This window comes from Chrysiogenes arsenatis DSM 11915 (genome assembly GCF_000469585.1).
GTDB lineage: Bacteria > Chrysiogenota > Chrysiogenetes > Chrysiogenales > Chrysiogenaceae > Chrysiogenes > Chrysiogenes arsenatis.
On record NZ_AWNK01000004.1, the window covers coordinates 115,344 to 157,496 of the forward strand.

A 42,153-nucleotide genomic window follows, 5' to 3' on the forward strand; every position below is an offset into this window, starting at 1 on the left:
GCTGAAGTTTTGGATCCCATCGCCAATGCGAGTTCAGGAAGCTCTCCCTGATAGTCTGTGCCGTCAAAATGGAGCTCAAGATATTGTTCAGAAGAAACGCCAGGCACTGCCGCCTTAATAAGTGAAGCAGTCGTGGCTTCTTTTGCTGGAGCATCGGGAGTTGTTTTTCCTGGCGCACGTTCCAGTGGTAATTCGAAGCCCACGGCATCCAGTGCAACTATTGCCATGTTAAAATATTCTTGATATTGCTTGAAATCTTCCGGCGTCAGATCACCCAAGTTGATGTCGGGCAACTGAACCTTGCTGGTCATGCTCGTATCAACAAAGGAAAACAGAAAATCTGGCAATATCGCTTCATATATTTCCAGTAGGTCAATATGAATAAAGCTCCCTTTTTCGTTTTCCCCTTCTGACATCCAAGGGATACTATCTAACACCGCACTCAGGGGAAGTTGCCAATCACTGGTGAAACCGAGGAGTTCAAAATTTACATTGGGGTCTGACAATTCGAGGTAGCGCGGCATAAATTTCAGTGATTCTTTTAAGCCATTGGCGATCTCTTCCAGAGTGCCATCGAGATCGATTTTCACCATCTCCTGATTCCAATAATTTGGATCGCGATCTGCCAGAATTTCACTCGCTAAGCCCGGCTTCAGCTTATTCAGTAAGTACGTGTCAAGATCCACTTTAGGCATGGTTACGCTGATAGGCGCAAGGCTGCGATTAACAAATTTGGAGACGTCATCGTCGCCCTCTAAATCAAGGGTGCGCAGTGTAAAGAGATTGCTTGCGGGTGGATTACCATCGGCATCGCGCTCGCCACCGAACATGAACTGGAGCGGTTTCCCCAGGAAGGTCATATTGAGTGTCGGTTGTTTGATAATAAATTCGCGAGGCAAGAACTTCTGCGGTGCTAGGTCGTCAATATCCTCTATGTCTACATAAACCTTGTAGTCGATGCGCGGCATGAAGGCTTGATTGTCACCTTCAACAATAGCCTTGATAAAATCGGTCAATACTAAGTTTTCCCAACCAAAATCAAGTTGTATTCCCCAGTCGACCTGTTCGCCATTGTGTTTAATAGTTCCTAGCCGGTGCTGATATTCAATTGACAGTAAGTCTGGGGTCGGCATGACCAGTTCGAGCATCAATGAGGGCAGTGCGAAGCCAGCGATATCACCGAGATTAAGCTGAATGCCATTGTCAGTCAGTTCAACTCCAGCTTCCTGAATGCCTTCGCCGTTCAGGAAGTCGATGACATCGAGTTCTTTCCAACCCATACCAACCTTAAAGCCAAGTGGATGATTCTTATCAAAGATATTGAGAGTGTGGAGGATAATTTCCTTTTCCTCCATCGGCATTTCGCCATAGAGAAAAGCAAGAATATCGCCTACAAAACCCTCTGGAGGGGGAATTTCCATCCAGTAACGATTGTCATTAAAATCGGTCGCAGAGAGGTTTATTTTGGTGAGAATCTCTTCGTCATCGCCACTCTCATTGATGGCAGTTCCATTGTACCCCATGTAGCGATAGATATGGCCGAGCTCGCCTCCACTTTTATGGTCTTTGGTGACATAGACGTGATTACCAAAGCCAATCTCCACATTCCCTTGATTACTGGTGAAATCGACGCGGATATATTCATCTTTCAGCTTTGGTGCCGTGGCAGCCGCCATAACGGTGCCATCGGCAAGGATAGAAGGCGAATCGGTAGCTTCAACCCAAATGCCTCCAGCGACGAGCGCTTGGCCAATGGGGCTGAGTAAGCGGGCGTCGGCATCACTGCTGACGAAGTTCGTGGCGAGCACAACGCTGGCGGCAGCCCCTGCCGATTTTGACTGTGCTTCGCTGTACACGGTGGCACTAATCGAGGCCGTAACATCAGCCGTCAAGTTTAGATTTCGACCAATATCCAGCGCCGTATTTTCGATGCGCGCCACAACGGCGATCGGATCGACGGTACCAATATCGGTACCGATCAAAGCGTCAATTGTGCGGGTAAAGATATCCTGGGTTTCATAGCCGAGCGTGTTGAATGCGAGCATAACGCCAACCGCCGTGTCCTGAGAGGTAACCACCGCCTTGTTATTCGCAATGATGGCGGAATTATTGATGGCACGCACATTCAAATCGCCTCTTGCGCTGATGTTACTGTCGAGCACGAGAGCACGGCTGTTGCCTAAAATCAGGTTGGTGGCAATGGTACCGCTGGCGGCCAACCCCGATCCTGAGCTTTTTTGGGAGACCATGACCCCAGAGAGCACTGAGGAGAGGCTGGTTTGTTCTTCGGCTAAAACAGATACGCTCCCGGCGGCAACCACGTGGACGTTGTTCAGCTGCGAGAGCACCTCGTCTTGAATGTCGTTCAGCGCAACAACCACTCCAACGGCAGTACCGCCTTTGCTGGAGACAGAAAGAATAACGTTTGACTTGATATCAGCACTGCTGGCGGCACGCAGAAGGAGGTCGCCACCTACTTGAATCTGCTGTTGAGTGGTTGTGGATACGATTTCGGCAACCGCAGAACTGTTGATTTTATTGCTTGATAGGATAAGCCCAACGGCAGTTCCATTGCCAGCGGCTGAACTGCTATTGATGCTGGCTTCGATACGGGCACCTTTTTTTTCTAAGGGGTCATCTCCGAGTCCTCCTGCCTTCACAATGAGGTTACCCCCAGCCATGAGTCGCGAATTGGTGACTCTTGCCACGACGTCAGCCGGACTCGCATCACCTATATTTGTGCCGAGTATGGTGTCAATGGTATTAAAAAGTAAGTTTTGCGCTTGATAGCCAATCGTATTGAAAGCAAGCATCACTCCAATAGCTGTGCCACCGGATGTCATGCTCGCCGAGTTCATGGCGGAGATGGTAGAGGTATTGTCAGCAAGCACTGAAATGTTACCACCAGCGATAACGACAGAATCACTGATGGTTGCGGCAGAATTACTGAGCACAAGATTAGTGGCTATCAGACCATTAACCGTTAAGCCACCCTTCGTACTGTCGGCGGCTTGAGTGAATTTTTCTTCGCTACTCTCAACACTGCCGCTGAGTTTAGCGCTGATGCTAGCGGCTTCTAATGCCTGCAAGTTAAAGTCCGCTTCGGCGCGTACGTTGGCGGCGGTAATACTGGCTTGGACATCACTGCGCAGATCGTTGCGCGCGACAAGCCCACCTACAGCCGTGCCACCACCACTACTACTGGTTTTCATGCTGATCGTCGCATTTAAAGAGGCATTATCTTTCGCGGAGATTGAAAGGTTGCCCCCGGCCTGAATGCGCATTTGACGTTCTTGACCGGTGGTTTTTTCGATTACAATACGCGCTATCGAATTGACCATATTACTGGCGAGGACCAGTCCAGCAGAGAAGCCTGAACCTTCAGTAGCTGCAAGGTTACTAATCGTGGAAAGTAGGCTCTGGCGTGCCGTAGCGGCAATGCGAATGTCGCCTTCGGCCTCTAGCTCGCTGTTGCGAAGTGTGACTACCACCTGCACCGGATCAGCATTGCCAATACTGGTTCCAAGGAGGGTATCAAGCGCATTGAAGAGTACATTCTGCGCTTCCCAGCCCATGGTGTTAAAAGCAAGTGTCGCTCCAATGGAATTTCCTGAAGCGCGTGCTTCGGCGACGTTTTCCGCTAACAGGGTAGATGCATTGCGCGCATCTATATCCATGTTGCCTCTGGCGGTGAAATTGCTGTCGTTGACGACTATTTGCGTATCAGAGAGTACGAGGTTAGTCGCAATAATTCCCGTAAACGCAAATGAAGGAGATTCGGTTGGATCATCGTCCTCCTCTTCCATTTCGTAAGAGTCGGGTTGTTTTCCATCAAGTATGGCCTGTATCACCGTGACACTGCGCGCTAAAATACTGAGATTCCCCCCAACGGTGGCGTTGGCATTTTGAATATCAACCATTACATCGGAGCGGACGTCATTGCGCGCAATGATACCGCCACCGGAAGCACCACCAGAACTCGCTGATCCCATGCGGGTTACAGCAAATATTAAAGCATTATCTAACGCTAAAAGGGTTAAATCACCGGTGGTGCGTTGAGTGGTTGCACTATTGGGATTAAAAATAATCTCACTGCGCGATGCCACCATATTGCTGGTCATCACGAATCCAACGGCAAGGTTATCGCCTTCGGTAATAGTTTCGCTACTGACAAAAGCATCAAGGGTGGGAGTTGATAAAGCGTACAGCTCCATATCGCCAGCAATATTAAAATCGCTCTCTTCAAATTTTATGCTGGTAAGTAGCGGTTGCGCGGTACCAAGTGCGGTAGTGCCAAGGAGCGCATCAAGCCCTTGGCTAAAGATATTTTGGGCTCCCCAACCGATGGTGTTAAAGGCGAGCATAACGCCAACCGATGTACCGCGAGCATCAACGCCTCCTTCAAGGCGTGCATTGATGGTAGATGTATTTTCAGCTCGGATATATAAATCACCACCATTATTGGTAGTGAGATTCGAGTTAACAACGGTTACGCTCACTTCGCCAAGCACACGGTTGGAGGCTACAAAGCCATTCAGAGCAAAAGTTGGTACTTTGTCGGACTGTATCTCTTCGGAACCGATGCTGGTGGCAATGCCAATAAGGCGTGCATCAAGCTGGGCTTGACTTTCGGCCTCAATGCGGATTCCAGCCGCCCCTGCATGTAATGTGCTATCGGCAATACTTATGATGCTCGTATTGTCGACACTATTAAAGGCAAAGGCCATGCTGTAAAGGGTGAATTCGCCTACTTCACCATCTTCTGATTCCGCTACAGGGCCGATGGCTTCTGCATGCGTGGCATCAACAGCTAAAATACGCAATCCATTGTCGCCAGCAGTTGCCGTTGTCCCTTGCAAAGAGACTTCGGAGCGCACTTGGATGGTATTCCACGTAATCATCCCCGTGGCAGAATAGTGACTGGCAGTAGTAGTTTTCAGGTAAATGGCATCGGCATTTAAATTTGCGGCACCAATAGTGATAAGTGCGTCTTCTTTAACGGTTATCCCAGAAAGGCTACCAAGCAAAGAACTGGCTAATGACGTGTCGATCACTACCATGCTATCAGTATGAGCCAGCAAACGGAGAGTTTGACCTGTAAGTGAAACATCATCAGCAATGGTGATGGTAGCACTCGATTCGCTATTAAATACATCGCCTGGCGTCCATATGGAACTTTCATAATTCCATTGGGTTGCCGCAGTAAGAGCCAAGTGGCCACCGGAACTTATATTGCCATTGATCGCAAGAGCGGCGTTGAGACCTTGATCATCATCGCTAAAGTCCTGCGCCAATAAGATAATATCGCCAGTTGAAGTAAGGCTGGCCTGAGCGTTTACACTGATTTGTTCTGACTTTACCAATAGATGGGTGGAGCCTAGATCGATAGTTCCAAGAAAATTTATCGAGTCCCAACCATCGCCAGTGTCAAATATCAGGGCGTTCGCAAGAGTAAGATCGATTAAGTGTGAATGAGAACCGTACGCGACAGAAAGTTTATTGCTTTCATGTTGGGAAACATTGATCGTATCGTTTAGGTTGGTAAATGTAATGGTTTGCGCGCTGAGAGCCTGTAATTGAAGCGTATTCCCCTGCTCATCAATACGGAGAAATATATTATTGAGATCGTGGTCATATAACCCAGTAATAGTTGTAAAATTCCCTTGACGTTCACCATAGGTGAGAAAATCAAACGTTTGTCCTGCGGTAGGGGTAAAACTATCAATAAGCTCTATTTGCAGTGTTCCACTTAGCTCCGCCATGTTGGTGACGTTGAGCTGGTCAAACTGCGTTCCTGCTACCATGCCACCAATTTCAATATGCAGCAGTGCATTTTCATCCTGGAAATAACTGCTTACTGTTTGCTCGCCAGGGGAATAGCCAGGAGCTAAAATCCCTTGGTTATGCAGGTGAATTTCAAAGTCGCCACTCCCACCTACCGTTGTGCCGGTTTCAATGGTAAGGATTTCGTTCCCCACAGAGGTACCAAAAATATCATTAATGTCGCGCACCAGTGCCGACATATCGAACTCGCTATCGGCCGGAGTATCGCGGTCGTAATGCGAGATAAAGAGCGATTCTTCCTGTTGATGCGATAGGTTTTTAGCGACTTGATTATCGTACGGAATAGTAATTTCGTTATCATGAGGCATCAGTATTTGAGCTGGAGCAAATACTGGATCTGCCGAAAGCAGGATACGCGGCTCTAGATTTTCTACTCGGAAAGAGTTCTCAATTTGTTTTTTTACAAAATTTGATCGAGTTATCATAATATAGTCCTCACCTAAGAACAGAATTACCGAGCAGAATCAATGAGGCTTGTATCCATGATTTACATTAGAAAATGTACTAACATTTCTCTACGAGGAAGTGTAGGGAAAACGGATTCGAAAATACGATTTCATCTATATATAAAGCACCTAGGAATCCGCCACAGTGAGTTAATTGCATAAGAAATCAGCTAGTCACAAACCATAATAGGAATTCCTTAAAACGATAATTTTACAAGGATGATTCACCACGCTAACTTTCCGTCTGTGACACCATCACATAAACACACCTGTCCAAATCCGGACAATATGTATCCAGTAATGAGCTAGCGAGCATAGTAGGAGCGAAATCTATGCCAAATATGCAACGAATGTAATTTTAACAAGTTAATAGGATACGATAAGCTAGAGTTGCCCCACGAGGGACAGATTGTCCACACTGGGACAACTTAAAAGATCGAAGAGAAAGTAAAATCAGTAAAACAGCTTGCGGGATGCTTTTAGTAGGCGGGCGGCAGAGGATTTATTGTTGTTACACTGAGCGAGCGCCCAGCTCAAGACTTGTCGATTCACGGCAGCGAGGGAAAACTCTTCCGGGGAAAAGTTGAAACCGAAGGAGATACGCCCATCACCCAGCTCTCCATGGCAGGATTCATCTGACGGTTGCAGACGTAGGTGCTTTGGTTGAATCAGGTCGCCATTAGAAGTAATAGCGGCATACTCAAGCAGGTTGCGTAGCTCACGAATATTGCCGGGCCAGTCGTAGGCAAGTAGTTTGTCAAGTGCCGCCTGTGAAAGGCCGAGCTGCGGTTTACCCTGATGCTGTCTAAAAATTTCCAGAAAACAATCAGTCAGATGCGGGATGTCTTCGCGCCGTTCACGCAAGGGAGGAATGGTGATGGGAAAAACGTTTAAGCGATGGTAGAGGTCACTGCGGAAACTCCCCTGTTTGCAGCATTGTTCGAGACTGCGGTGCGTAGCGACAATAACTCGGAAGTTGGCGGATAGGAGCTGATCCGAGCCGACTTTTTCATAGACGCGCTCTTCCAGCAGACGCAGTAACTTTGGTTGCAACGACAGCGGCATATCGCCGATCTCATCGAGAAACAGGGTGCCACCGTGAGCCCGACCACACTTTCCCTCGCGCTCACGGTCGGCGCCAGTAAAAGCCCCTTTCACATGGCCGAACAATTCGCTTTCGAGCAAGGTTTCTGGAATAGCAGCACAGTTTACAGCAACAAAATTGGTCAAATTCTGTCCGGAAGTAACATGAATGGCGCGCGCCAGCACCTCTTTACCCACTCCACTTTCGCCATAGATGGCAATAGTAGTGCGAGGGGACGCCGCTACCTGCCGAGCAGCAGCAAGGACTTCCCCCATGACCGACGAAACGGAGTTAATAGTGTGAAAGCTGTATTGCTCGCGTTCAGAATTGACCATCCGGTCGTAGTTAGCCCGCATCTTGGCATTGGTCAATAAGCGCTTTATCACAATCAGCAGCTCTTCCCAGTTTAGCGGTTTCAGCAGATAATCATCGGCTCCGTCTTTCATGGCGGCCACGGCATTATCAACGCTGCCGTGAGCGGTAATCAGCACAAAGGGGAGCAGGGGATAACGGCGGCGTATCTGATGCAGTAAATCAAGTCCATCCATCTCAGGCATGACCATATCAGACAACACGAGGTCAAATGAGGTCTGCTCCAAGGCCGCCAACGCTTCAGCCCCCCCAGCGGCACAGGTAGCCTGATAACCGGCATCATCCAAAAACGCTTTCACTATGAAACGGAAGCTTTGCGTGTCATCGACCACCAGTATGCGTGAGGCAAGGTTCATTCGGTATACTCCTGAAGTCGCTGAGGACATTCTGCCTCAATAGCTGAAAGCTGCTCTACTATCTGCCACAACTCTCCAGTTGAGGCAACGGAGGCATGATGCACCAGCCAGCTCGCTAATTCCACCGGCTGCCGTTTGGTCATATATCCATACAGCCCTTTTAAGGTATGAGCCGCCCGGCGAAATTCATTCCGGTCACCCTGCGCAAGTGAATTCCGCAAGCACTGGAGTTCGTTGGCAATATCCGTCACTAATATCTGTTGAAAATTATCAATACGCTTAGGGTTGTTGCTCAGGCCAACAAGGGTTTGCTGCGTTAGCTGCGGGATATTTTTTTGGGAGATGCTCTTTGTTCCTTCAAGCTGTGTCGCAATGACTCGTGCCAGCTGGTCTGGGATCAATGGCTTTTGTAACACCGCGTTGATACCGCCCATATGACAGGCTTCGCGGGTTGCAATATCGGTATCGGCGGTAATAGCGATTATCGGCACCGCTGTTTGCGAACGCTCCTGCTCTCGCTGCCGGATCCTGCGAGCAACCTCAATGCCATCGATGCCTGGCATACGGATATCCAGCAAGACCAAATCGAAAGGCTGTTGCTCTGCCAGTACCAGAGCCTGATGACCATTTTCCGTCAGCGTCACCAAGTGTCCCCATGAGGTGAGAATGTCACCCAGCAGCTGCCGGTTAAAACGGTTATCCTCGACGACCAGAATCTCAGATGGCTCAAGCATTACCGGCACAGCAAAAAGCTTTTCGGATAGTGGCTCCGTTTCCTGCAGTGGCAGATCGACGATAAAGCAACTGCCGACCCCTTCGGTACTCTTTACCGCTATTGTTCCTTTCATCAATTTCACCAAACTGTGGACAATTGCCAAACCAAGACCGGAGCCGCCAAACTTACGCGAGATGGTTGGGTCGAGCTGGCGAAAAGGGCTAAAGATATCCGTTAGAAAGGAAGCGGGTATGCCGATGCCGCTATCTCGCACTTCAAAACGAATAAGTTGATCGGTGCCGTTTTCGTGGCGACTAATGGTGCAGGATATTTCTCCGTTTTCGGTAAATTTCACCGCATTGGCAAGCAGATTGGTCAGGATCTGGCGCAGACGGATCGGATCGCCCAAAACCCAGCTTGGAATTCTGTCGTCTACCGTCACTCGAAAAGTCAACATTTTCTGAGCGGCCAGATGATGGTACTGTTCTTCGAGGCTGGCGAGAAATTGACGAAGATGAATAGACATCGCCTCAAGCTCCAGCCGCCCCGCATCAATCTTGCTGACGTCCAAGATATCATTCACGAGATCCATCAACGAACGGGATGAGTGCTCTAAGATTGACAAGTACTGATTGATTTTCGCGGGATCCGTCGCTTTGCGCGCCAGGGTGCTGAATCCCACGAGGGCATTCAGCGGTGTGCGTATCTCATGGCTCATGGTGGCCAAGAATTGGCTCTTAGCTTTACTGGCCTCTTCGGCCACGGCCTTGGCTCGGCGGGTCTCATCCTCTGCGAGTTTGCGCTCGGTGATTTCCCGCGTAATGCCATGGAATCCAGTCACTTTCCCATCTACGTCACGCTCTGCCGAGTAGCGAATTTCTGCCCACAGCCAGCTCCCATCCTTACAGCGATGCTCCGCCTCAAAAGTGATAACATCGGTATAGATCCCGCGCCGTTCTGCCTCAAGCCGCTGTTGCGCCATTTTCTTGATGGCCGCGATACCGTCTTCGTTAAACATCTCAAACACATGGCGGCCTAGCACTTCGTCTGCCTTGTAACCACGCAGCCGCTCATCCGCCGGGCTGACATAGGTAAAGCGGTACTCGCTGTCAAGCCGCCAAACCACATCGGATGCGTTTTCGGTTAACAGGCGATATTTGCTCTCGCTCTCCCGCAGTGCTTCTTCAGTTTGCTGCTGTTCAGCAATGGTTCTTTCCAATTCGTCATAGGTGTGTTTCAGTTTGTTCTCAACTTCGAGTAGTTGAGCCGTTTTTTCTGCAAGCTGTGCTTGTAGTTGCTTGATGATCTGCTGGTCGTTGTGTTCCATAGTAGGGTGCCTATTGTTAGATCTCTGGGAGTGTTGTCGTTCAGGTTCCTAGATCCACCTGAATTCTAAATTCATGTAGAAAAGCGACTCCCGCGTTTAATAACGGGTTGTGCCCTTATGATACAAATTCACCTATATGGGAATAAAATTAACCGCCCTGCGGGCAGAGCCGGAGGACGGTTTCATAACAAAATGTGGGAAAAATATGGAAAACAAGAAAAACTTAAAATGCAAAGCATTTATTTACAAAGGGTTTAGTGGTGGGCGATACTGGGATTGAACCCGCCTGTTAGTGTTTTTTGACTGGAATTGAACACGTCTGTGGTGGTTTGGCGTTCAAAATCATTCAAAGCGCATTGCAAATTATGGGAAGAATATGGGAAAATTACTCCCACCACGCACTCAACTCCCCCGCATTCACACGGTCAATAATCCCCTGTTGCTGTCCGAGAATATGACCCACAGCCGCACGATAAAGTTGATTATTCTCCAACACTTTTTCAATCATCAATTCCAGCGATACCCCTCGCGCCTGTGCCATGCTTTCCAGCATCGCACCTCCTCCACTTTTCGCCTCTTCCAATTGCACAAACCAACTTTCACGCTCCCCTTGTTCGTAAGGCTGCGCGATAGCCGCAAGACGGCGCTCACCCTCTTCTCTGATTCGTGAAATTATTTCAGGGTTATGTGCGAGCAGCAGCGAGATATCAGCCTGTGTATCCGCTTGAAATTCAATTTCTGGTAGTTGTTCCGGTATATCTGAAATAGAATCGGGAATATACACGTAATGACGTCCGTCTATTTCCCTTAACAGTTTAACCCCTTCAATGTCATGCGAACGAAAATCATAAACTGTGCCGCTGTGTCCGGGTGTGATTGTTTTCTTGTAGCTGTAAATCATGCGGATAACTCCTTGTAGTTTGGTATTTTTGAAATAAGCTCTGGGCGCATTGCCTTGATCCTCATGCAAAACCATTTGAATGAAGATGTTTTATGAGCGTTACCAAGTATGCTGATAATGCTTTCAATTTTTCCGCGCTTGATCGCTTTCGTCATACTCTTCATGCTATGTTTTCGCACGAAACGCATATTGCGCCATGTTCTGAATCCAACAAAATTCACCCCGCGAGATACCTTTGCAATACCCCACTTAGAAAGCGTGAGCTGCAATTGCAGCAATAGAAATTCTTGTATTTTTTTGAGATACATTTTTGCTTGATCGCTACTAAGCCCGAACAAAATAAAATCATCAACATAGCGCACATACTTGCTGACTTTAAGCTCACGCTGGATAAAATGGTCGAGCTTATTTAGGTATATCAGCGCCAGCAGTTGCGATAATAAATTTCCAATTGGTACTCCAGTTTTGCCCTCTCCGTTGGCGAATAACATAATCAGGTCAATCAATCGCTTATCTTTGATTTTCTTTTCTAAAAGATTGCGTAAGGTTTCGCGGTTGATGCTGTAATAGTATTTGCGAATATCAAGCTGAAGCGTGTAGCTGTCGGGCGGCGATTCCCGCAAGTATTGCTGTGCGCGGTCGCTGGCCTTGTGAGTTCCTTTGTTTCTGCGGCAACCGTAGCTATTGTGAATGAATGTTTTGTCGAATATCGGCAAAATCACTTTATAAATAGCATGTTGCACAACAACATCCCTAAAGTCCGGTGCCGATATTTCACGCGGCTTCGGTTCGCGCACAGTGAATTTCTTGTACGGTCGTGGTGTGTAGTTCCCACTATGCAATTCTTCATGTAGTCGCATGATGTTACCGCCAAGGTCGCACTCAAAAAGATGTACGTTCAATTTCTTGCGCTTGTTCTTTCTTGCTGTCCGGTACGCTTCGAACAGGTTGTCAACCGTAAAAATCTTGTCATATAAATTACCGAAACGTTTAGGCATTTGGATTTTCCCTTTCAGTACTAAAACGTTTGCCTTTGCAGATTTCGCCAAAAATGGCGGGATGGATCGCTCCCTATGTTTCCAGTTTTTCCAGAGAATTTCAGGATAGAATCATAGTCCGAAGCCCGAAAGCCAATATTGTTGTTCGTGTTAGATCGGTTGTTATTCCAATTACGCGCAAACACTCCAGCAATGGAACCATTATTCCAATTGCCGCCACAAAGCCTATTGATCGACCACCCCAAGGTTAATTTCACTTTTCAGGTTTCTTATCCAGCCACCAATCATCGCGCCAAGCTCATTGATGTAAACACAAATAGCAGAGTACCTTCTATTTGCTTCGCTCTCGCTTCGCGTTGACGCGCTATTGTGAAACTCATAGTAACCCAACTCATAGGCAAGATTAACTAGCATCCTTAACTGTTCATGCCTTACATCTAGCTTGGTAAGGCTTGTCTTGTTGTGGTACCGTTTCTTGCACTCAACCAAAAGAGAGTAAACGTCGTAAGCCGCATTCCGAATTTCGTTGCACAAAGCATATTTTTCGTGCTTTGGGAAATGGTTCAAGTGGATATTTAATAACTTTATCATTTCCCTACACTTATGGAATATCGTTGCTTGTGGGTTTTCGTTTTTTGGAATGTGGCGCGACATATATTTACCCCTGCTACTTTACAATGGGGCGCTTCCGCACCCCTAACACTTTACAGTACATAGGCCGAAGCCCGAAAGCCAATATTGTGGCTCGCGTTAGAGCGGTGGCCACTCCAAGAACGCGCAAACACCCCAGCAAGGGAACCATCAGACCAAGCGCCGCCACAAAGCGGAAAAAGATTGTGACGATTGTGTCTGTAGCACCCATCACCTCCGAACAAATTCGTACCTGTTGCGCTCGTTGCATCATTGTTTTGCTGCACTCCTGCTGCTGTACGCAGATATCCAGCCCCCGATGCAGCAGGATCAAACACACGATTCGTACCGTTGCCGAAATAGACATAACTCCCCTGCGTCGCGCCGAATGGTAAATAATCCTCTACGAGATCATACAGCCCTAAAATATGCGCTTCATTACCCCACGCATCCGTTCCAGTGTTCCAGCCGCCCGTCAACGAACTCACTGAAATACTTGGTTTCAGCACGTATGAGTTGCCATTCAGTATTTGCGTCGCACTCGTCGCAGATGACCCCCAAAATGTAACGCCCAACGCAACTTCCCACATGGTGCCATTCAAGTCGGCAATTCCGCAATTCTGACCGTTGTGTGTGGTTTTTGCGAATTGATTTGCAGAACCAGCGAGCGGCTTGGCCGAAGCTCCCGCATCACCAGCAGTGACGAACAATATGCTTGTGTCGTTCACGTCGCGTAGTGCGCCGTTATTACATCCTTTGGGAAAATTAGTCGTTCCTGCCGCATCATACCAAGCGCAATGCGTCGTACTCGTACTATACTGCGCTTGTGCTAGTGCTACCTTTGCCAGCCATGATTCTTGAAAAATCGTTTTTGCGTTAAATCCTGCACCACGAGCGCGTGATAACACTACTGCGTCAGCGAGAATACCAGTACAACCAGTCATGCCTTGTGAGCGTGTGTATGTAGTTGTGGTTGTCAAACTTATTGGTACGCCGTTTTTAACAGACCTACCGTGCGTGAGTCCGTCTGTCGATTTTGAGTTGACGTACTTGTCGTACCAGAATCCCGGACGTATCTGGCCACCATCAATGAATGCGCGGTCTAACACATATCCATCAGCATTGGCGGTAGCTTCGTCTGGGAAATCGTATCTAATATCCATCGCATTATTGCCATAGACAGCATAGCGAGGGCTGTCAGCGTGACCGATACGGTAATAGCCCTTCGGGTTCCATGTGATAATTGAACCATCGCTGTAGATATAGTTTCCAAAATTATCGCTATTGGGATCGGTAGTACCGAACAATAGAGAAATATTAGCCGGTAGCGCCAGTGGATACACCCCCATCCCAGCACCAGCAGTTCCCATATCACGCCATAGATGAGTGGGGGACGGCCACGACTCGCCATTCCACAGCGGCAAGCCGTTTGACTCGGTGATTTTCTGAAGGGCGGTTGGTATGTTTGGATTATGCGCAATATTGCCAGTTGTATCTGTGAGGTATAGATCGAATCCGGCACCAACGCGAACAAAATACATTGTGTTTGGCGTCAGTGTTCCGGGTAGTGTTCCAATCACTTTTTCAAAGCGGACTATCTCGTTCACTTACCACCCCACGCTGTTCCATCCAGTAACAGGGAGTTTTCCTCCATACGTCATATGTCCTCCGGACTCGCCTATCTTGTTCAGCTCAGTGGCATTCGTATGGGCGTGTCGCTTAGAGACCGCATCATCAATGTCAGTCACAGATGATGACGGCTTACCTGTGATATTTGCCCACGATAGCGCAACATCCATAGATTCAGATTCGCTAATTTTCGTAAGCGAAGTATTACTATGGCGATAAGCATACGTTGCCGAACCGCTCGTAACCGTGGCGTCAGCGCTGGCATCGAGCACAAGAATCAGCGCATTTGCTTCCAGCGTAGCCACCAGTGCGTCGCGCTCGGTAATATCAGCGACCATCTCAATGCTATTCGCACCACCGCTAACCATAGACGCATCAATCATGCTTTGAACATCATCCGCATTGATTGCGCGCTTAACGATAGAACCACTTGAACCCGTGACATACATTTCAACAAAATCAGGCCGTGCCGCTGGAGCAATTAAATAGATTGAATATGCCTCAAGTGTTCCCGGCAAAACCGTCTCTCTAAAAATATTAAATGGCTGTGACATAAAAATATCCTCCTAATGTATCAATTATCGATTTACTGAAATTACCAACTGGTAGATTGCCAAACCGTCGGTGGTATCTCTCGCCACTCTCCGTCAACTCTTGCATGCAGCTTTCCGTCATGCGGAGCATCACGGATACTTCCCGCACCAACGCCAAATACCGCAACAATAATGCGTTCGCTTCGGTATTCGATGACCGTATTATACGATTGTGGTGTGGCTGTAGTTCCGCTCATCGCGTCACATCCCGCATGACATCAACATAGAATGTTTGTGAACTGAACCTCACACCATCAGGATTGGTATATTCAACATCGCATTCTAACTTTTCTGCTGGCCATGATTCTGGCTGCTGTGCCGTCATCGTGTATGATAAATGGTCTGCAGCGATTTCTACCAGTAACGTATCAACCAATTTCCCGCTCTTTGTCCTCAACTGTGAGCGGATAACATAGTCAGTTAAATCAATAGGATTCTGATTATCATCCAGTAGTTGACAGCTCGACAAAATGAACGTATCCCCTCGCTTATGTCTGATCGGTTCCATAACGCCTCCTATTTCTTGTACCCCACGTTCATAATGAACCTCCTGAAATAGATTTTCGACAATCTCAGTATAGGGTTAACTCATGTTATTGTTGAGCTTGAAACATTGATTCGTTGCAGAAAATCCGGCAAAAGCGGCAGAAGTGGGAAAGGTGCCAGAAGTGTAGTGATACATTGGTCGAGCCTACGCCAAGTATCGCTTGATTCTCATGCTATTCACCACTATATTGCGCCAAGTCGTTACGGAAATCGTCTTAGCGTTCACGAATGAAACAACGATTTTAACAGTTGAAGGGGGGTAGGTATGAAGATTTTGGCCACATGCTTCCTAGTATTTATTGGACTATCCATATTTGCAGTTGCTGGAAACTACGAAGTTACAATCACCCGTAACGACCAAGACCGTTACGAGGTTATTGGGAAGGATATTTTTATTCACACACAAAACTGTTACGAATATGAGTATTATTCCGGCGCTATCCTTAAAATGGCAGGCTACCGCGGCAAGATCATTTTTCCCAATTCAAAAAAACAGTGCGACGTGATAGGTGTTTACGGTTTAAGTAATCAAAATGCAGGAAACTACCAAGTAAGCGTAAGTAGAGAAAGTAGCAATTTATACAAGATAGTTGGTAACGATATGTATATTAAGACAGCAGCATGCGTCAGACCTGGCATGATGATAGAAGCAATCCTATCAATCAATGCTGGAGGACGTGGCACTCTCTATATGGATGGTAACGAGTGTATGGTAATAGGGATATATTCGATGCTTGCACTTTAACGCCTACTGCGCATTTTAATGGCTAATTAAGTCCAAACGCAATTCCACCGTTGGAGTGGAGAATGGGGAAGCGTGAACGCTAAAATAATCATCACAGGATTGCTTTTCATTGGTGCAGCACTGATTGTGGATGCGGTTTTCTGGTCTACCCCGAAAATCAATTCCTACGAAGACTGCATACTTGAATCCATGAGAGGCGTATCGAGCAATACCGCGGCTTATGCAATCAGGAGTGCATGCCGCAGTAAGTTTCCTGAACAGCCGAAAGTTGACTGGAGACAGTTTCAAGACCAACAATAATAATTGACAGGCACCTGTATTAACAGCAACCATTACCAAGAATTCTGCATGTTTCTATAAAATTCGTGTGCAGTACTGAGTAGTTCGATTTCCGCAGGGTGATCGTCTATGCCTAAATACGTCTCTGATAATATAATGCCGAGAGCTTCGCAAGCGACTCGCTTTTGCCTGTATGTGAGTTGAGTAAAGGTTTCGCCAGAGGTGGAATCAAGTGCATTCACAAAAATGCTAATAGCCAATATGTTTGGTTTAATTTTAATATGTTTTGGGGAAAACAAAGCAGGAAACCTTCTAATTGCGGGGACGGTTATCTGTATTGCTAAGTCATCACTGGAAAAATTTTTATCGTTGCCGACATGAACTTTATGCGATAACGCAAGGTATGTGGAAACGATAGCAGTAACCTTTGCTTGCAAATTAACTGCGCGAAAATTGTCAAAAAACCCCATTGACACCCTCCTAATGACTTTATCCTCATTCTGTACTTGCGGAATATAACCTGTAATCTAAGATTAAAAATAAATTTGACAACCCCCGCGCTTGCTGCTAGTGTCCGCCGCAATAGGTGCTAGTAACACCCAACACAAGGCGGATCATCACGCCCCGTAAGCGCGGTATTTTTATGCCCGAAAATCATTTATAATGGTGGCATTCCTTTACCTTGTTGCCTATGGCGGCGGGAGTACGACGAAATAAGGCGCTTGCGCACGAATAAGTCTGCTGTCCTTGTGCAGTTACTAGCTCCCGCCTTTAGTAAGGGCGCAGAACACAAGGGAGGTGTCGCCATGACACACACAGTTAATTCCACCACGTCTCACGTTGTTCCCGTTTCTTTTCACGGCCACGAATTACTCACCACCGAAAAAGACGGCAAGGTCTACGTTGCCATGAAACCCATCGTCGAAGCGATTGGGTTAGATTGGACGGCGCAATTCAGAAGAATCCAACGACAGCCTGTGTTATCTCAAGGTATTGCCATCATGGCAACACCCTCCGCAGGTGGCGAACAGGAAACAACTTTTCTCCCCCTCGACCTACTCAATGGCTGGCTCTTCGGTGTTGACGTCAACCGCGTTAAGCCCGAACTCAAAGAACGCCTACTCCAATATCAAAAAGAATGTTACCACGCCCTTGCCGACTACTGGGGCAAAGGGGTAGCCGTGAACACCCGCGTGACCATCACCCCTGAACAGAAATCCGAACTCCAGCAGTACGTCAAACAGATCGGCGCGGCCAAGAAGTGCTACGGTGCCATCTGGGGGCGGTTCAATAACCACTTTAAACTCGGCAGCTACACCGAACTGCCGTCAGCGAAGTTTGACGAAGCCATGACCTACCTTGACCGCCTCGCGCAAGAACACGGCCTTGGCGAATACAAAGACCGCCTTGATAAATTGCGCGACACACCGGGCGCGATGCTCGATGCCGCGCTTGATGAGTTTGCCAACCTTGGTGACATGAGCGAGCACGGCGTTTCCGGAATGGATGCCTTCCGCTACGACAGACAGCCAAGTAAGCTGTTTGCCTTCTTCTCCCACATCATGCAGGGAATGCCGCTGGCCGCCCAAGCGCTGCAAGAGTACAAGGCAATGAAAGCCAAGCAGGTTAAGGATGCTAAAACAATCGATATGATCAGCACGACGATTGAGGAGCGGAAGAAGGATACCATGCCGCAACCGACGACAGCATAAACGAACAAAGCCCCCTCCAATTGCGAAGGGGGCTTTTTTTATTCTCCCCCCTACAACCCAACCGCCCTGACGTTCCGCAGATATTCACGGTTATAGTCGTACACCAGCTTATATTTCGACTCCGGCAGATTCAACTTTGCCCACCGCAGGAACTTCATTCGCTCCTGATTGCTCGGTGCTCCGGCAATGAGTATCGGCTGACGCACCCGAAGCGATGCCTGTAATGACGTATGAATACTCTGGCGTTCCTTGAAGCTCCCAGCATTGCGCTTCGCCTCACGAATCAACTGCCGTGCCGTCTCCCTATCACCAAGCAAGACAGCCTCGTATACCGCTTGATTCAACGGGCTACGCTCGGTTTTTCCGAACCGGCCTGAAGAAGTCCGCTTCGACTCAATCCCCATGTGTGACGCATACCGCCGCGTTACTTGGCGAATATCGTTAATATCGCGCCGTACTTTCTCAAGGCGAACCTCGTTCAAATCAATATCGGAATAAATCCCCGCAGTCATACCAGCACGCTTGTAGCTGCGATAGAACGCAAATGCCTTTTGTCCGATCTGGTCAATGTCGCGTCCGGTCAATGTACCTTGCTCAATATAACGCATCAGCAGTTCTGTCACCGCGCTAATCGTTGCAAGCCCCGGAGGATCAAGCGGACTCTTCACCCGTTGCTGGTCAGTAATATCCATCCCCATCTGAATATAATTCCCAAAGAAGCCGAACGCAGCGCCAGCCATCAACGAAGCATGTGCGCGGCTGAACATGAGCGCCATTAGGTACGCCCGATCTTCCTGCTTCATTGCCTCCTCAATCTCTTCCCAATCCGCACCCGGATCGCTCAGGCCGAACAGTGCTGCCCGTGCCGTAAGTACCGCCGTGCCGCCCACGAACGCCGTGGCGAAGTAGCGCAGTATTGGCACCAACGTCCGCACCATTTCCTTTGTGTCGCCGCTCTTGATTGCATCGACAAACGGAACCAGCATATTCTTCCAGAACATCCGGCTTACTTGCGTTGCGAACTTCTGGTACTTGAACAGGAACCGCCCAACGCGAGTATCGACGTAAATCGGCACTTGGTCAATCCTGTACGAACCTTGCGGAATATTAACCATCAGTCGCAGGAAGCGACCCGTCTCTTCGCCCTTGCCGTTTTCTGCAATCAGCTTGTCAGCGTGAATGCCGTTTTGCTCCATGAATTTCAGGTACTTCTTGCTGTCGTCACTGTTCATGTTGGCGTTCCACGCTTGGAGTGCATCGGAAAGCTGGATCATCCCCGCCGCCAGTGCGTGAGAACGGATGATATTTTCCGTTGGCGTATATCCACCCCATTTCATTGTCCATGCTGCAAACTTCGAGAGCTTGTCCTTTACTTGGCCAGCCGCATCGAAATAAGTGTCCGTGCTTTCGGTATCGCGCAGAATGTTCATCACATCCTTGCCGAGAACACCAAGGCTAATGCCCGTTTGCTGAATCTCTTGCCACTCCTGCGTAAGCTTCGCGTATGCACGCGCAGCCGTTTTCCAGCCAAAGAGTTGCGTGGTAAGCTGACTACCGCCGATCACGTTCAGTATTGCCGTGGCGGGGTTCCCAAGCTGCATAGCCGTTGCCAAAATGTTCAGGTTATCCATGAGCGAAAGGATGGTATCGGGAGATTGGCGATTATAAACCCGCGACTCTATGGCGCGAATATAATCAATCGTGCCGGGGTCGAAGCTCTGCCCTGCCACTTCCGCGAACAGGTCTTTGGTTCCTGCCGTTGTCGCTTGCCCGAATTGTTCTATTTGGCTCACCCGCGTTGCCCACTTGGTCGTGTACTTCTGAAATGCCGTCCAAGTGTAGTCGTAAAATATTTCCGGCAACTTCGCACCACGCGCCCGCTCGACTCCGGCAAAGTAGTCGTTTTTGATCTCGGTCGTGAAGTAGCTTTGCAGATAGTCCATTGCCTCCATAGGTTCTTTGATATGCCCACCATCAAGCAATGCTGCCACTATTTCATTCCAAAGTTCAATATTGTTTGCCGGATTACGGAGGACTTCCTGTACTTCTGGCCGAATTGCACGCGGCCAAAACTCACCCTTGCGGATACGGCCAATTTTGCGCCATCCACCCGCCGCTTTCGGATCGGCAACCAATATGCCTTCGAACCCGTCAGGCTGCTTGATAGTCTGGTTGATCGTACCCATGTCGAAGTAAACCGCTTTCACCTCTTCGATCAAAGCACGCAATTCAGGATGGTTTGCAATGACTGCATCAGCTTCCGCTTTGCGCCCGTTGTCGTGGTGCTTCCAGTATTCGGCAAAGAGCTTTGTCGATTCGTCGTCAGTCACCTTATCCAGCAGTGGCTTAATGCGCCCGTTTACAAATCCCGTGCGCTCGTCCACGCGGTCATAGAAACGGTCAACGCGGTTCCCAAGGTCGATCAGCATAGGATGCTTCGAACGACGCAAACGGTCGGTGGCCGACTCGAACAGGCCGATACCCTTCATTAAACTTTTGGCCGTAGAATCAATCCTTGCCGGTGTCGGGATGGGGGCGATGTTCTGCGCTGCAGTATTCGTTGGCGCGGATGATCTTGAATAGCGGATACCGGAACTCTGGCCATCGCCTCTCTCCATATTCACTGCATTCTCAGTAGCAGATTGCGCCATGACGACAATATCTGCCGCGGTAAGCTCATTCGCCCACTTCACAAAGCGGAGCCTGTCAGCACCCTTAATGGCACTACCAAGAGCGCGTAATTGCTTGCGTACCCATGCAATGAATTTCTGCGAGAGGGGAACATCCGGATTAGCTTCGACGAAGTAGCCAAGCGCCTCCTCGGTTATCAGGTGCGCTTCGGTTTCCTTTGGCACACGGTCAAACGCGGCTCTTACCCTTGGATTCAGTGTGCGCATCTTCTCGAACTGTTTAAGAATACCCTGGAACTCTGCATCGTTCTGACCAAGCTGGCGCAAGTGGACACCGACCTCATGGAGCATCAGCCCCTTAACGTCGTGGTCTTTGCCGATGTTATCAGCGACCAAGTGCGCTACGCCGTCTTTGACATAACCAAGCACACGCCCGTCAGCGGAGTATTTAACGTCGGTGGTAGTGGTCAAATCCCGCTCCATCTGTGCGCGGGAAATGATCTTGAATTTCCCCGTACCCATCAGCAAGTCGGCAAAACCTTTGACCTTGCTGAACGCTTTGTCAACGGCGTCCTTGAGCGTTGACGCGGTGTGTGCGTTGGCGAGTGGCGTGGTTGCGGCCTGATTATCGAAAATATGGATATTGACAAAATCGCTGTCGCTTTCCATATTATCAGTGATGGAAACCTCTGGTTGCATCGAGAACCCGCCCCCCTCGGCAGATATCCGGGGTACAGGGCGGGTTTCTTTTTTGCGATCCCATAACTCTTGCGGGTTATGATTGACATTATAATAAAGGTTTCCGCTATCATCCTCTGCTACTGTTACGCCAGCATGGACATTCTCCCCGTCAATACTTACTATGCCGTCGAAATAATGGAATGCAACCACATTGTCATCACGACCTACTTCCTCATTACGCCCATGATAGCGCCCATTTTCTATGATATCTCTCACGGAAGGTATCAATTTAACTTTCAGCGGATTACGCTTCAGGCCGTCTTTTGTCTTTCCCCATCCCTTCGACGTAAACCGTATATCGCCTATCTCCTCACGGTGCGCTACCGTGCCTTGCAGGTTTTCGCGGTAGTATTCACGCGCGGCAGCAAACAGGTCATCACCCTGAATCTCGTCCCCAGTGAGTTTCGCGACCGTTGGAATATCTGATTTACTGCGGCTGAAAAGCTCCACGCCTTTATCTGTCTCGCGGGTTTGCACGGTATCAAAAAGATTTTGGAATGCTTCCGCAATAGGGGCAATCTCATCTGGTCGCAGATAAGGGTACCGATCCTGATTGCGCCGGAAGTCAAACGCGCCAACAACATTGGCAAGGTAGTCGTTGTGGTAGCCGTTTTTGGTCATATCTTCGATGACGAAGTTCTCGAACGCTCTGGATGCCCGCTCAAGTGTGCGGCTCCAGTAGTCGTTACTGCCCTTGTCGTTTTTGGCTGAACGCTCGGACATTGGCGAATCGTTCAGTTTTTCCACCAAGTTAGCAAAGGCTCTTTCGACCTCCGGCCGCACACCTTCTGGGTGGTTTGGGTCAAGGCTCCAGTTCTTTTCCTGAAAATGTTCGTTATTAGGATTCCTCTTGCGCGCCGCCTCAAGATAAGCGCGCGATTTTGGATGTGCCGGATAATCCTTATGGACGTACATTTGTTCCGGCTTGTGGGTAATGTAGTTCGCATCACGGAACGCCTTTTCATCACCTGTAAATTCTGTCACGCCACGTTTGCGAGAAAAGTAATTGTCCAGTGCATGAAACCACTCGTGGGCAAGCGAACCCGACCCGCGTGTCTTTGTCAGGTTGATAACGGTTTTGTCCGCCTCATAATGCGCACTCGCTTTGCCGCCGCCACGCGAACCGAAGCCAAGACCAAGTGTGCCATTCAGCGATATAGCTTTTGGTGGAATACCGACGATATTTGCCAAGTCCATCAGTGCATCGTAAGCGTCATTCAAATCCGCTTGCCGTTTGCCTTGCTCAACCCAATTGCCGAACTCAACACCACGGAAACCAAATGTATCAGCGAACTGTTCAGGGGTAACGTCTTTCCCTTTGCGGTAATCGGAACCAGCGCGGGGTCGTTCCTCTTTGGAGCGCACATCGGATTTCTTGACGTTATCGCGCTCTTTAATTTTTTCCCACGCCTCTGCAAGCGCCTCGATGTTGTTCTTGCGGTATGCAAGTGCTTCTTTGCTGGTAGGGAATCTTTCTGTGAGTGGACGATATTCTTTATCCCCTTTGCGAAAGACGGCGAACCCTTTGTCTTTTGAACCACGAATTTCGTAGGCATCTGCGGTCGATGTTGATTTACCTGTTGCGGTGCGGTCGGTTTTCAACATTTCGCTCGCGACATCAATAACGACGTTTTCCATTTCAATTATCGAATCGGAGGCGTTGAGATCAATGCGCTTATAGTTTTCATCAACTTGAATCAGCGCGTTCGCTCTTGGAACACGCTCTCCATTATCGTTGTATGTGTATGATTTAGAGTAAACTTGCGCCTCACCGATACGATCCCATTGATCACGCGGTATCGATTGTAGAATACGGACGTGCACGGCATCGTTGTTGGATTTACGGATTAAATCGAGCGCCGCATCATTGTCCATAGTGCCAACGCGAGCCATAAACGCACGGATGGCTTTTACGTCCTTCACCCACTGAGCCAGCTTGTACCCTGAGCGCGGCTTGTTGGGTATCTTGTTTCTGAAAACCGTGGCGATTGCCGCCGTCTTGTCGTCCATCTTGTCGATATCTTCTTTCGGCCATATCTTCGAGAGTGGCATATTGTTAAGCTCGGCATCGCTGTATTCTTTATCGAAAGAAGAGCGCCATGTGTCTTTCTTCGCCCCGCCGATCTTCTCTCCAACATCATCGATCTTCTCTGCTGGCTTGGCAGGTTTCTCTTCTGTTTTTACTTCCGTCTGTGTTTTTACCTTCGCCTCCGTCGCCTTCTGTGCTGCTGGCTTGCCGTCGCCTTTTGCCTCTGATTGAACGTCTGCGGCCTTCGACTCTGTCTTTACGTCCGGCTGAATGTCCGCTTTCTGATTCCTCGATGCTCCGCCCCATACATCCGGGGTAAAGCGCACCGTCATCCCTTCCCGCAATTCGGTCTTAGGGAGAAAGGTTTTTGCTTTTAGATTGAACGTGTACGAGTCATTGAAGCGCAGGAATAATTCGTCGCCATCCTTGACCACTTTGAATACCGGAGCCTGTTTGAACTCTGGAACCCTGCTCACGAATTTTCTAAAAACCTGCCCCACTATCTTGCGCTGCTTTTCATCGCCATTAGTGAAAGTTGCAGCATCAATAACCGTGTCGGCCTTTATCTCGTTAAGCGACGCCAGACGTGCATTCTCTTTGGCTTTGCTTTCATAACCCTTACTCACAACATCAATGCCAGGTTCCGAGTCCAATGCTTGCTTTTCAGCATTACCAACTGCACTGCCGGCCACGTATGGTGCAGTCTTCCCCTTCTCAACCAAGTGTTTTACACGGGTGGCAATGAATGGTGATACTGGCTTAGTATTTCCCTCACTGTCTACCAACTCCCACTTGGCATTTTTGGTACCAGCATTAACAAACACGTAGCCGTCGAGCTTGGCTTTTGGGTCAGTGACCGTCACTGCCACAGCATTACGGCGATTGCCAATGGCATTTTTTACCGCTTCGTCAACAGGCGATGTTGATGTGTTATTGATAGTGCCTTGCGTTTCAGTAGCGACAACGGGCTTAGTGGTAACTGGACGCTCCGCAACGGGCGAATCAATGCGAACCTCGCTCTTGTCCACTGTCCAGTTCTTCCCGTCATAAACCACCGTCACCTTGCCGTCCACTTCACCGCGATAGTTCGCGTCCACCCATCCGTCTTTCCCGGCATGGTAAAACTGAACCGTGTCGCCTACGCTTGGGGTAGTATTTTCCGTTGCTGGCTTTTCCTGTGGCTGTTGTGGTGATTGCGTTTGCGCGATTGCTGGTGGTTGTGGTTGCTCCTGTGGCTTTACGCTTTCTGGCGTTTGCCCGGTTTCTTGTCCGGCGGTTTTCGTTTGTTCTGCTGGCACTTGTCCGGTTACTTGTTCGGTAGCTTTGGCAGGAGTAGCACCATCGGAATCCTGATTTGGCGTGGCCTTGATCTCTTTATCAGTGCGAATCTCCTCAAGTGATTGTGCCAGCAATCCAAGCGTGTTTGGGTTATTCTCGATTTCTGCAAGAAGGGCATCGGCCTTCATATCGCCAAGTGCCTTTTCCATCTCTTTCATGGCTGTTGGGTTTGATTCAATCTCCATCAATAGTGAATCGATATGCCCCACCTCTGGTGTCTGCGGTAAACTCTCGATAACGCTCCGCACCACACTCTTTTCATGTGGGTTATTGCTGGCCACTTGCGGCGACACATCAGCTACTTGCGGTTCTTCTTCAAGAGTTAACGTGTCTTTAATCGACAAAAAGGCCACCATATCGTTTTTGATTTCCTTGAGCCTCCCTTTAGCCACATTCTTTTCATTTTCTGCGTGTAGTTTTTTCGAGAGCGGCAATTCATCTGCGATCTTCTGTTTGGCGGTTTTCGTAGCATTCTGGTAATCGGTGTTCATCTGGTCGATAAAAGCATCCGGGTTATTCGGGTAGCGCGTTGTGTACTCACGCAACACATACGCCAATCGTTTTGTTTTTGGATCTTCTTCGAGACTACTCAGATCAACGCGCTCACCATCAATAAGCGGCACGTAATTTACTTGACGTGGCAATTCGCCTTCAGTAGCAGGTTGAGATATCTCTAGTGCAGTTCTGGTTTCATCGACTTGCGGGGTATGAATACTTTCTGCGGCCTTTGCCAGTGGTAACTTCTTCGTGTTCGGCTGGCTCGAATCAGCCGTACCAATAGCGCCAAATCCTGCCCCCATAGGAGCCCCATAAAGCGCACCGGTCGCCGCTGCCGGAAGCACACCACCCATCCGTTCATCATCTCCCATTACCCCTTTCCCAATAAGGGCATCGTTAATGCGAAGCTGTTGAATCCCTTCCTGTACTGCTTCCTGTGGAGTTTCCAGCAATGCGCCTTTGAGTGCGTTTTTCCAGCGCTTTTCACCGCCAAACATCTTCATCAGACTTCCATCAAGCAACTTCCCACTCATTACGCCACCGGCACCGGACGCAATCAGGTTAACCGGATCATACATAGCCGCTTGCTTGGTTGCTTCAATGAAGTCAGATCGTGCCAACTGGTACGCCTCTTGAAGTGAGCCAGACTGTTGGTGTCGGTTACGCAGGATTTCCTTGAACACCTCCGACTCCAACAGTTTCTCATGTGGCATTTGACTGACTATCTGCTCCGCCTCATTACCACTGCTCCCACCTGCCATAGCCGCGCCGCTGGCTACATACCCCGCCGTTGCACCACGGGAAGCTGCCGTTTGCGCAGCCTTTGTCGTCAGCCCGAGCGCCTTTGCTCCCGCACGGACAACAGAGCCAAGGCCAAGGCCACTCGCAATCAGTGGCGCTTGATCTCCAAGAATCTCAGCACCCTGTAAAAATAAAGTGCCCGGATTTGTAAAGGCGTTCTTGTTGACCGTTAAACTTCCATTTTCGTCTTCGCCAAAAGGGGCAACGCTTCGGCGCACCTTTGCCCAATCAGATTGACCCTCCAGTATCCCTTCCGCTGCACCGCCAAGCAGTTTTGCCGCACCTTTTAACTGTGCGAAATCTGCCACATTGCCAGCAGCACGAAGCGCTCCGCTCGTTACACCGCGACCTAAATCATCAACCGTGCTGAGAATGCCTGGGTTTTCTGTCGTTGCGAGTCGATCGCCCTCATAATCCAGCACATTCAAGAAATCTTTAAATTCGTATTTCTGCGCACCCGGAGCGTTTTTATAAATAAGCTGCGCCAGCTCATCGCTATTGCGTTCATTTAAATGCGGATTTTCCTGACGGAATTGTTGAAGGGTCATTCTCATGTCAATAACCTCGCTCGTAAATTCCTTGATTTATATGAGGTTCCGGTAATCTAAGCTGCCAGTTTTGTAGCCACGAGTTTTCATAAACACCTATTTTTGGTGCAGGCTTCTTTTTCTTCATTTGCGGTGCAATGGCCGATTGTAGAAGCTCGTCACTTGGGGCAGAAACACTTGGGGCAGAAGTATCAGGACGAGCATAGTTGCCATACCTTGTTTCCGTAGTCCCATCAGGATTATCTTTATTGTCCTTAACTCTTGCTTGACTACCAAGTTCCCCTGTAGCTGTGTTGTAAACGGTTGGTGCGCTTGTTATGGGATCGGTGTACACTGAAAACGTACCCTTCTCCGCTGGCTTGGTCGGTTGTGTGAACCGCGCGATGTTTGGCACCTGCCCTGCGGGTGTCTGCATGACAGAGTTCGCTTGCTCCGGCTCATACCCACCTATCAGGAGTTTGAAGGCCGCTTCCTGATTGGCGATAGACTGAGCATGTGCGTTCCTTGCTGCAACTTCGTTCATGGAGTTATTGTTGTTGAATGTTGCCAGCGCATGAGCAGAATTGATATTTGCGTTATTCACTCCCATTCGAGTATTGTTATTCATCTGCGTAATTCGCTGGGCAGAATTGTTTGCCAATGTTTGCGTGTCGATTGCACCCTTATTTTCTAACGTCTGACGGTCGATATTACCAGTGTTTGAAAGCTGCTGGATTGAATACCCGCCCTCGTTTGAGAGTTTTTGTTTTGCTAAACCAGCTTGACCTTTATTATCGACAACGGAAAGATTGCCAGCTATCTGCTGCGCTGCGAGTCTTTCTTTTATCGCTGCATCGCGTTCCGCTACTTGATCTTTCCTTCTTCTGTAGTCTGCTAATGCTGCCCCTTTAAGCATAACGCCCCCCTCTTATTGTTCTGTTATTGGCTTATTCGTGATTGTAAATGTGTGACTCTGACGTGCTTCTGCTTCTGCTGTCGCTGTCGCTGCTGCTGTAACTACTATTCGTTCCTCCACTGAATCCAAGCGATACCGACGTATTGATTGCGTTCATGGCCGACGCGACCAATTGAGCATTGACATTCATAATCCCCTCTTGTGCCTTGAGTCGTAATGCGCTGACCGATTCAAACTGCCGTGCTGTGGCTTCCGTCCCAGCGATACCAAGCCTGATGTTTGCCTCGGCTTCAGCTATTGACGCTTTAAGTATTTCCGTTTGCACTTTTGCCGCCGCCTCTTGTGCGCCAACATCGGCGCGGTAGGCCGAAATTTTCGCCTCATACATTGCGACCTGAGAACTAACGTCAGCAATATTTGCCTTGACCTCCGTGTCATAAATTGACGCATCGGCTCTGTACTGCTCAACCAATTGCGAGTTGTATTCCAATTGCGCCTTGACGGTTTCTATCTTCGACTGATGTGCTTTAATAGCACTTTCAAGCTCTATGGCCTTGGCCTGTAGTTTCGCCTTGTAAATTTCAACTTCGGTTCCTTGCGCCCTTACCTCAGTTTCAAACATACTGAACTCGGCTTTTTGCGCATCTATTGCGGCAAGGTAGGCTTGCGTTTTTAAGCGGTACTCTTCGAGCTTTGCCATTTCTAATTTTGCCTCAACCTCAACGGCTGACATTTGCGCGGAATAAAGCCTGACCCGCGATTCAGCAGCAGCAATCTGCCCTTGATACACTTCGATCTTTAGCCGTTCAAAATCAGCACCAAGTTTAGCCCCTTCCATTTGCCCACGGTAAATGTCGATTTTCGCCAGTTCGCCTTTTATGCTCGTCTCGTATGCCAGAGCCTTTGTGCGGTACACCTCAATGTCGAGGTTGTATTTTTTTACCGCTGCATCGTAAATGGCGATGGAGTTTTCAGCGGTATATCGCGCAGCTTCAAACATCTGCCGCACTCGCTCGTTGTAGAAGTCCCGCAGTATCCCCTCGACCTTTACACCAATATCCATGCTGAATTGCGTGTTTTTCTGTGCAAGTTCAGCCTGAGCAATCGCAATTTCATTACTAGCAGTGATCTTTTCCTTTGCCGCTTGCTTCTGTAGATTCGCAAGTGTTGCCGCCATTGCTCCAGTAGGCATACTGAATCCACGCGAAGCGAAAAAGTTCATAGTGTCATCGGTCTGTTTTTCTAGGACTTCTTCGATACGGTCAAGGTGTCGGTTAAAAATCGCAGCTTCCACTTCCGCGTTTAATCCTGTGCCACCATTAGTGATATCATCAAGAATCTTCCCTAACAAAGCTCCCCAATAACCAGCAGTAGTATAAGCTTCCGGTGCGCTTGAGGCAAAAGCCACAGGTGCTGATCCAGTGAAAATTCCGGCAAATTCGGCAAAAGCTGAAACGCTTACCGATGGCGCTGCCGGAATAGACGGTAGTGTTATTGATGGCATTGCAATATCTTTGATTTCTGGTGCCGTTGGCTTTACCAGAGTAACCATTGATGGCATATCACCTGGCGATGGAATGTTCACTTTTGCTGGCTTCGCTATTGGTGCAAGAGATGGAGCAACAACAGAATAACTTGGAAGAGTAGGCGGTGTAATCGCACTTATATTGGTTAGATTCGGCTTTGTCGCCCTTGTCGGTTGTGCGGGTTTTAGGATGCTACCCTGTGGCGTTGATCCCGGCTTGAATGATGGGATTTGCACACCAGCCAGTAGCGACGATGGCGGTGTAGTGTTATTGCCAGTATTTGGGGTAAAAGTGTTTGCCATGTTTGCAATGGCGTTCATTTGTGCCGTCATTGTTGTTGACGCTTGGTTGGCCACATTGGTGATCTGTGCTGTCCTCGCGTCGATAACGCTTTTAGTCTGGTCAAATGTAATTGTCGGGTTAACCCTTGGTGCGCCCGTATTGATAATAACTGACGATGATGCCATAATGCCCCTCCGCTATATTTTTACGTTGAAAACAAATTTTAACTCACTCCCGCTGCGCATTTCTGATTGTATTTGTTCCACCTGATACGAAAATACGTGAATCAACTGTAACTATAGCTAGGTTAGAGTTTGAAACCGCAATGTGGTCAACACCTATACTGTTGACATGGTTAATCATTGCGTATAGTCCATTATCGAATCGTAATGACTGATTCGTATACGTAAACATCATCCTTATCGAACTGAGGAGAACCCCGTCGTTTGTTACTGCAAAAACCATTGAAGAATTTGCCGCTATCTGTTTGATATTGCTCCACTGCGAAATAGTGGATTGATGCTCTATCGGGTTAAATGTTGCGTGAGTTCCATAGCCCGTTGATTCGCCTATTAGGTAAGGCGACACGCTTGGCACTCCAATTACCACCGTTCCGTCGTTCTTGAGTCCAAGCACAAAGTATTCCGCAACCACGACGTTTTTAATGTCAGTAAAGTGAGAGAGGTCTATTGGGAGGAAGTATTTCCAAAAATCACGTTGAAACCTTTTATTATCATTAAACCATCCCGGCTTAATAAAGTATTCCCCTGTAAATCGCTCACCTATTGTCGATGTATGAACATGTTCTGTAATGAGTGTATCTGGAGTGTAATCGATGCCAGAAAACTCATATCGCTGCATTCTAAATCCTGCATAGTTAAGCATGAAGACCGTTCCATTAGACTTTACGAATGCCGCATTGTAATTGTTCGCATCGCAATGGATTACATCGTCTATTGGCTGTCCTGTGTAATTTTCAGAGTAATCGTATGGCGCCACAAGCCTATGATCCTGACTACTGCTTTGTGATGGGAAGTACCCTGGCTCCAGATAGTTTATTTCTGGCTGATAATCGGATCGAAAAATATCAACATTACCATCGTCACGAACAGCAAAAGTCCAAAGGTTATTTTGCGCTACATGCTTGTATTGTATTTCTGAATAACTTGATTCGTTAAAGTCAGAAGTGAGGAAGTACGGATATCTGAATAATGTACTTATACGGCGCAACCCACCACCGATTTTCGTTCCGTAGATATTCCCATAAAAACTACCCGTGAAAATCTCTTTCGATCCAAGCAATGGGGTAGTGTCGCCAGTAAAAGCCGCATTAGAGAAAACCTCTATCTCGCTACATAGCTCATCGTACACGATAAGGTATACCGTATTCGCATACGGATTAAGTGAATAGAAACCATACTCGTAACCACCAGTAACACCATAAGTTGACCACGGAAAAATTGAAACAACACGGTTAGGCTCAAAACAAAATTTAACTTTTGGGTTATTTATGACGAATGGCAATTCAATGAAATTATCTTCTCTATCCGCAGGCGTAACTACTCTACTTGTTATATTTATTACCAATGATCCTGCAATTAGTGTTGCTTCTACAAAAGTTCCATTGAATAATGTCCTTTGCAAAGAATACTGTTTTAACCCTTGAAACCGCGCTTGCTCAACACACAAGTATGCCAAGCTCATAGCTTCGCCAATGTGAGACTGTGCCATTCGTTCATCGCCGTGGAGCCGTATTCGCTTAGGTACTCTCAGAAAATCCATGGTTCCTCAATATGAAAATCGCGTCTATTGCATCCATTGAGAAGTCGGCGCCGCTTTCGTTCGAGATACGGAAAACCCAATATCGCTTATTGATTCGCCTGCTAATAGCAACACGGTATCGCTGTTGACCGATTTTGCGCTGTGGAATTTGGTACTCCTCTTCCTCTCCATCTTCGCTGGTAACAGTCAATTTCAAGTCACCACTAGCCTCGTATCCGAAATACATAAAGCGAATCTGCTTGATGTACGAACTACCCCAATCGCTCATAATTGGTTCAAAATAGGCGTTGATTACTGTGGTTTTATCTTTGTCGCCCCCAAGTGAAGATAACCCTTGAGCGTTCGCTGCAATGCTTTTCCCTCCAAAATTACAGAAGGAATTGAATGCGTAATTCGTGAACTGCGTTGTCGCCCTTGCCGCTTGTAGATTCGTATTCAGAGTCATTGGCATATCACACCACCACCTTGTTTCTTATATGCCGCAGAATGACCGACTGCTGTATTACACCAACCGCCATGCGCGCGCGGAGCGACGGAAGTAATGCGCTAATCGAGCCAACCACTTCGGCATTTGCCGCCATCATCCCATGTATCCGAATGGTACCGTTGATAGACGCGACAGTGTTATTACTCCCAACGAATCCACCATGAAGAGAAGGGAATACCGATTTCAACTGCATGAGGTCGCCAGTGAATACCAACACGCTTCCAGATAACGACGGTAGAGTTCCATTTAACGAAACTTTAATGCCAGATTTGGCTTGCACCGCCCCTGTGATCTGCGGTAGCGAACCGGATATAGCAGCCGATTCAGACGTTCTCCCTTCGATATTGCCAATAAGCGACGGCAAGAACGCATTCAGTACATTCCCTGACGCAATGATCCCATGCAATCGCGGAAGCTCTCCCGACAGTGTGGAAATCGTTTCCGTGCTTATTTGAATAGAACCGTTCAGTCGCGGAAATACTGCGAAGATTACTGGTGACGTTTCGAGTGCACCAGTAATCGTTGGTAGCGCTGAAATGATATATGCCGTTGATGAATCGTCTGTGACAAATGACCCTGAGAGTTTTGGTAAACCTCCAAGAATACCTGAAAACGGAACAATATCAGCGTAAAGTGTTCCAGTAATAAGCTTCGGCAATATACCGTCTTTAATCCCTTGAATATAAACATTCGCTACGATCTCGCCACCAACAACAGGAAGACTTGCGGTAATGTCGCCGTTCTCTGGCAAATGGATGGAGGTATCCATTTCGCCACTCAGCGCTGGTAGTGGTTTACTTGTGACGTATGAAAGGTTAATCCAAGCGGTTGTATTGCCAGTGGAAACATCAAATGAACCATCCAAAAGTGGAAGGTAGCCAATAAGTCCATTGTCGAAATATGCTATAGCTGAACATTCTCCGGTTAAAACAGGGAGAACCCCATAAAAATAACCTGCAACATCAGTCTGCTCCACCGTAACATCGAACCCGCCACTCAGCGCTGGCAGGAATCCAAAAATACCATTATCGAAAGAAGAGTCTGCCGCAATGCCTCCTTCGAGCGCAGGTATATACGTTGTCATAGCGGAGTTATTGGGACAGATGTAATCCGCAATAGTTCTCAGCCCTGTATTGTAACTGTATTCTCCAGCAGACATAGAGCCAGTACCAATCACCGTGCCATCGTCACGAATGCCAATCAATACATCATACCCAAGGGCAATATCGACAATGTCCGTAAAGCACGTAGTATCGAACTCGCCAGCGTAGCGAAACGACCCATTAACGAACTCACGGTAAGAGGCATCGCCTCTGTATACTACTGTGCCATCATTCCTTAGGGCTGCAATACCTCTGCGACCAACAGAACTACATAATGTACTTATTTTGGAAATATTCATTAAACCAGTGTCTCTTATTTGCCAGTCTAAAGAATAATCGGTAAGCCACAACACCCTTCCATCTTCTGTAACAGCATAACACCCATTCCAATGGGAAGAAGTGTTTATGGCTATTTGCTTTACTCCTGTAAGCAAATACTCATCAACCTTATGGTTTACAATGACATTTCCATCAATCGTTAAACTGTAAAGAGTACCATAACTTAGAATTGCCTGTTTTATATTGGTAAGACCGTAAATACCTTCATACATTCCCGGAGTTATCAGTATTCCAGCGTCAATATATTCTTGGAACTTTTCATTCCCAACATAGTAATGGTTGAATTTGCTAGTATCGAAATCACTAAAAAACTTCCACGGCTTCCATAGATCATAGTAATAATGTAGGTTTTGCATTTGAGTTGTAAATAACTGATCAAAATTGATCAGGCGATCAAACGAATTGTATGATACTAATGGCGTTACAATCCCACTACTTCTTACGGCAACCCATCTATCTATAAATACCGCGTCCATGCCATCAAACTGTCCGCTCGTACTGACAATCCTTTTATCGGCAGTGATTCCATAGTTAATGTTACCGGAACTGGTATTTGCGGTAAATAGGCTGACGATATTTTGAAACTTATTCCATATTTGTGTGTTAGGTGTTGATCCGCTCATATTAACCACCTACTCCAAATGAAATTCCACCAACCCTACCAGCAACCGATAATGTTCCATCTTGAAAACTACCCACAGGATCGCGCAACGCTACACATCCGCGAGAGGCAGCAACGCGGTTGATTGTCATCTCTGGGCGCGAACCGCCAACAACAGGACGTTCGCCTTTTCTTATATTCTCGTTAGCTATCTCGCTTTGAGAGAGCGCACGGTCAAATATTTTGAAATTGAACATTCTTTCTATCTCATACCCATGTGGCGAACCAATAGAGCTATACCCGTAATCAGGCTCAACCCCTCCCAGTGTAAGGTTGCCGACAGTTGCAGAAGAACTTACTTCAACACCATTGAGGTATAACCTCAGAAACTGGTCTTTATATGTCACACATACATGGAAGACTTGGTTTGAATATTCAGGAATAGGTACGAATATCAAAGGCCAGCTTGATGTTCCCGGTGTTCTCCACTGGAAAACAATACGGACAACACCACTAGATACAGTCTTAAATCCATAAAGAACACTGTATTGATACTGTCCAACAGGTATGTCAGGCTGTGTATATGCGAATTGAAACAGATCGCGGAAATTGTCAGGAACCGCAGTGTTCTGCATAATAAACAAAGAAATTGTGTATTCGTTATATGACTGAGTAAAATACTCAGTATCCATCCCGCAACCATTATCGCCAGCGGTTGTGGTGAAGTATTTTATTCCATTTTCGACACTAAACACCGCAGGATCAGACCAATCCTTCATGCTGGCATGCAATCCACCAACAATATCATTAAGGTTTTCTTGTAATGGCCAATGATGAACAAGTCCAACCTCGGACGTAAATGATATTGTGCCGTCAGGGTTTAAGATAAAGTCGCCATACTCGCCTAAGTCTACGACTTTATCTTCTCCTGTTGATTCAGTAGGAGGATACTCAATTTTGGTATATTTATTTTCAGTTATTTCCCACCCGTCAGCAAAAGGAGCGGAGTAGATTGTCGAGATAGCGTTACTGCCGCTGCTTCCACCTAACAAATACACACGATTTTTCGTAATTATTGCTTGAGAAGAATCCGGTAAACTTCCAGCAGTAGCACTCCATGATCCTAGTATACCTTCATCACTTATCTGAGCCGTGTATGTATTAGATTTACCAATTAAGTATACGCGATTTTTAGTAACAATTGCTTGGTGAGGGCTAGGAAATGGGTTCGCATTGATTCCGATATTTCCTGATATACTCCAAGCGCCTAACGTCCCATCTTCATTGATTGGGGCTGACTGTATATCTTGCATTTGCACTAAGTAGCCATACTGTTCAAAAACTTTTGAACCACCCAATAAGTACACTCTACTGTTAGTGACAATGGCTTGATGGGCAATAACTGGAATTAACAAATCATTAGCGGCACTCCAAGCGCCTAACGTCCCATCTTCATTGATTGGGGCGCTGTAATTATTATCGCTTGTCATTCCATTTTGCAAATGTGATGAGATTGTTCCACCTACTATATATACGCGATTTTTAGTAACAATTGCTTGGTGAAAGCTAATAGTGACAGGCAGATTTCCTGATATACTCCAAGCGCCTAACGTCCCATCTTCATTGATTGGGGCTGACTGTATAACACTTTCTCTATACTCTCGGTGTCCTCCGTCAACTAACACTTCATAAGATGCGCCACCCAATAAGTACACTCTACTGTTAGTGACAATGGCTTGGCTACTTGCAATTGGAATTAACAAATCATTAGCGGCACTCCAAGCGCCTAACGTCCCATCTTCATTGATTGGGGCGCTGTAGACTTTATTTGAGTTAACGTATGAAGAGTACGGATCGTACGTCCATCCGCCAATAAAGTAGACTCGACTCTTTGTTACAATGGCTTGCGATAATGACTTTGCTGCTGGTAAGTTCCCAACTGCTGCCCATCCTGTTATATTTTGTACTGTAGTTGGTTGATTTATATTTTGGCTATGCAGTCGGTTGACATAAACGTCAGTTAATTGTGGCACTATCGGCGCGTAATCCTTTTGTATAGGAGGTTTTTCTCCAATTATGTCTTTAATTGCATTCACAATTTCAATAGGAGCTTCAGGCGATGGAACCGACTCAATACGGTATCCATCACGGTAGTAATAGCTATTGTTAATTTTCGTAAACGTCTGCACCCATCCAACATCTTCAAACGATTGCCAGTCGTACTTCCACACTGCGCCAGCAAGTATATTTTTAATATAGACAGGCACTAATCTTGGCAACGTCGGCGCTCCTGTGAGTGGATGCGGTTGCGATCCGGGATAATTATTGGTTGAATTTTGCGACAGTGACATGGGAAGCTCCCCCTCCTTATGGCAGTAAAACAAAGCGATAGCTTCCTTTAAGTCGCTATCGCTATAAAGACAATCTTACTGTGCTGGCAATGTGATGTTCGCCACGTCAACCGTGGTGGTAGTTCCCGAAACCAGCGATACGTTTGTCATCTGCATTTCGCCGCCGCTCGTCGCACACACACCGTCGATACGGATAGCGGTTGCACTCACGCCAGTAACAAGCGGGTTTGCATAAAAACGAAACCAACCAGCCGTTCCCGTTTCCATATTCACCCCTGACCAAACTTCCCCTTCTGCTTTGCCGATTGTGCCATTTGCTGCTGTGCCGAAGTTAATCCCGTTTTCCGGTGCGCCAGCAATAAACGCGCCCGATGCAAGCGAAATCTGGCAGAGCAAAGTTCCTGTCTCACCAGCGTCAGCATTTGCAGGCTGCGTTCCCGTAAAGATGCGGATAACCCCATTAGCAAACGCCTCCTTAAACCCCTTATCTTCTAACATCGCATTGCGCAAACCAGTACTTAATCTCCACATATCGTAACCCCTTTATATTCCTACTGTTTGAATGAAATTAAACCCACGCAGGATACTTGCCCCTGCAACCCCAGCCTCTTCACCGTACAGAATGCGATGGCGGTTCAAATTGACAACCACACCGGATGGCGTGCCAAGACAAGCGCCCTCGCGTGACGCCCATAACGCGCACAGACCCGGCTCTTCCAACCCAGCATCCAGCCCATCTACCAAGTCGATGGCCGCCGACCACTCAAGTGCCGGATGCGCGGCCACCTTTACTGCCTGCCACTCGTTGGCATTCGCGCCGCTAATGAAAATCGTTTCCGTTTCCGTTGACACATACAAGCCGCCATTAACAGGCTTCAGCATCCGTATCCGCGTCGGGAACATAAAAAACCCGCGCTCCATATCGAACAGAGAAAACCCAAACGGCTCCGAGTAGAAAACCACATTGCCAACCGAAACAAATACCCGCGACTGAAAGAACGCCACATGCTCGCCGCTCTCCGGTGGAGCACTAAAGCTCCGCGTCGTAGGCGCACCAACATACGTTCCCGCTTCCCATTCGCGAAACTCCCCATGCTCGTTGACAATCCCCTGAATACCCCCAACAACGTAGATATCGTTATTTACCTGAGCATAATCACAGCGAGTACCAGCCAGAACGCCACTCCGCACCACCGACACGCTCATATCATCGTGCAATCTGCATAGCTCGTTATCGCGCACAAACAGGCAAATGCCGCCGTCGCAAAACACACTATGGCAATCGCCAGTTATAACTTCAGAATACCCGTCACGGCGCGAAACACGGCCAGTGCGATCAACTACCACGTTGACAGCTACTGCCAATGACGACACACCATTATCAGGATCAAACTTCAGTCGCACCGGATCGACGACAACATCTAGCCCGTCACTACCGCGAAAAATTGGCGTTACCTTCATAGGAACTCACCTCGCACAACCGTTGCCGGAGGACGCGGGGCATGGAGCTTGGCGAACTTCTCCAGCTCTGCAATGCCCTGCTCAAACTTCTGTTCATAGTAAAGCGTGTTGGTTTTCTGCCCCTCAATGCCATCCTCAATACGCTCGTAAATACGATGGCATGCCGCATGGATGATTGATTCGTGAGCGAACTCCGGCAAGTAGTCGGGCGTATCGCCAAGATCAACCAGCGCATCAGGCTTACGATAGAAGTGCAACCTAATAAGCTGCGGCTCCTTCGGGGTTCCAACATACAGTAAATACTTTGCCAGCATCGTGGCCGCGCTGACGCTTGTGACCAGCCTTCCGATATCGCCGCGACAATCACTTAAAAAGTCTTGCGGACTTTTGTAGAAACGAATCGCCTGTCTACTGCTCTCTTCAGGTTCCACCCTGTACAGGTAGCGCATGAAGTTTTCAGGCAATAAAACGCGGTGGTTATAAGCGAGACTCTCTGTCACCTCGCCCGTGTCCTCGTCCGTCGTTACTACCGTTTCAGCCACCGTAGAAATAACCTCGCTGGTAGCCAAGTCTGGCAACAACACCCGCGAGGCAATCTTGATGATTGCCCGATTCACGAACGGCAAAATGTCGTCCTCACTCGAATACCCCGGATCGTTCACAATATCGGCAATATCGTCGATCATTTCCTCAAGCGTCATCGTTGCCCCTTACTTTTGTGCTGGTGATGGTTTACGTTCTGCTTTTGCGTCGTCCTGTGGTGGTGTTACTGATCTGGCAACTTCTTCTGAAATACATCCGACTTCAAACGCCGCGTCATGCAATGAGCTTGGAATCTCGCGCCACTCGGCGCCAATGCGTACAATCTGCCCGTTTGGAAGTGTGATTCGACGTACCGTATTATCTCTTGAACGAAATCTCATATCGTTATCTCCTTATGTTTAATGGAACCCGTGACAGTATGGCGCAAAGCACACACTGCCACGGAAATCACCATCAGCCGTGGCTATGGTGTGAACGACCATCAACGATATAGTTGACTACCAGACGACATTTGCCAGCGCTAGGAGCTGCACCAACGCCCGTCCACGTTACCGTCACATTACCGTTCGTGGCAGTCAGCGCACCAGAAGGGGTCAACGCCGTACAGCCAAGAGCATGCACGTTCACAGAACCAGAAAGAGCATCACCAGCCACACCTTTGACCACAATCACGTCAGACGTGCCGGAATCAAGCGCGACAAGCGTTGCCAAAAAACCACCCGTGACGATGGCACCGATTGGCAGATCAATCACACCAACGGCGGTACCGTTCACCAGATCAGAAAAATCAAAATCAATATCAGCAGCCAATACATCTTGGCGGCCACAATCCTTTACGATAGGCATACTTCACCCCTCCTTAACCGAGATAGTGGTCACAAGCGACCACGCCAAAATCTTCAACTGCGTTATCGTAGATGCTGTGGAACTTCGGCTTGAGCAACCCAAACATCTTGTCCACGTTGATCCCTTTTTGACTGTCGTACTGGAACATCTTCTCGCACCACTCAGGATCGCCAAGGTCGGCCATGCCGAGTGCTTGTGCGCCACAAAGCAGCGTCCGAGTACCGTTGATTGCTTGATCTTCTCCCCATTTCTGTCCGGAAGGTGCGCCAGTAGTTGAGTACACCAGACGATGCTCGTGCAGCACTGCGCCGTCGATAGTCACACTACCGCCGGTAAACCAAGGGTTCTTGGCATCGCGCGGCAGGGCAGTAGTGATGGCACGTTGATAATCAGGGTCGGTTTTAAGCGCAGCAAGAGTGCCAGGCTTCACCAACATGACGTAATACTCTTTACCGCCAGACATGAGCGGCTTGACGTAGTGATCCTTGGCATAGGCCACCAGATCGACAATCATCTTGTACTTTGGCTTGAATGTGTTTGCGATGATCGACGTATCACCCGATACCAGCTCATCACCCGTCCACGTAACGTGGCGGTTGGCAGAAGGGGCTGAAACGTCAGCAGCAAAACTCAGTGAAGGGAACGGACTTTTGTTCCGCAGTGAGCCGTCGTTGTAGTACGCATACGAAACACCCGACAGCGTTAGGAATGCGAGCTGGTCAACGCGGTTTGAGAGCCAGTAGGCAAGGCGCGACTTCGCGTGTTCGCGGAATTGGATAACGGTTTTCTGGTCAGCCATCTTCCCTTTATTGCGAACGCCGTGTGAAATCAGGTCAATGCTGAGAATCTCAGCGTATGACATCATTTCTTCCTCATTACCCTCGCGCTCATTGTCGCCAATGATACCGTCTTGAACGAGGTCGGCCACGAGGTGCATAATGCATTGGTCGCCTTTTTCCGTCTTCGTCAACTCCGTAATACGCTGAATCATGGCGCCATCGCCCTTACCAATGAAACGCTTGATAAACATCTGGTCGCGAGCGGCTTCCCATACATCGCGACTCCATACTAACTTTTGCTCCGGTGTCAGAGCGGCAAAATTCGTTAAAGCCATCGTCTCATACCTCGTGAGAATTATTTGCGCCCCCATACGGGTTTGCTATTCATCACGAAATTTCGCTTTCGTAAGCGTTTAACAGCCTTAACGTGGCCGCTTCGTTTTGCCGCATAACACCGGGCAAAAGTAGCGAAGGACAGTGCTATTTATAGTGGGCGCCGCACCGAAAATGCGCCCTCAGCTATCAGACTAAATCACCGCGTAGTCTGCGCTTTTCGGCTTCCGAGAGTTCAGAGAAGTCGTCTTCGGACATATCTGAAACTTTCGTCGGCCTCGTATCCCCGGCGGTACGGTTTCCTACCCCTGCGCGTGGCGGTTGTTGACTCGCCAGTTGCAGCTTTTTGGTGAGTGCATCAGTATTCGTATTATCCTGCTGACCTTGTGCCTCATCTTGCCCATAAAGCTTGAGCACCTTACTTAATGCCTTGTCCATTGCTTCGACCATGTTCCCTGTCTTTTTGTACGCCGCGTCACGCAGCGCAATGAACTCGTCGATGGCTTCTTGGTTAAAGTCTTCCGCCTGATCGTTCAGGAATGAGTGTTGACTGACGATCTCAATCGCACGATTCAGCACCACTTTTTTGGTCTCTTCTATCGATGCTTCCTGTTTTGTTTGCTCAACAGTCTGCTTTGCCAATACTCGCGCCTCTTCAGAAATCAACTGACGGCGCAACTTTTCCAGCTCCTTATATGTATCCTTGGCTCTTTCAGGATCTTCGAGTAGCAGTTCATGATATGCGTCGCCCTTTTGTTCAATGAGCAATTCGAGTTCTGTAATTTTTCCGCTATCCTGTCCTTGTGACGCCGCCTGTTGCTTGCCTTCCAACTCCTGCCGCAACCGCTCCGCTTCACGTTCCGCGTTCTTCATACGCTCGTTGATCTCATCGAAACGCGACTTTGGAATGCGAATATCCGGCTTCTCGTCCAGTACATCTTTCAGCGCATCAGGAGATATTTCATCATCAACTTTAACGCTGCCGCCATCCTCTTCATCGTCGGTTTCCGGTGTAAAATCGTCGCCACGGTCTACCGTTGACTTTACAACACCTTCTCCCTCTTCAACTTCGGAACCCTCTTCTAAATCAATGATCTCTTCTTGCAGGTCGTTCTCAAACATCAATCACGCTCCTTTTACTTCGTAGCTTCAGCACCGATAACAGCGCTCATTTCACTGAGTTTTTCTTTTGCTATCTCCTGAGCCGCTTTGAGTCGCGCTGGGTCTGTCCGGCGTCAATTACTTTGTCCGGTCAGCGACAATTACCTTGGCCGCTTTTCTATGAGTAGATTAACGGCTTAGTTTCTGTTTTTTTCTATAACTTTCCCCCTCTATTTGTATGATCCATCCATGGTGAATGATGCGATCGACTGCCGCTACGGTCATTAAGCTATCTGGAAATATCTGATCCCATGCGCTGAATGGCTGGTTGCTGGTTATTATCAGGCTCCCACTCTCGTAACGGTGCGCAATAAATTCGAAGAGTACCTGTGTTTCTCCTTCTGTTTTTTTTACGTAGCCAATGTCGTCAATAATTATGACTCTATATTTATCCAGCTTGCTCATAAATCCAATAAGATCCAATGCGTTTTTCGCTGTCTGGAGTTGCTGAACGAGGCTCACGGCACTCAATGCCTTGACGCGTACCCCTTGGTCGATAAGGTGCAACCCTAACGCGTTTGCAATATGTGACTTGCCGACACCGGAAGGGCCAAAGAAGAGTATGTTATTGGCACCATCAACCCAGTCGGTGGACTGTTGTAATTGTCGTATGGTTTGCATAACCTCCCGTGGATAGTTTTCTAATGATAAATTTGTCAGATTTTTCGCATTATTGAGGCTGCTTTCGCGGCGCCAATTACTCACCCGCGTCTGGAAACGATTAGCAATTTCACGTTCGCACAGATGGCTAAGAAATTCGCTGTAGCTCCAACTATTCTCTAGTGCCTGATCCTGCAATGATGATAGGTGCTGTTTGAATCCGCTCAGACGCAACTCTTTGAGCATGCCGTCTATTAGTTGCATAGTTCGTGGTTCCTTCTGTCTTGCTGGTATGCGCCGGT

28 protein-coding genes and 1 pseudogene (1 of these 29 cut by a window edge) are annotated in these 42,153 nt (G+C 48.0%); 2 read left to right on the plus strand and 27 right to left on the minus strand.

Features of this window, described 5'->3' with window-relative positions; genetic code table 11:
• From P304_RS0102230 to P304_RS0102275, 11 genes and pseudogenes are all read right to left on the minus strand, one after another.
• On the minus strand, positions 1-6,152 hold the start of the coding sequence (locus P304_RS0102230; RefSeq protein ID WP_236613290.1) for a hypothetical protein. Its footprint begins 31,132 nt before the window's first position; only the first 6,152 of its 37,284 coding nucleotides appear in the window; it begins with the start codon at positions 6,150-6,152; its stop codon lies off the left edge, out of view.
• A 9-nt stretch (positions 6,153-6,161) separates the two neighbouring features.
• Positions 6,162-6,269: pseudogene (locus P304_RS17660) on the minus strand (LEPR-XLL domain-containing protein); the annotation flags it as partial.
• A gap of 474 nt (positions 6,270-6,743) precedes the next feature.
• Complete coding sequence (locus P304_RS0102235) at positions 6,744-8,102, minus strand: sigma-54-dependent transcriptional regulator (protein WP_027389214.1); 1,359 nt, start codon at positions 8,100-8,102, stop codon at positions 6,744-6,746.
• Positions 8,099-10,144: a PAS domain-containing hybrid sensor histidine kinase/response regulator gene (locus tag P304_RS0102240; protein WP_027389215.1), complete on the minus strand. Its 2,046-nt coding sequence runs from the start codon at positions 10,142-10,144 to the stop codon at positions 8,099-8,101. The genes P304_RS0102235 and P304_RS0102240 overlap by 4 nt, the downstream gene beginning before the upstream one ends.
• 385 nt (positions 10,145-10,529) lie before the next feature.
• Positions 10,530-11,045 (minus strand): hypothetical protein, encoded by a 516-nt coding sequence (locus P304_RS0102245; protein ID WP_027389216.1) that lies wholly within the window; start codon positions 11,043-11,045, stop codon positions 10,530-10,532.
• Positions 11,042-12,043 (minus strand): reverse transcriptase domain-containing protein, encoded by a 1,002-nt coding sequence (locus P304_RS13590; protein ID WP_051321327.1) that lies wholly within the window; start codon positions 12,041-12,043, stop codon positions 11,042-11,044. Before P304_RS13590 ends, P304_RS0102245 begins: the two co-directional genes overlap by 4 nt.
• A 225-nt stretch (positions 12,044-12,268) precedes the next feature.
• Entirely contained in the window at positions 12,269-12,697 is a 429-nt protein-coding gene (locus P304_RS0102255; RefSeq protein ID WP_027389217.1) for a four helix bundle protein, read from the minus strand.
• A gap of 50 nt (positions 12,698-12,747) precedes the next feature.
• Positions 12,748-14,280: a hypothetical protein gene (locus P304_RS0102260; protein WP_027389218.1), complete on the minus strand. Its 1,533-nt coding sequence runs from the start codon at positions 14,278-14,280 to the stop codon at positions 12,748-12,750.
• Positions 14,281-14,856 (minus strand): hypothetical protein, encoded by a 576-nt coding sequence (locus P304_RS13595; RefSeq protein ID WP_201766904.1) that lies wholly within the window; start codon positions 14,854-14,856, stop codon positions 14,281-14,283.
• A gap of 41 nt (positions 14,857-14,897) precedes the next feature.
• Entirely contained in the window at positions 14,898-15,092 is a 195-nt protein-coding gene (locus P304_RS0102270) for a phage neck protein fibritin (RefSeq protein WP_027389219.1), read from the minus strand.
• The gene (locus P304_RS0102275; RefSeq protein ID WP_027389220.1) at positions 15,089-15,403 is read right to left on the minus strand and encodes a hypothetical protein; all 315 of its coding nucleotides are present in this window, start codon (positions 15,401-15,403) and stop codon (positions 15,089-15,091) included. The genes P304_RS0102270 and P304_RS0102275 overlap by 4 nt, the downstream gene beginning before the upstream one ends.
• 303 nt (positions 15,404-15,706) lie before the next feature.
• Between P304_RS0102275 and P304_RS0102280 the strand changes: the two genes are divergently transcribed.
• The gene (locus P304_RS0102280) at positions 15,707-16,186 is read left to right on the plus strand and encodes a hypothetical protein (RefSeq protein WP_027389221.1); all 480 of its coding nucleotides are present in this window, start codon (positions 15,707-15,709) and stop codon (positions 16,184-16,186) included.
• A 332-nt stretch (positions 16,187-16,518) separates the two neighbouring features.
• On the opposite strand, the gene P304_RS0102290 is transcribed toward P304_RS0102280, so the two are convergent.
• Positions 16,519-16,935 (minus strand): hypothetical protein, encoded by a 417-nt coding sequence (locus P304_RS0102290; RefSeq protein ID WP_027389223.1) that lies wholly within the window; start codon positions 16,933-16,935, stop codon positions 16,519-16,521.
• Between the two features lie 336 nt (positions 16,936-17,271).
• On the opposite strand from P304_RS0102290, the gene P304_RS15900 reads away from it, so the two are divergent.
• Complete coding sequence (locus P304_RS15900) at positions 17,272-18,177, plus strand: phage antirepressor N-terminal domain-containing protein (RefSeq protein ID WP_051321328.1); 906 nt, start codon at positions 17,272-17,274, stop codon at positions 18,175-18,177.
• 50 nt (positions 18,178-18,227) lie between these two features.
• Here P304_RS15900 and P304_RS0102300 read toward each other — a convergent pair whose 3' ends face one another.
• The 15 genes from P304_RS0102300 to istB form a co-directional block, all read right to left on the minus strand.
• Positions 18,228-26,768, minus strand: coding sequence for an LPD3 domain-containing protein (locus P304_RS0102300; RefSeq protein ID WP_034763790.1), 8,541 nt, complete (start codon positions 26,766-26,768; stop codon positions 18,228-18,230).
• Position 26,769: 1 nt separating this feature from the next.
• Entirely contained in the window at positions 26,770-27,657 is an 888-nt protein-coding gene (locus P304_RS0102305) for a hypothetical protein (RefSeq protein WP_027389225.1), read from the minus strand.
• A 31-nt stretch (positions 27,658-27,688) separates the two neighbouring features.
• Entirely contained in the window at positions 27,689-29,650 is a 1,962-nt protein-coding gene (locus P304_RS0102310) for a coiled-coil domain-containing protein (protein WP_152514470.1), read from the minus strand.
• A gap of 43 nt (positions 29,651-29,693) precedes the next feature.
• The gene (locus tag P304_RS0102320; protein ID WP_152514471.1) at positions 29,694-31,196 is read right to left on the minus strand and encodes a hypothetical protein; all 1,503 of its coding nucleotides are present in this window, start codon (positions 31,194-31,196) and stop codon (positions 29,694-29,696) included.
• A gap of 28 nt (positions 31,197-31,224) precedes the next feature.
• Positions 31,225-31,698 (minus strand): hypothetical protein, encoded by a 474-nt coding sequence (locus P304_RS0102325; RefSeq protein WP_027389229.1) that lies wholly within the window; start codon positions 31,696-31,698, stop codon positions 31,225-31,227.
• 1 nt (position 31,699) lies between these two features.
• On the minus strand, positions 31,700-33,799 hold the full coding sequence (locus tag P304_RS0102330; RefSeq protein WP_027389230.1) for an RCC1 domain-containing protein: 2,100 nt from the start codon (positions 33,797-33,799) through the stop codon (positions 31,700-31,702).
• Between the two features lies 1 nt (position 33,800).
• Positions 33,801-36,128 carry a LamG-like jellyroll fold domain-containing protein gene (locus tag P304_RS0102335; protein WP_027389231.1) on the minus strand — a complete coding sequence of 776 codons (2,328 nt, stop codon included), beginning with the start codon at positions 36,126-36,128 and terminating at the stop codon, positions 33,801-33,803.
• A 75-nt stretch (positions 36,129-36,203) separates the two neighbouring features.
• On the minus strand, positions 36,204-36,659 hold the full coding sequence (locus P304_RS0102340) for a hypothetical protein (RefSeq protein ID WP_027389232.1): 456 nt from the start codon (positions 36,657-36,659) through the stop codon (positions 36,204-36,206).
• 12 nt (positions 36,660-36,671) lie between these two features.
• Positions 36,672-37,589, minus strand: a complete 918-nt coding sequence (locus P304_RS0102345; protein ID WP_027389233.1) for a hypothetical protein — start codon at positions 37,587-37,589, stop codon at positions 36,672-36,674.
• Positions 37,586-38,290, minus strand: a complete 705-nt coding sequence (locus P304_RS0102350; protein ID WP_027389234.1) for a phage adaptor protein — start codon at positions 38,288-38,290, stop codon at positions 37,586-37,588. Before P304_RS0102350 ends, P304_RS0102345 begins: the two co-directional genes overlap by 4 nt.
• 9 nt (positions 38,291-38,299) lie before the next feature.
• Complete coding sequence (locus P304_RS0102355) at positions 38,300-38,512, minus strand: hypothetical protein (protein ID WP_027389235.1); 213 nt, start codon at positions 38,510-38,512, stop codon at positions 38,300-38,302.
• Between the two features lie 73 nt (positions 38,513-38,585).
• Positions 38,586-38,978 carry a hypothetical protein gene (locus tag P304_RS0102360; protein ID WP_027389236.1) on the minus strand — a complete coding sequence of 131 codons (393 nt, stop codon included), beginning with the start codon at positions 38,976-38,978 and terminating at the stop codon, positions 38,586-38,588.
• A gap of 13 nt (positions 38,979-38,991) precedes the next feature.
• Positions 38,992-40,092, minus strand: coding sequence for a phage capsid family protein (locus P304_RS0102365; protein ID WP_027389237.1), 1,101 nt, complete (start codon positions 40,090-40,092; stop codon positions 38,992-38,994).
• Between the two features lie 187 nt (positions 40,093-40,279).
• Positions 40,280-41,212, minus strand: coding sequence for a hypothetical protein (locus P304_RS0102370; protein WP_027389238.1), 933 nt, complete (start codon positions 41,210-41,212; stop codon positions 40,280-40,282).
• Positions 41,213-41,380: 168 nt separating this feature from the next.
• The gene (gene istB, locus P304_RS0102375; RefSeq protein WP_027389239.1) at positions 41,381-42,115 is read right to left on the minus strand and encodes an IS21-like element helper ATPase IstB; all 735 of its coding nucleotides are present in this window, start codon (positions 42,113-42,115) and stop codon (positions 41,381-41,383) included.
• Positions 42,116-42,153 lie beyond the last annotated feature (38 nt).

What these genes read in the sequence shown, in the direction of transcription:
- P304_RS0102330 (WP_027389230.1), bottom strand. Translation starts at nt 33,799, where the DNA reads ATGAGCGGATCAACACCTAACACACAAATATGGAATAAGTTTCAAAAT.
- P304_RS0102275 (WP_027389220.1), bottom strand. Translation starts at nt 15,403, where the DNA reads ATGGAACCGATCAGACATAAGCGAGGGGATACGTTCATTTTGTCGAGC.
- P304_RS15900 (WP_051321328.1), top strand. Translation starts at nt 17,272, where the DNA reads ATGACACACACAGTTAATTCCACCACGTCTCACGTTGTTCCCGTTTCT.
- P304_RS0102305 (WP_027389225.1), bottom strand. Translation starts at nt 27,657, where the DNA reads ATGCTTAAAGGGGCAGCATTAGCAGACTACAGAAGAAGGAAAGATCAA.
- P304_RS0102370 (WP_027389238.1), bottom strand. Translation starts at nt 41,212, where the DNA reads ATGTTTGAGAACGACCTGCAAGAAGAGATCATTGATTTAGAAGAGGGT.
- P304_RS0102320 (WP_152514471.1), bottom strand. Translation starts at nt 31,196, where the DNA reads ATGGCACAGTCTCACATTGGCGAAGCTATGAGCTTGGCATACTTGTGT.
- P304_RS13595 (WP_201766904.1), bottom strand. Translation starts at nt 14,856, where the DNA reads ATGTCACAGCCATTTAATATTTTTAGAGAGACGGTTTTGCCGGGAACA.
- P304_RS0102245 (WP_027389216.1), bottom strand. Translation starts at nt 11,045, where the DNA reads ATGATTTACAGCTACAAGAAAACAATCACACCCGGACACAGCGGCACA.
- istB (WP_027389239.1), bottom strand. Translation starts at nt 42,115, where the DNA reads ATGCAACTAATAGACGGCATGCTCAAAGAGTTGCGTCTGAGCGGATTC.
- P304_RS0102350 (WP_027389234.1), bottom strand. Translation starts at nt 38,290, where the DNA reads ATGACGCTTGAGGAAATGATCGACGATATTGCCGATATTGTGAACGAT.
- P304_RS0102235 (WP_027389214.1), bottom strand. Translation starts at nt 8,102, where the DNA reads ATGAACCTTGCCTCACGCATACTGGTGGTCGATGACACGCAAAGCTTC.
- P304_RS0102335 (WP_027389231.1), bottom strand. Translation starts at nt 36,128, where the DNA reads ATGTCACTGTCGCAAAATTCAACCAATAATTATCCCGGATCGCAACCG.
- P304_RS0102255 (WP_027389217.1), bottom strand. Translation starts at nt 12,697, where the DNA reads ATGTCGCGCCACATTCCAAAAAACGAAAACCCACAAGCAACGATATTC.
- P304_RS0102300 (WP_034763790.1), bottom strand. Translation starts at nt 26,768, where the DNA reads ATGAGAATGACCCTTCAACAATTCCGTCAGGAAAATCCGCATTTAAAT.
- P304_RS0102290 (WP_027389223.1), bottom strand. Translation starts at nt 16,935, where the DNA reads ATGGGGTTTTTTGACAATTTTCGCGCAGTTAATTTGCAAGCAAAGGTT.
- P304_RS0102360 (WP_027389236.1), bottom strand. Translation starts at nt 38,978, where the DNA reads ATGCCTATCGTAAAGGATTGTGGCCGCCAAGATGTATTGGCTGCTGAT.
- P304_RS0102280 (WP_027389221.1), top strand. Translation starts at nt 15,707, where the DNA reads ATGAAGATTTTGGCCACATGCTTCCTAGTATTTATTGGACTATCCATA.
- P304_RS0102270 (WP_027389219.1), bottom strand. Translation starts at nt 15,092, where the DNA reads ATGAGCGGAACTACAGCCACACCACAATCGTATAATACGGTCATCGAA.
- P304_RS0102240 (WP_027389215.1), bottom strand. Translation starts at nt 10,144, where the DNA reads ATGGAACACAACGACCAGCAGATCATCAAGCAACTACAAGCACAGCTT.
- P304_RS0102325 (WP_027389229.1), bottom strand. Translation starts at nt 31,698, where the DNA reads ATGCCAATGACTCTGAATACGAATCTACAAGCGGCAAGGGCGACAACG.
- P304_RS0102310 (WP_152514470.1), bottom strand. Translation starts at nt 29,650, where the DNA reads ATGGCATCATCGTCAGTTATTATCAATACGGGCGCACCAAGGGTTAAC.
- P304_RS0102345 (WP_027389233.1), bottom strand. Translation starts at nt 37,589, where the DNA reads ATGAAGGTAACGCCAATTTTTCGCGGTAGTGACGGGCTAGATGTTGTC.
- P304_RS13590 (WP_051321327.1), bottom strand. Translation starts at nt 12,043, where the DNA reads ATGCCTAAACGTTTCGGTAATTTATATGACAAGATTTTTACGGTTGAC.
- P304_RS0102365 (WP_027389237.1), bottom strand. Translation starts at nt 40,092, where the DNA reads ATGGCTTTAACGAATTTTGCCGCTCTGACACCGGAGCAAAAGTTAGTA.
- P304_RS0102340 (WP_027389232.1), bottom strand. Translation starts at nt 36,659, where the DNA reads ATGTGGAGATTAAGTACTGGTTTGCGCAATGCGATGTTAGAAGATAAG.
- P304_RS0102355 (WP_027389235.1), bottom strand. Translation starts at nt 38,512, where the DNA reads ATGAGATTTCGTTCAAGAGATAATACGGTACGTCGAATCACACTTCCA.